Annotated in this window: 57 protein-coding genes (1 of these 57 running past the window's edge); 34 read left to right on the top strand and 23 right to left on the bottom strand. The window is 67.0% G+C overall.

What is annotated here, in order from left to right; translation table 11 throughout:
• Positions 1-143, bottom strand: a 143-nt coding sequence (locus ACFRJ8_RS11265; protein ID WP_377986548.1) for a hypothetical protein, incomplete at its 3' end; no start/stop codon positions are given.
• Between the two features lie 532 nt (positions 144-675).
• Between ACFRJ8_RS11265 and ACFRJ8_RS11270 the strand changes: the two genes are divergently transcribed.
• Together ACFRJ8_RS11270 and ACFRJ8_RS11275 are read left to right on the top strand one after the other, a co-directional pair.
• Positions 676-1,638, top strand: a complete 963-nt coding sequence (locus ACFRJ8_RS11270; protein ID WP_377986250.1) for a heme o synthase — start codon at positions 676-678, stop codon at positions 1,636-1,638.
• A 201-nt stretch (positions 1,639-1,839) separates the two neighbouring features.
• Complete coding sequence (locus ACFRJ8_RS11275; RefSeq protein ID WP_377986251.1) at positions 1,840-2,805, top strand: threonine/serine dehydratase; 966 nt, start codon at positions 1,840-1,842, stop codon at positions 2,803-2,805.
• Here the strand turns inward: ACFRJ8_RS11275 and ACFRJ8_RS11280 are convergent.
• The 5 genes from ACFRJ8_RS11280 to ACFRJ8_RS11300 all read right to left on the bottom strand — a co-directional run bounded on the left by ACFRJ8_RS11280 (position 2,802) and on the right by ACFRJ8_RS11300 (position 7,951).
• Positions 2,802-4,034 carry an acyltransferase family protein gene (locus ACFRJ8_RS11280; RefSeq protein WP_377986252.1) on the bottom strand — a complete coding sequence of 411 codons (1,233 nt, stop codon included), beginning with the start codon at positions 4,032-4,034 and terminating at the stop codon, positions 2,802-2,804. The two genes, ACFRJ8_RS11275 and ACFRJ8_RS11280, sit on opposite strands and share 4 nt — an antisense overlap.
• 396 nt (positions 4,035-4,430) lie before the next feature.
• Positions 4,431-4,955 carry a hypothetical protein gene (locus tag ACFRJ8_RS11285; protein ID WP_377986253.1) on the bottom strand — a complete coding sequence of 175 codons (525 nt, stop codon included), beginning with the start codon at positions 4,953-4,955 and terminating at the stop codon, positions 4,431-4,433.
• A gap of 266 nt (positions 4,956-5,221) precedes the next feature.
• Positions 5,222-6,166: a heme A synthase gene (locus tag ACFRJ8_RS11290; protein ID WP_377986254.1), complete on the bottom strand. Its 945-nt coding sequence runs from the start codon at positions 6,164-6,166 to the stop codon at positions 5,222-5,224.
• Between the two features lie 7 nt (positions 6,167-6,173).
• Positions 6,174-6,986: an ABC transporter permease gene (locus ACFRJ8_RS11295; protein WP_377986255.1), complete on the bottom strand. Its 813-nt coding sequence runs from the start codon at positions 6,984-6,986 to the stop codon at positions 6,174-6,176.
• Positions 6,983-7,951, bottom strand: coding sequence for an ABC transporter ATP-binding protein (locus ACFRJ8_RS11300; RefSeq protein ID WP_377986256.1), 969 nt, complete (start codon positions 7,949-7,951; stop codon positions 6,983-6,985). The genes ACFRJ8_RS11295 and ACFRJ8_RS11300 overlap by 4 nt, the downstream gene beginning before the upstream one ends.
• A 115-nt stretch (positions 7,952-8,066) precedes the next feature.
• Between ACFRJ8_RS11300 and ACFRJ8_RS11305 the strand changes: the two genes are divergently transcribed.
• The 7 genes from ACFRJ8_RS11305 to ACFRJ8_RS11335 all read left to right on the top strand — a co-directional run bounded on the left by ACFRJ8_RS11305 (position 8,067) and on the right by ACFRJ8_RS11335 (position 14,126).
• Positions 8,067-8,927, top strand: a complete 861-nt coding sequence (locus tag ACFRJ8_RS11305) for a helix-turn-helix transcriptional regulator (RefSeq protein WP_377986257.1) — start codon at positions 8,067-8,069, stop codon at positions 8,925-8,927.
• Positions 8,927-10,390 (top strand): Fe-S cluster assembly protein SufB, encoded by a 1,464-nt coding sequence (gene sufB, locus ACFRJ8_RS11310; RefSeq protein ID WP_223978836.1) that lies wholly within the window; start codon positions 8,927-8,929, stop codon positions 10,388-10,390. Before ACFRJ8_RS11305 ends, sufB begins: the two co-directional genes overlap by 1 nt.
• The gene (sufD, locus tag ACFRJ8_RS11315) at positions 10,390-11,676 is read left to right on the top strand and encodes a Fe-S cluster assembly protein SufD (RefSeq protein WP_377986258.1); all 1,287 of its coding nucleotides are present in this window, start codon (positions 10,390-10,392) and stop codon (positions 11,674-11,676) included. The genes sufB and sufD overlap by 1 nt, the downstream gene beginning before the upstream one ends.
• 31 nt (positions 11,677-11,707) lie before the next feature.
• Positions 11,708-12,067, top strand: coding sequence for a non-heme iron oxygenase ferredoxin subunit (locus ACFRJ8_RS11320; RefSeq protein WP_223917407.1), 360 nt, complete (start codon positions 11,708-11,710; stop codon positions 12,065-12,067).
• A gap of 89 nt (positions 12,068-12,156) precedes the next feature.
• Positions 12,157-12,954, top strand: a complete 798-nt coding sequence (sufC, locus tag ACFRJ8_RS11325; protein ID WP_377986259.1) for a Fe-S cluster assembly ATPase SufC — start codon at positions 12,157-12,159, stop codon at positions 12,952-12,954.
• A 13-nt stretch (positions 12,955-12,967) separates the two neighbouring features.
• Positions 12,968-13,300, top strand: a complete 333-nt coding sequence (locus ACFRJ8_RS11330) for a metal-sulfur cluster assembly factor (protein WP_056434018.1) — start codon at positions 12,968-12,970, stop codon at positions 13,298-13,300.
• 217 nt (positions 13,301-13,517) lie between these two features.
• Complete coding sequence (locus ACFRJ8_RS11335) at positions 13,518-14,126, top strand: hypothetical protein (protein ID WP_377986260.1); 609 nt, start codon at positions 13,518-13,520, stop codon at positions 14,124-14,126.
• A 70-nt stretch (positions 14,127-14,196) separates the two neighbouring features.
• Here ACFRJ8_RS11335 and ACFRJ8_RS11340 read toward each other — a convergent pair whose 3' ends face one another.
• Positions 14,197-15,084: a neutral zinc metallopeptidase gene (locus tag ACFRJ8_RS11340; RefSeq protein ID WP_377986261.1), complete on the bottom strand. Its 888-nt coding sequence runs from the start codon at positions 15,082-15,084 to the stop codon at positions 14,197-14,199.
• 58 nt (positions 15,085-15,142) lie between these two features.
• On the opposite strand from ACFRJ8_RS11340, the gene ACFRJ8_RS11345 reads away from it, so the two are divergent.
• Together ACFRJ8_RS11345 and ACFRJ8_RS11350 are read left to right on the top strand one after the other, a co-directional pair.
• The gene (locus ACFRJ8_RS11345) at positions 15,143-16,618 is read left to right on the top strand and encodes a class I adenylate-forming enzyme family protein (protein WP_377986262.1); all 1,476 of its coding nucleotides are present in this window, start codon (positions 15,143-15,145) and stop codon (positions 16,616-16,618) included.
• A gap of 85 nt (positions 16,619-16,703) precedes the next feature.
• Positions 16,704-17,864 (top strand): thiolase family protein, encoded by a 1,161-nt coding sequence (locus tag ACFRJ8_RS11350; protein WP_377986549.1) that lies wholly within the window; start codon positions 16,704-16,706, stop codon positions 17,862-17,864.
• Between the two features lie 373 nt (positions 17,865-18,237).
• On the opposite strand, the gene ACFRJ8_RS11355 is transcribed toward ACFRJ8_RS11350, so the two are convergent.
• Positions 18,238-19,041: an IclR family transcriptional regulator gene (locus tag ACFRJ8_RS11355; RefSeq protein WP_377986263.1), complete on the bottom strand. Its 804-nt coding sequence runs from the start codon at positions 19,039-19,041 to the stop codon at positions 18,238-18,240.
• A gap of 121 nt (positions 19,042-19,162) precedes the next feature.
• On the opposite strand from ACFRJ8_RS11355, the gene ACFRJ8_RS11360 reads away from it, so the two are divergent.
• The 10 genes from ACFRJ8_RS11360 (at position 19,163) to ACFRJ8_RS11405 (ending at position 28,340) form a co-directional block, all read left to right on the top strand.
• Positions 19,163-19,666 (top strand): tripartite tricarboxylate transporter TctB family protein, encoded by a 504-nt coding sequence (locus tag ACFRJ8_RS11360; protein ID WP_377986264.1) that lies wholly within the window; start codon positions 19,163-19,165, stop codon positions 19,664-19,666.
• Between the two features lie 2 nt (positions 19,667-19,668).
• On the top strand, positions 19,669-21,171 hold the full coding sequence (locus ACFRJ8_RS11365) for a tripartite tricarboxylate transporter permease (RefSeq protein WP_377986265.1): 1,503 nt from the start codon (positions 19,669-19,671) through the stop codon (positions 21,169-21,171).
• 70 nt (positions 21,172-21,241) lie between these two features.
• Entirely contained in the window at positions 21,242-22,243 is a 1,002-nt protein-coding gene (locus ACFRJ8_RS11370; protein WP_377986266.1) for a tripartite tricarboxylate transporter substrate binding protein, read from the top strand.
• A 36-nt stretch (positions 22,244-22,279) separates the two neighbouring features.
• Positions 22,280-22,909, top strand: coding sequence for a methyltransferase (locus tag ACFRJ8_RS11375; protein WP_377986267.1), 630 nt, complete (start codon positions 22,280-22,282; stop codon positions 22,907-22,909).
• A 20-nt stretch (positions 22,910-22,929) separates the two neighbouring features.
• Positions 22,930-23,718 carry a DUF1932 domain-containing protein gene (locus ACFRJ8_RS11380; RefSeq protein ID WP_377986268.1) on the top strand — a complete coding sequence of 263 codons (789 nt, stop codon included), beginning with the start codon at positions 22,930-22,932 and terminating at the stop codon, positions 23,716-23,718.
• Between the two features lie 78 nt (positions 23,719-23,796).
• Complete coding sequence (locus tag ACFRJ8_RS11385; protein ID WP_377986269.1) at positions 23,797-25,134, top strand: TRAP transporter large permease subunit; 1,338 nt, start codon at positions 23,797-23,799, stop codon at positions 25,132-25,134.
• Positions 25,135-25,145: 11 nt separating this feature from the next.
• Entirely contained in the window at positions 25,146-25,403 is a 258-nt protein-coding gene (locus ACFRJ8_RS11390) for a hypothetical protein (protein ID WP_377986270.1), read from the top strand.
• Positions 25,400-26,389 carry a cyclase family protein gene (locus ACFRJ8_RS11395; protein ID WP_377986271.1) on the top strand — a complete coding sequence of 330 codons (990 nt, stop codon included), beginning with the start codon at positions 25,400-25,402 and terminating at the stop codon, positions 26,387-26,389. Before ACFRJ8_RS11390 ends, ACFRJ8_RS11395 begins: the two co-directional genes overlap by 4 nt.
• A 197-nt stretch (positions 26,390-26,586) precedes the next feature.
• Positions 26,587-27,042, top strand: a complete 456-nt coding sequence (locus tag ACFRJ8_RS11400; RefSeq protein ID WP_377986272.1) for a MarR family winged helix-turn-helix transcriptional regulator — start codon at positions 26,587-26,589, stop codon at positions 27,040-27,042.
• The gene (locus ACFRJ8_RS11405) at positions 27,039-28,340 is read left to right on the top strand and encodes an MFS transporter (RefSeq protein ID WP_377986273.1); all 1,302 of its coding nucleotides are present in this window, start codon (positions 27,039-27,041) and stop codon (positions 28,338-28,340) included. Before ACFRJ8_RS11400 ends, ACFRJ8_RS11405 begins: the two co-directional genes overlap by 4 nt.
• A gap of 303 nt (positions 28,341-28,643) precedes the next feature.
• Here the strand turns inward: ACFRJ8_RS11405 and ACFRJ8_RS11410 are convergent, their stop codons facing one another.
• From ACFRJ8_RS11410 to ACFRJ8_RS11420, 3 genes are read right to left on the bottom strand one after another with little or no spacing between them, the layout of a single operon-like run.
• Positions 28,644-29,276, bottom strand: a complete 633-nt coding sequence (locus ACFRJ8_RS11410; protein ID WP_377986274.1) for an energy-coupling factor transporter transmembrane component T family protein — start codon at positions 29,274-29,276, stop codon at positions 28,644-28,646.
• Complete coding sequence (locus tag ACFRJ8_RS11415) at positions 29,273-30,082, bottom strand: energy-coupling factor ABC transporter ATP-binding protein (RefSeq protein ID WP_377986275.1); 810 nt, start codon at positions 30,080-30,082, stop codon at positions 29,273-29,275. The genes ACFRJ8_RS11410 and ACFRJ8_RS11415 overlap by 4 nt, the downstream gene beginning before the upstream one ends.
• Complete coding sequence (locus ACFRJ8_RS11420; RefSeq protein WP_377986276.1) at positions 30,079-30,726, bottom strand: biotin transporter BioY; 648 nt, start codon at positions 30,724-30,726, stop codon at positions 30,079-30,081. The genes ACFRJ8_RS11415 and ACFRJ8_RS11420 overlap by 4 nt, the downstream gene beginning before the upstream one ends.
• Positions 30,727-31,030: 304 nt before the next feature.
• Between ACFRJ8_RS11420 and ACFRJ8_RS11425 the strand changes: the two genes are divergently transcribed.
• Complete coding sequence (locus tag ACFRJ8_RS11425; protein ID WP_377986277.1) at positions 31,031-32,629, top strand: ABC-F family ATP-binding cassette domain-containing protein; 1,599 nt, start codon at positions 31,031-31,033, stop codon at positions 32,627-32,629.
• A 70-nt stretch (positions 32,630-32,699) separates the two neighbouring features.
• Here ACFRJ8_RS11425 and ACFRJ8_RS11430 read toward each other — a convergent pair whose 3' ends face one another.
• From ACFRJ8_RS11430 to ACFRJ8_RS11445, 4 genes are read right to left on the bottom strand one after another with little or no spacing between them, the layout of a single operon-like run.
• Positions 32,700-33,179 (bottom strand): YbaK/EbsC family protein, encoded by a 480-nt coding sequence (locus ACFRJ8_RS11430; protein ID WP_377986278.1) that lies wholly within the window; start codon positions 33,177-33,179, stop codon positions 32,700-32,702.
• Positions 33,180-33,182: 3 nt separating this feature from the next.
• A complete protein-coding gene (locus tag ACFRJ8_RS11435) occupies positions 33,183-34,061 on the bottom strand; it encodes an SURF1 family protein (protein ID WP_377986279.1) in 879 nt (292 codons plus the stop codon).
• The gene (locus tag ACFRJ8_RS11440) at positions 34,062-34,355 is read right to left on the bottom strand and encodes a hypothetical protein (RefSeq protein ID WP_377986280.1); all 294 of its coding nucleotides are present in this window, start codon (positions 34,353-34,355) and stop codon (positions 34,062-34,064) included.
• On the bottom strand, positions 34,352-34,810 hold the full coding sequence (locus tag ACFRJ8_RS11445; RefSeq protein WP_377986281.1) for a DUF3099 domain-containing protein: 459 nt from the start codon (positions 34,808-34,810) through the stop codon (positions 34,352-34,354). The genes ACFRJ8_RS11440 and ACFRJ8_RS11445 overlap by 4 nt, the downstream gene beginning before the upstream one ends.
• Positions 34,811-34,959: 149 nt before the next feature.
• Here ACFRJ8_RS11445 and ACFRJ8_RS11450 point away from each other — a divergent pair, with 149 nt between their 5' ends.
• From ACFRJ8_RS11450 to ACFRJ8_RS11460, 3 genes are all read left to right on the top strand, one after another.
• On the top strand, positions 34,960-35,685 hold the full coding sequence (locus ACFRJ8_RS11450) for a beta-ketoacyl-ACP reductase (protein ID WP_377986282.1): 726 nt from the start codon (positions 34,960-34,962) through the stop codon (positions 35,683-35,685).
• A gap of 178 nt (positions 35,686-35,863) precedes the next feature.
• Positions 35,864-36,283: an Hsp20/alpha crystallin family protein gene (locus tag ACFRJ8_RS11455; protein ID WP_277523647.1), complete on the top strand. Its 420-nt coding sequence runs from the start codon at positions 35,864-35,866 to the stop codon at positions 36,281-36,283.
• A gap of 150 nt (positions 36,284-36,433) precedes the next feature.
• Entirely contained in the window at positions 36,434-37,210 is a 777-nt protein-coding gene (locus tag ACFRJ8_RS11460; protein ID WP_377986283.1) for an SDR family oxidoreductase, read from the top strand.
• An 80-nt stretch (positions 37,211-37,290) separates the two neighbouring features.
• On the opposite strand, the gene serB is transcribed toward ACFRJ8_RS11460, so the two are convergent.
• On the bottom strand, positions 37,291-38,208 hold the full coding sequence (gene serB, locus ACFRJ8_RS11465) for a phosphoserine phosphatase SerB (RefSeq protein ID WP_377986284.1): 918 nt from the start codon (positions 38,206-38,208) through the stop codon (positions 37,291-37,293).
• A 132-nt stretch (positions 38,209-38,340) separates the two neighbouring features.
• Between serB and ACFRJ8_RS11470 the strand changes: the two genes are divergently transcribed.
• The 5 genes from ACFRJ8_RS11470 (at position 38,341) to ACFRJ8_RS11490 (ending at position 42,466) form a co-directional block, all read left to right on the top strand.
• Complete coding sequence (locus tag ACFRJ8_RS11470; protein ID WP_377986285.1) at positions 38,341-39,126, top strand: ABC transporter ATP-binding protein; 786 nt, start codon at positions 38,341-38,343, stop codon at positions 39,124-39,126.
• A gap of 18 nt (positions 39,127-39,144) precedes the next feature.
• The gene (locus ACFRJ8_RS11475; RefSeq protein ID WP_377986286.1) at positions 39,145-39,930 is read left to right on the top strand and encodes a sulfite exporter TauE/SafE family protein; all 786 of its coding nucleotides are present in this window, start codon (positions 39,145-39,147) and stop codon (positions 39,928-39,930) included.
• A gap of 35 nt (positions 39,931-39,965) precedes the next feature.
• Positions 39,966-40,799, top strand: a complete 834-nt coding sequence (locus ACFRJ8_RS11480) for a TrmH family RNA methyltransferase (RefSeq protein ID WP_377986287.1) — start codon at positions 39,966-39,968, stop codon at positions 40,797-40,799.
• A 160-nt stretch (positions 40,800-40,959) separates the two neighbouring features.
• A complete protein-coding gene (locus tag ACFRJ8_RS11485; RefSeq protein ID WP_011691973.1) occupies positions 40,960-41,217 on the top strand; it encodes a type B 50S ribosomal protein L31 in 258 nt (85 codons plus the stop codon).
• Between the two features lie 145 nt (positions 41,218-41,362).
• On the top strand, positions 41,363-42,466 hold the full coding sequence (locus tag ACFRJ8_RS11490) for a biotin/lipoate A/B protein ligase family protein (protein ID WP_377986288.1): 1,104 nt from the start codon (positions 41,363-41,365) through the stop codon (positions 42,464-42,466).
• 102 nt (positions 42,467-42,568) lie between these two features.
• On the opposite strand, the gene pepN is transcribed toward ACFRJ8_RS11490, so the two are convergent.
• Both pepN and ACFRJ8_RS11500 read right to left on the bottom strand, forming a co-directional pair.
• Positions 42,569-45,196: an aminopeptidase N gene (pepN, locus tag ACFRJ8_RS11495; protein ID WP_377986289.1), complete on the bottom strand. Its 2,628-nt coding sequence runs from the start codon at positions 45,194-45,196 to the stop codon at positions 42,569-42,571.
• 34 nt (positions 45,197-45,230) lie between these two features.
• Positions 45,231-46,241, bottom strand: coding sequence for a YeiH family protein (locus tag ACFRJ8_RS11500; RefSeq protein WP_377986290.1), 1,011 nt, complete (start codon positions 46,239-46,241; stop codon positions 45,231-45,233).
• Positions 46,242-46,383: 142 nt separating this feature from the next.
• Between ACFRJ8_RS11500 and ACFRJ8_RS11505 the strand changes: the two genes are divergently transcribed.
• The 3 genes from ACFRJ8_RS11505 to ACFRJ8_RS11515 are packed head-to-tail and all read left to right on the top strand — an operon-like array spanning position 46,384 to position 49,746.
• Entirely contained in the window at positions 46,384-47,979 is a 1,596-nt protein-coding gene (locus tag ACFRJ8_RS11505) for a circularly permuted type 2 ATP-grasp protein (RefSeq protein WP_377986291.1), read from the top strand.
• Entirely contained in the window at positions 47,972-48,898 is a 927-nt protein-coding gene (locus ACFRJ8_RS11510; RefSeq protein WP_090577845.1) for an alpha-E domain-containing protein, read from the top strand. The genes ACFRJ8_RS11505 and ACFRJ8_RS11510 overlap by 8 nt, the downstream gene beginning before the upstream one ends.
• A complete protein-coding gene (locus ACFRJ8_RS11515) occupies positions 48,895-49,746 on the top strand; it encodes a transglutaminase N-terminal domain-containing protein (RefSeq protein WP_377986292.1) in 852 nt (283 codons plus the stop codon). Before ACFRJ8_RS11510 ends, ACFRJ8_RS11515 begins: the two co-directional genes overlap by 4 nt.
• A gap of 97 nt (positions 49,747-49,843) precedes the next feature.
• On the opposite strand, the gene ACFRJ8_RS11520 is transcribed toward ACFRJ8_RS11515, so the two are convergent.
• A complete protein-coding gene (locus ACFRJ8_RS11520; protein ID WP_377986293.1) occupies positions 49,844-50,341 on the bottom strand; it encodes a pyridoxamine 5'-phosphate oxidase family protein in 498 nt (165 codons plus the stop codon).
• Between the two features lie 157 nt (positions 50,342-50,498).
• Between ACFRJ8_RS11520 and ACFRJ8_RS11525 the strand changes: the two genes are divergently transcribed.
• Positions 50,499-52,199 carry a GAF domain-containing protein gene (locus ACFRJ8_RS11525; RefSeq protein ID WP_377986294.1) on the top strand — a complete coding sequence of 567 codons (1,701 nt, stop codon included), beginning with the start codon at positions 50,499-50,501 and terminating at the stop codon, positions 52,197-52,199.
• Between the two features lie 63 nt (positions 52,200-52,262).
• Here ACFRJ8_RS11525 and ACFRJ8_RS11530 read toward each other — a convergent pair whose 3' ends face one another.
• The 4 genes from ACFRJ8_RS11530 to ACFRJ8_RS11545 all read right to left on the bottom strand — a co-directional run.
• Entirely contained in the window at positions 52,263-52,994 is a 732-nt protein-coding gene (locus ACFRJ8_RS11530; protein WP_377986295.1) for a response regulator, read from the bottom strand.
• Positions 52,995-53,277: 283 nt separating this feature from the next.
• Entirely contained in the window at positions 53,278-54,015 is a 738-nt protein-coding gene (locus tag ACFRJ8_RS11535; RefSeq protein ID WP_377986296.1) for a VOC family protein, read from the bottom strand.
• 50 nt (positions 54,016-54,065) lie between these two features.
• On the bottom strand, positions 54,066-54,533 hold the full coding sequence (locus ACFRJ8_RS11540; RefSeq protein ID WP_377986297.1) for a pyridoxamine 5'-phosphate oxidase family protein: 468 nt from the start codon (positions 54,531-54,533) through the stop codon (positions 54,066-54,068).
• Positions 54,534-54,656: 123 nt separating this feature from the next.
• Positions 54,657-55,469 carry the 3' portion of an SDR family NAD(P)-dependent oxidoreductase gene (locus ACFRJ8_RS11545; RefSeq protein ID WP_377986298.1) on the bottom strand. It continues 711 nt past the right edge of the window, so 813 of the gene's 1,524 nt are visible here — the last part of the coding sequence; its start codon lies off the right edge, out of view — the gene reads right to left on this strand; it ends in the stop codon at positions 54,657-54,659.

Raw genomic sequence — 55,469 nt, forward strand, 5'->3', positions numbered from 1 at the left:
AACAGGTACGCGGCCGGAGCCAGACTCATCGCCGTCCCGGGGTGGCCGTTCCCGACCTTCTCCACCGCATCCGCGGCCAGCACCCGGACCGTGTCTACCGCACGCTGATCCAACTCGGTCCATGACAGTTCTTGCTCTTCCAAATGTGGCACGAAAACCGGGCCCCTCTCTGTGCTGACGGCCGGCGGTACGCTCTATTTCCCGCCCCGGGCACAGTTCGGTGCCCGCTGCGGTTCGTACCAGCCGTTCACCATCGAAACGTTGATCTATCATTCAGACGCAGATGCAGAGCCGCCTATTCCGGCAATTGCCTGTAAGCGTGCCCGTGTGCGCTGATCTAAGGACAGCCTAGTCCCATTCCACTTTGTGGTCAGCGTATATCTCACCAATTGGACGGGATTTCGCTTATATGAATCACCGTCCGCCGTTGCGCGTGTGAGCAGGTGTTAACACGCCGGAATCATGTGCGCTGCCCGGCGGCCCTGTGGCCCGGAGCTCCACGGTATGATTGGTGGTGGCCTTCGACTGGGGCAAAGACACGGGCGCCCGCCGAGCGTGGTGCCCGATCTGCAGCAAAGCGCGTTGCGAAATCCACCCGGGGCTGCACAGCCAGATAGAACTGCACAGCAGACAAAACTGCACGGCAGACAAAACAGCACAGCCAGACAGAACAGAGTGACTGCCACCGTGAGCACAACTAATACGCCGCTGAACGCCTCCCCGGCCTCGGAAAGAATGGGCTTCGGCCGCAAAGCCAAGGCCTATCTGGCGCTCACGAAACCCCGCGTCATTGAGCTCCTGCTCGTCAGCACGCTGCCCACCATGATCTACGCCGAACGGGGCTTCCCGTCGATCGGCCTGATCCTGGCGACGCTTGTGGGCGGGGCGTTCGCGGCAGGCTCGGCAGGCGCGTTCAACTGCTACATCGACCGCGACATTGACAAGCTCATGCACCGCACGGAAAACCGGCCGCTGGTCACCGGAGAGGTCACGCCCCGGGAAGCATTGATCTTCTCCTGGCTGCTGGGCGCGGCGGCGATCGCCATCCTCTGGTTCGGGGCCAACCCGCTCTCCGCGTGGCTGGGACTGGGCGCCATCGTCTTCTACGTGGTCATCTACACCATGATCCTCAAGCGACGCACGGCCCAGAACATTGTCTGGGGCGGCGCCGCCGGGTGTTTCCCGGTCCTGATTGCCTGGGCTGCCGTCACCAACACGGTCGAGTGGCCCGCCGTCGTGCTGTTCATGGTGATCTTCCTCTGGACCCCGCCGCACTACTGGCCGCTGTCGATGCGCTACGGCGAGGACTACCGCAACGCGAACGTGCCCATGCTGGGCGCAATCGCCGGTGCCAAGGTGGTCTCGGTGCAGGTGGTCCTCTACGCGTGGGCCATGGTGGCGTGTTCGCTGCTGATGATCCCCGCCGGCGGCGCCGGCTGGGTCTACACGGTGACCGCCGTCGCGGCCGGTGCCTGGTTCCTGTACGAGTCCCACGCCCTGTACAACCGCGCCCAGGCGGGCGACGTGTCCAACAAGGGAGCAATGAAGGTCTTCCACGGCTCCATCAGCTACCTGACGCTGCTCTTCATTGCCCTGGCCGTCGACCCGTTCGTCGGCTCGGCCATCATGGGCGGCTAAGGCCTCAGTTTCATTTAGCCGACGCTCCCTCACCAGTGGTGGGGGAGCGTCAGCTGTATCAGCGGCAGCTGCATCAGCGGCAGGTGTATCGGGGGCGCGGTCCCTCGGCCAGGCGATATCCTGACGAACCGGCCTGTCAACACCAACGCATCAATACCGAAACAGGCAACACCGACCAGCTATGCAACCCCAGGGGAGCCAGTGATTAACCGCAGCGATGTACTCCAGGCAGAAAGCCGCATCAGCGGCTACGTGCGGCGCACGCCGTTGCTCCGCGGAGGTACGGCTGCGGCCCCTCTCTGGTTCAAATGCGAGTTCCTGCAGCACACCGGCGTTTTCAAGGCCCGCGGCGCGTTCAACCGGCTCCTCGCTGCCCGGGAGCGCGGGGAACTTGACCCCGGAGTAGGGGTGGTTGCGGCGTCGGGCGGTAACGCGGGCCTGGCGAACGCCTACGCCGCGGCGGCACTCGGCGTTCCGGCGACCGTGTTCGTGCCGGAGAACGCCCCGCGGGTGAAGGTGGAGCGTCTTCTCCGATACAACGCGACGGTCCGGCAGGTCGGGGCCGAGTATGCGGAAGCTTTCGCCGCCGCAATGGAATACGTGGAAGAAACCGGCGCCCTCTTCTGCCACGCCTACGACCAACTCGAAATCGCAGCCGGAGCCGGCACCGTCGCCGAGGAGATCCTCCAGGACGAGCCCAGCATCGACACGATCGTGGTCGCCGTCGGCGGCGGAGGGCTGTATGCAGGAGTTGCGGCGGCGGCTGAGGGCAGGGCACGCGTCGTCGCGGTTGAACCCTTCAACATCCCCACGCTGCACGCGGCCCTGGCCGCCGGCCACCCGGTCGACGTGGCCGTTTCGGGAGTCGCCGCGGATTCCCTGGGTGCCCGGCGGGTGGGCGAGATCGCCTTCAACATCGCATCGCTCGTCCCTCCGACCTCCGTCCTGGTGGACGATGCCGCCATCGTCGCCGCCCGGTCGCAGCTGTGGAACGACTACAGGATCCCTGCCGAATACGGAGCGGCGGCGGCGCTTGCCGCTCTCACGTCGGGGGCGTACACGCCCGGTGAAGGCGAACGCGTGGCGGTGATCGTCTGCGGGGCGAACACCGATGTTTGCACGCTGGAGGACCGTCCCGGCGCCGGGACCGCTGGCGAACCTGCCTAGTCCGCGGAGGCCTCCCGGCCCGGCCCCGTTGAAGCCTGCCGGGAAACGGGGACGCTGCCGGCCTGCCGCTGGTCCCTCGCCCGTTGGTCCCTGTCCCGGCGCCGGTGGTCCCGCTGGTCCATGGGGGAGTAACGCCGGTCGAAGCGTTCCCGCGCGATCCGTCCCAGCCTTTCGACAGTGTGCCAGCTGATGACCGCGATGAGCAGGGTCAACGCGATGGCCGACACCGCGACAAGCGGCGGCAGATCCGCCGTCGAGCCGCCATTGAGCCAGAGAATGACGGGGTAGTTCCACAGGTAGGCGGCGTAGGACACGGCGCCCAGCATCTGCGCCGGGCGCGTCCATTTCGGCATCCCGGCGGTGCGGGACGCGGCCAGGGCGACCAAAACGGCTGAGGCAGCCATAGCAAGCGGGCCGCCAATGAGGATGAAGACCGGCGTTTCGTTGGCCTTGGGGAAGAAGATCAGCGCGGCCAGGACGGCGACGGAGCTGATCAACGCCGCACACCTGAGGCGGTGGCCGGCGAACCAGCTGAACACGTGGACCCTGTACAGCCGCAGGGCCGCTCCGACGATCAGTCCCAGGCCCCACGTCGTAGGCAGCGCGTAGACCAGTGAGTGGAGTTGCGGGGCCAGGGCCGCCATCGCCAGCACGGTTGCGGACATGAGGACAAGGGCGACGGCGGCAGAGAAGCCAATCAGCCGGCCCTGTCGGTTGCGCCGCAGGGCGAGCACGAGCAGCGCCGGCCAGATCAGGTAGAACTGTTCTTCCACGGCCAGGGTCCAGAGCGGTCCGATCGCCATGCTGACGTCGAAGGGCAGGGGCAGGTCTTTGAGGTAGCCCAGGCCGGCGAGGACGGTGTAGCCGACGATTCCCTTGGACCGGTCCCCAAGGAAGTCGGTGGCCAGTTCGACGATCGCGTACACGCCCAAGAGGGAGATCAGCGCCGGCACCAGCCGGAAGGCCCGGTGTGCATAGAAACGGCCGTAGCGAATTTTTCGGTGCCGTTCAATGTCCCGGACCAGCACGTTGGTGATCAAGTAGCCGCTCAGCACGAAGAAGGCAATGACACCAACAATGCCAGCGCCTTGAAATATGGCAGGCCAGGAATGTCCCAGCAGGACGGCGCCTACGGCAGCACCGCGAAGCACGTCCAGGCCGTCCAGCCGTGGGCGCGGTGCATTTTGTTGGGCCGCCTTCGCGGGCCTTTCGCTGACTAGTGTTGCCACTTATCCTCCGGTGCCTCTATCTGGCCAGTTCTGATTCCAGTTGCATTAAGGCAAAACCGAGCCGTCCTACTTTCTCTGCATGCGATTGCGGCCTTTCTCTGCATGCGATTGCGGCGCCAGTCCTGCGCCGCCTCCAAGTATCCCCGACTGGGCTGGACGTAACCTGACTCCGGCGGCCAACCAGACCCGCCAATCAGAGCCTCCGGCCGGCCGCTCGCGTGCCGGCGATTGGCTGCCCTTCCAGGCATTAGGGCTGAGGGATACAAGATCCAGTATTCCCAAAGTTCCCCCGACCCGACAAGTGACCGGCCAGTAACTAACAGTCGAATGGTGGGAGAATTTGTGCCTTCTGGGCTCCCTGCTGGTCTCGTCTTGTCGGCAGCTACAGCCGTGTCATCAGAGGTTGTGGGCCAGCAGTTCGAGCCCGATCACCAGAAGGCTCAGCACAACCTCGGCGAACATGATGGCGGCCTTGTGATGGAGCGGGATCTCGAGGCGCCGGATCGCGAGGAACCCGACGATGCCCAGCGAGACAACCAGCACCGCCACCGCCCAGCCGAGAGCAGCCGCCGTCGTCAGCAGACCAAAGCCGGCCGCCGCCAGCAGAAGCAGCGGAGTGACGAGGACGCCGAGGCCGTCCGCGCTGACCGCGATCATGTGGTGCAGCTCTTCACCGGTGGGGAGCTTGGAATGGACGGTCAGGTGGCTCAGGAGGTCGGCGACGAAAATCCCCAGCAGGGAACCGATCACCACGATGCTGAGGGTGGCCGCCGCGGCTGCGGGTGTGGTCTCGTCCGCGTGGCTCCGGAGCGCCAACACCACAGCCAGGCTCGTGAAGATGATGTAGACGCGCTCTTTGAGGCTCGCCGCGCGTTGGCGGGCTGAGGGTGACGGGGGCACGGTCGGTTCTGTCGCTTGCATCAGAGAAGGCCTTCCGGTCAGCGTCACGGGGACGAACGGCAAAAGCCCACCGCCGCGACGATCCATGTCCATGCCATCCCATGGTCCACCCGGAAATCCCGTCAAAGCCAGCCTTCGAGTCGTGAATGCGGCTCTTACCCTCATTGCCGCTGTTCCCGGACCGGCACTCCGACAGCAAACGCGGGGTCACTTACCGCCCGTTCCTTATCGTTCCGGACGGGCGGTAAGCGGCCCCGCGCTGCTTTGTTCAGGGGTGCTGCGGCTGGCTAGTCCACCGGGCTGTAGCGCGCAAGATCCGCGGCGTTGGTGGCCGCACTCATCAGCAGGGCTGCCGCCAGCATGTGCGCGCCGACGAGCAGCGCCGGGATGCCGTTGTAGTACTGCGTGAAGCCGATGACGGCCTGTAGCACTGTGACGCCCAGGAGCATGAACGCCGCAGAGCGGAACGGCCCCTGAATCCGCCCGCGGACCACAAGGAACACCGCGAACAGCGCCCCGGCTGCCACCAGGTAGGCGGGCACCGCATGGATGTGCGCGAACAGGTCCCAGTCGAGATCGTTGCGCGGGGCGTTCGCGTCGCCGGCGTGCGGGCCGGCACCGGTCACTACCACGCCGAGGCAGACGGCGACTGCGGAGAGAAGCGCGACGGCGGTCATCACCGGACGCGCCGCGCCCGGCAAGGCGGCAAGCTGCACGGTCCTGGCCTTGCCGGTTCGGCCGTAGGCCCGGTTCACCAGGAGGGTCGCGAGGACCACGAGGGCCATGGACACAAGGAAGTGCAGGCCCACAACCCACGGATTCAGCTGGGTCAGCACCGTGATGCCGCCGATGACCGCCTGGGCAGGGATGCTCGCGAGCAGGCCGAGGGCCAGCAGGAAGAGGTCGCGGCGTTCCTTCCGCAGGTTCCACAGGTAGACCAGCATCATCACAGCGACGGCCGCCAGGGCGAACGTCAGGAGCCGGTTGCCGAATTCAATGATTCCGTGGATTCCCATTTCGGGGGTGGTCGCCAGGGATCCTTCCGTGCAGCGCGGCCAAGTGGGGCAGCCCAGGCCCGAGGCGGTCAGCCGCACGGCGCCGCCGGTCACAACCAGCACGATCTGGCCGATCAGGGACAACACAGCCAGCCGCCTGACCGTCTTGTCCACGCTGACTGGCAGCCGGGAGGTGATTCCGGAGACGATCCGGGGAGTTCGTGACGCCGTGCTCACAGTTTTCTCAATTCCACTTGAACCAACGGGTTGCTGCGCCGCCGGCGATCGCCGTCCAAAGCAGCAGGACAAGCACGGCGGCACCATTGACGCTGCCGTACAGGAAAGCATCCCTCAACGCCTGGCCCAGCGCGCCGGAGGGGAGGAAATGCACGATGGCCTGCGCCAGTGCCGGGAGCCGCTCGGCCGGGATGACGATTCCGCCCAGCGCGCCGAGGAGAATCCAGAGCAGGTTGGTGATGGCCAGGGTCGCCTCCGGCCGGACCGTTCCGGCGACCAGCAGCCCGAGTGCGGTGAAGGCTGCGGCTCCGAGCACCAGGATGGCCAGGCCGGGCAGCCAGCCGGCGGGGTTGGGCTGCCAGCCCAGCACGAGGGCCGCCGCTGTCACGATGAGCACCTGCAGGAACAGGACGGCCAGGACGGCCAGGACCTTCCCCGCAATCAGTCCGGTGCGGCCCAGGGGAGTAGTGGAAAGAAAGCGCAGGACCCCGTAGCGGCGGTCGAAGCCCGTGGAGATGCCCTGCCCCGTGAAGGCCGTGGACATGGCGCACAGGGCCAGGATGCCAGGGACCGCGACGTTGATCCGGCTCGAACCGAGTCCGTCCAGGAGCGGTGTCACGGTCAGGCCGACCATCGCCAGCAGCGGCAGCACGATCGCGAGGATCAGCTGCTCGCCGTTCCTGAGCATGGTGATGGTCTCGTACTGCCCCTGCAGCAGGATGCGGCGCAACAGGGACGCGGGGGCGCTGCCGTGCGCGGTACGGGCCGCGCTGGCGCGGTGTGCGCTCTCCAGCGGGGCGCCACCTGTTACGCGGGTCATCGGATCTCCCTTCCGGAGATGTCCAAAAAGACGTCCTCGAGGCTGCGGGCCTCAAGGCTCAGGGAGCTGGGCATGATCCCGCGCGCGGCCCACCATGCGGTGATCGCGGCGAGGTCGGCGGGGGTCAGGGCGCCGGTCGCGGCGTAACTGCCGGCCCGCGCCTCGGTGACGTCGACGCCGTCGGGCAGTACGCCAGTGAAGTCCAGTCCGGGTTCGGTTTCGAACAACAAGGTGCGGATGTGCTGCGCCGGGTCGCCGGCGGGCAGCTGGTGCCGCAGGAGCTCGGCGACGGTGCCCTCGGCGACGTTGCGGCCGGCGTCGATGATGTAGACATAGTCCGCGAGGCGTTGGGCGTCGTCCATGAGGTGTGTCGTCAGGACGATGCCCATGCCGCTGTTCCGCAGCTCGGAGATGAGGTCGAAGACCATCTGGCGGGACTGCGGGTCCAGGCCCGCGCTGGGCTCGTCGAGGAAAAGCACCTCCGGATTGCCCACCAGCGCCGCGGCGAGGGCGAGGCGCTGTTTCTGCCCGCCTGACAGGCGCCGCACATTGGCGCGGCTGAAGGTGTCGATCCCCAGTCGTTCGATGAGCTCATCTACCGGCCACGGGTCCTGGTACATCCCGGCGATGTGCCGCAGCAGGGGAATGGGCCGGGCCGACGGCGGCAGGCCGCCGTCCTGCAGCATGACCCCCACGCGGGCGCGGAGCCCCGCACCGGCCGAATCGGGGTCCTGGCCCAGTAGGCTGATAGTGCCGGCAGTGCGCTTCTGCAGCCCCTGGGCGCATTCGATGGTGGTGGTCTTGCCGGCGCCGTTGGCACCGAGCAGGGCCGTGACCTGGCCGCGTTCGGCCATGAGGGAAAGGCCGCTGACCACGCGCAGCATCTTGCCGTCGAGGGTGGGCAGTGGACCAACATCCTTGACAAGCCCGCTGATGGTCAGAACGGGGGATTCGGGAGATCGCACCACAGCATTCTACGCGATGTAGTACGTCGGCTCCCCGGAGGGGCAGTCCCCGCAGGGAAGCCATGCCTTACTGGAATGCCGGAGTAAATTACGACATGATTGTGTTGTGTATTCCATGAGCCCCTCTGCGTCCGCAGCCCCGTCAGGGCGCGGCGCCGCGCGCGTCGGGTCCGCCCGGGCGCACGTGGCGGCTGTACCCGACGTCGTTCCCGCGGCCGCCGGCACCCACACCCACGACGCCGAAGAGCGCACGCGTGACCGCGTCCTGAACGCGGTGCTGGAACATGGACCCATCAGCGCAGCCGAACTCGGCGACCTCCTGGGCTTCACTCCGGCCGCCGTGCGCCGCCACCTCGACCACCTCGCGCGCAGCGGAGTGATTGAGGTCAAGCGGGTTGCCCGCGCCGGAGCCGGCGCCGGACGGCCCGCCCGCCGCTACGTCCTGAGCTCCCAGGGCCAGTCGACCCTGGGCAACGACTACCTCGACATCGCCTCCGTCGCACTGCAGCGCCTCAGCGAGGCGGCCGGCCCCGAGGCAGTGCGGCAGTTTGCCGTGGAACGATTCGCTGACATGGAGCGCCGCTACGCACCCGAGATCGAGCAGGCCGGACCGGACATCACGGCCCGCGCCCAGGCTCTCTCCGAGGCCCTGAGCCGCGACGGTTTCGTGGCCTCGGCGCAATCACTTGTGGCCAAAGCGCCGCTGCCGGCCGCGCTCTCCAGCGTCCAGCTCTGCCAAGGGCACTGCCCCATCCAGCACCTGGCTGCCCAGTTCCCCGTGTTCTGCGACGTGGAGACCGAAATGTTCGCCCGGCTGGTCGGCGTCGATGTACGCCGGCTGTCCACCCTGGCGCGCGGCGGCCACGTCTGCACCACCCACATACCTACGGGCCGTCCGGCCGCCGTCGGGACTCCCAGTCCCGCAGCCCCGGTCAACCCGGACGAAGTATCCAACCATCTCCAAGAAAGGCCGTGATGACGGACCAACTATCAGAGAAAAAGGTTGCTGACTCTACTGTGATTTCGGAGATTCTGGAAAAGAATCCCGAACTCCACGGAATCGGCACGTACGAGTACGGCTGGGCCGACAAGAACGACGTCGGCGCCAACGCCCGCCGCGGCATCGATGAAGACGTTGTTCGCGACATTTCGGCCAAGAAGAGCGAGCCGGAATGGATGCTCGACCTCCGCCTCAAGGGCCTGAAGTACTTCGACCGCAAGCCCATGCCCACCTGGGGCGCGGACCTGTCCGGCATCGACTTCGACAACATCAAGTACTTCGTGCGCTCCACCGAGAAGCAGGCCGCAACGTGGGAAGACCTCCCCGAGGACATTCGGAACACGTACGAGAAGCTGGGCATCCCGGAAGCCGAGCGCAGCCGCCTCGTCTCCGGCGTCGCCGCCCAGTACGAGTCTGAGGTTGTCTACCACCAGATCCGCGAGGACCTGGAACAGCAGGGAGTCATCTTCCTGGACACGGACACCGCACTGCGCGAACACCCGGAGATCTTCCAGGAGTACTTCGGCACCATCATCCCCGTGGGCGACAACAAGTTCGCCTCGCTGAACACGGCCGTCTGGTCCGGCGGTTCCTTCGTGTACGTGCCCAAGGGCGTCCACGTGGACATCCCGCTGCAGGCCTACTTCCGCATCAACACGGAAAACATGGGCCAGTTCGAGCGCACGCTGATCATCGCGGACGAGGACTCCTACGTCCACTACATCGAAGGCTGCACCGCGCCGATCTACACCTCGGACTCGCTGCACTCCGCCGTCGTGGAAATCATCGTGAAGAAGGGCGCCCGCGTCCGCTACACGACCATCCAGAACTGGTCCACGAACGTGTACAACCTGGTCACCAAGCGCGCCATCTGCGAAGAGGGCGCCACGATGGAGTGGATCGATGGCAACATCGGCTCCAAGGTCACCATGAAGTACCCGGCCGTCTACCTCGTGGGTGAGGGCGCCAAGGGCGAGACCCTGTCCATCGCGTTCGCCGGCGAAGGTCAGCACCAGGACACCGGTTCCAAGATGGTTCACATCGCGCCCAACACCAAGAGCTCGATCATCTCCAAGTCTGTGGCCCGCGGCGGCGGCCGCGCTGCCTACCGCGGCCTGGTCCAGGTCCGCGAAGGGGCCAAGCACTCGGCCAACACGGTCCGCTGTGACGCCCTGCTGGTGGACACCATCAGCCGGTCGGACACGTACCCGTACATCGACATCCGCGAGGACGACGTCACAATGGGCCACGAGGCCACGGTTTCGCGCGTCAGTGAAGAGCAGCTGTTCTACCTGATGTCCCGCGGCATGCGCGAAGACGAGGCCATGGCGATGATCGTCCGCGGCTTCATCGAGCCGATTGCCCGCGAACTGCCGATGGAATACGCCCTCGAGCTGAACCGACTGATTGAACTGCAGATGGAAGGATCGGTCGGTTAATGACTGACATCACTACTGAAAAGGCCCGCATCGGCGCGCCCTCAGCCCAGCCGTTCATCAACGGTTTCACCGAGGAAGGCGAAAGCCTTTCACCGCTGAATGCGGCGGAATCCAAGTCGCCGCTGGCCGGCGAAGCCGTCAAGCGCCACTCGCACGGCGGCGGCGTCGGTGTTCCGGACAGCTCACGCGCCGGCCGCCTGACCTCCTACAAGCTGGCGGACTTCAAGCCGCTGACCGGCATGGAAGAGGACTGGCGGTTCACCCCGCTCAAGCGCCTCCGCGGACTGCACACCGAGGTCCTCAACGGTGCCGCGCCGTCCGTGAGCGTCACCGCTCCGGACAGCGTCAAGGTTGAGACGGTGGGCCGTGACGACCGCCGGATCGGCTCCGCCGCCATCCCCGAGGACCGCGTCTCCGCGAACGCCTGGGAGAACTTCGCCGAGGCCACCGTCATCACGGTCCCGTCCGAGGTCCAGGTGGACGGCGAGGTCAGCGTCCTGCTGACCGGCCAGGGGACCGAGGCTTCCGCGCAGCACATCGTGATCGTCGCGGAGAAGTTCTCCAAGTCCGTCGTCGTCCTGGACCACCAGGGCACCGCCGTCGTCTCGGAAAACGTCGAAATCCTCGTGGAGGACGGCGCGCAGCTGACCGTCATCTCGCTCCAGGAATGGAACGACGACGCCGTGCACGCCTCCTCCCAGCAGGTCAAGCTCGGCCGCGACGCCAAGTTCAAGCACATCGTTGTCAGCCTCGGCGGCGACCTTGTGCGCGTCACGCCCTCGGCACGCTTCACCGCCCCAGGCGCCGAAGTTGAACTGTTCGGCCTGTACTTCGCCGACGCCGGCCAGCACCTCGAGCAGCGCCTGTTCGTGGACCACGCGGTGGCCAACTGCAAGTCCAACGTCCTGTACAAGGGCGCCCTGCAGGGCCGCAACGCGCACACCGTATGGGTGGGTGACGTTCTGATCCGCAAGGAAGCAGAAGGCACCGACACCTACGAGGCCAACCGCAACCTGGTCCTGACCGACGGTGCCCGCGCCGATTCTGTGCCGAACCTTGAGATCGAGACCGGCCTGATCGCCGGCGCCGGCCACGCCAGCGCCACCGGACGATTCGATGACCAGCACCTGTTCTACCTGATGGCCCGTGGCATCCCGGAAGACGTGGCCCGCCGCTTGGTGGTCCGCGGATTCCTTAACGAGATCATCCAGAAGATCCACGTTCCGGCCATCGAAGAGCGCCTCACGGAAGCCGTCGAGCGCGAGCTCGCGGCAACGGACAACTAGTGCCCCGCACTAGAGAACACGGAATACATCAATGACCGAACAGCCAAAGGGTGAGCTAGTCTGCAACGCCAGCGAGATCCAACTCAAGCAGGCGCTGCGGATCCTGATCGACGACTACCCCGTAGCGATCGTGAAGGACTCGATGGGGGAGATCCACGCCATCGGCGACACGTGCTCGCACGCGGATATCTCCCTCTCCGAAGGAGAGGTTGAAGGCTGCAAGATCGAGTGCTGGGGCCACGGTTCCCAATTCGACCTGCGCAGCGGCGAGCCGCTGCAGCTGCCAGCCTATGATCCTGTTCCCGTGTTTGCCGTGACCGTCCTGGATGACGAGGTCTACGTGGACTTCACCAACGTCCTGAACGGCGCCGAGGCTCCAAACTTCAGCTAGCTGCCTGCAGCCGGCAACTCGCACAAGAAAACTTATCGCCAAGAAAACGCACGGTGCCGGAGGGCACGGTGCAGAGGAGAACAAGACATATGTCGACTCTTGAGATCAAGGACCTGCACGTCAGCATTGACACCGAGCAGGGCACGAAGGAAATCCTGAAGGGCGTCAGCCTGACCATCAGGACCGGCGAGACGCACGCCATCATGGGCCCGAACGGTTCCGGCAAATCCACGCTGGCGTCCACCATCGCCGGGCACCCGCGCTACAACGTCACCTCCGGCACCATCACGCTCGACGGTGAGGACGTCCTCGCGATGAGCGTCGACGAGCGCGCCCGCGCCGGCCTGTTCCTTGCCATGCAGTACCCCGTCGAGGTCCCGGGTGTAAGCATGACCAACTTCCTGCGCACCGCCAAGACCGCGATCGACGGCGAAGCGCCGAAGTTGCGGACCTGGACCAAGGACGTCAAGGCGGCCATGGCGCAGCTGCGCATCGACGCCGACTTCACCCAGCGCAACGTCAACGAAGGCTTCTCCGGCGGCGAGAAGAAGCGCGTCGAGATCCTCCAGCTGGAGCTCTTCAAGCCGAAGTTCGCCATCCTCGACGAGACCGACTCCGGCCTCGACGTCGACGCACTCAAGGTTGTTTCCGAGGGCGTCAACCGCGCGCACGGCGAAGGCAACATGGGCACCCTGCTCATCACGCACTACACCCGGATCCTGCGCTACATCAAGCCGGACTTCGTGCATGTGTTCGTCGATGGCCAGGTTGTGGAAGAGGGCGGCCCGGAGCTCGCCGACCGCCTCGAAGAAGAAGGCTACGACCGCTACGCCACCGGCGCAGGGGCGGCCACGATCGCTGCCGCCTCGGCTGCAGCCCAGGCGTAGTTAGGACTCCGCGATGACCGAACTCAATGTGGCCCGCACGGGCCTCGAGGATGTCGAAGAGGCGCTCAAGGATGTGATCGACCCGGAACTCGGGGTCAACATCGTTGACCTGGGCCTGCTGTACGGTCTGAAGTACTCGGACGACGACGGCGCCCTGCTGATCGACATGACACTCACCACGGCCGCCTGCCCGCTCACCGATGTCATCGAGGAGCAGGTCGGCAAGGCCCTGGACGGGGTGGTCGATGAATGGCGCCTCAACTGGGTGTGGATGCCGCCATGGGGTCCGGAACGGATCACCGAGGACGGACGCGACCAGATGCGCGCCCTGGGCTTCAACATCTAGGTCCCACCCATAGCTCCACACGCACCGACGGGCCGGCACGGCCCGGAGTGCGAACGACGGCGGCCCCACCTCACCGAGGCGGGGCCGCCGTCGTCGTGCCTTCTGGCGTTCCCTGATGGCGGTTCCCTTAACGGCGTGGCGGTGGTCTGATAAAGACAACAAGTCCGCGGCCACAAGCAACAGATCCGGCGCACAGTCGAACAGGAGGCACACCGGAATGGATGCCACTGATGCCACTGCACCGTCGCTGCCCCCCGGCGCTCACGGGGACTTCGTGGTTGTGGAGGACAGCGGCGAGTTCTCCTACTACCGCTCCAGGGAAGCCCTTCTAGCCGACTTTGAATATGTCGGCGAGGCCCGGTGCATCATTGACCGCAGAGCCACCACGTTCCGGCTCGAGCTGGACGAGCACCGCCATCTGCGGATGGGACCGCCCCTCGGGTCCGTGGAATTCCATTGGCTGCGCCAGGCCTTGGCCGACGCCCGGGACGTGCACCCGGAGGGGCACCGGCTCCAACGCGCCGACACCATCGGGCTCCCCGGGCTGGTGGCCGGACTGTTCGAGACTCTGCAGCTGGAACGCGGAACGGATGCTGAGCTGGGGCTTTGGAGCCTGGACATCGACGGGCTTGCGACGCGGCGCAATGCGCTGGCCGACGTCGACCGCCTCCTGGCTGGGAATCACCAGCTGGACACAGTCCTGGTGACCGACCCGTTCGGACATCAGTACCGCCCGGTATGGCACCCCAAACACCGGCACCTGGGCCACGCCGGATTCCTCAGCTACGTAGAAGTCCCGGTCCGGCGCTGGCCCCGACGCGGATGAGGCCACGCCGCTGAGCTATGGCTCTGGCACCGGGGTTTGGGGCCAGCGTTTGGTGCTACGGCGTTGCGGGCTACGGCGTTGCCACCGCAAACGTGTCGCACTTGTTGATGTCCCCGGTCTTGTAGCCCTGGTAGAACCACTTCTGCCGCTGGGCACTTGAGCCGTGGGTCCATGCCTCCGGTGAGACGCGGCCCGTGGCGGCCTTCTGGATCCGGTCGTCGCCCACGGCCGAAGCGGCCGAAAGGGCGTCCCGGATGTCCTTGTCCGTGAAAGGTTCGAGGTAGGGCTGGCCGGTCTTGGGGTCCGGCTGCGTCGTTGCATAGTGGGCCCACAGCCCCGCGTAGCAGTCGGCCTGGAGCTCAACCCGGACACCGCCGGAACCGGGGCCCTGGGGATCCTGCTGAGCCCGGTCGAGGTCGCCGAGGACGTTCTGGATGTGGTGGCCGAATTCGTGGGCCACGACATACTCCTGGGCAAGCGGGCCGCCGGAGGAACCAAACCGTTGCACGAGTTCCTGGAAGAAGCCGGGATCGAAGTATGCCGTGGTGTCGACGGGGCAGTAGAACGGTCCCACGTCTGACGTGGCAGAGCCGCAGCCGGTGTTGGTTGCGCCGGTGAAGATCACGGCATCGGGCCGCGGGTACTTCGTGTTGTACTGCGCCAGGTAGGCCGGCCAGAAGGCGTTCAGGCTGTTGACCGTACCGGTGATCCTGCAGTCGAGGCGGGCGTCGGCGTCGGCGCCGGTCCGGCAGGCCGGGGCAGAGCCCTGGCTCTGCGACTGAGGGTCCTGGGCGGGGCCGGCCAGGCCCTCGAGAAGCTGGGGGTTGATGCCGAAGAGGGCTGCCAGCAGCAGGATGATGCCGCCGCCGATCCCGCCGCCGATCATGGGGCCGCGGCCCATCCCGCGGCGGTCCTGGACCTGTGACGGATCCAGCGGGGCGTTGTCGTTAAAGCTCATGGAGTCACAATATCCCGCACAGGCCGCTGGGGCGCCCGGCAACGGTAAAGTTGGTGCGATGCCTTTTCTCGACAGACTCCAGCGCTGGGCCGATGACCGTCCCGACGAGACCGCCGTCGTCGTGGCCGGAGAGCACCTCAGCTGGTCCGGCCTCAGGGACCGGGCGGCGGCGCTGGTGGCCGCGGCACCTGCCATCACCGTGCTGTCGGAGCAAAATTCAACCCGCTTCGCCGTGGCCTTTGCCGCGGCCGTCGCTGGTGAGAGGCAGTGCGCTGTGCTGGATCCGGCCTGGCCGCAGCAGCTGCAGGACGGTATCACCGCACGCATTGCCCGAATGGAAGCGGCCCCGGCGGCTCCCCGCCCGGCGGGACCGGTGTCGGCGCTGCCGGCATCCCGGGGGACCGGGCCGGGCACAGCGCTGGCCACTGAGCCGGGCATTGGACTCATTGACGGCCCGCCCGACACCTCCTTCCTGATCGGCCTGACCTCCGGCACCACGTCGGTGCCCAAGGCGTTCACCCGCTCGCGGCGGTCGTGGCAGGAATCGTTCGAGGCCTCCATTGAATTCTTCGGGCTGACGCGGGATGACAAATCCCTGGCCCCCGGCCCGCTCGCGGCAAGCCTGAACCTCTACGCCCTCGCCGAATGCCTGTACGCCGGCGCGGAGTTCCACAGCCTGGACCACTTCGATGTCGGCGCCGCCCACGCGGCGGTCAGCCACGACGGCATCACCCGCCTGGTCCTGGTACCCACCATGCTCCGGCTGCTCAGCGAGCGCGGCCTGGCCGGCGGGGTCGACGCCTCCGGCGTCCGCAGCATCATCTGCGCCGGATCCAAGCTGGACGCCCGGACACTGGAGGCGGCCCGCCGCTGGGCACCGAACGCCACCATTTTCGAATACTACGGAGCGTCCGAACTGAGCTTCGTCTCGGGCGCCGGGCTGCGTCCGGGTGAACCCGTTGAGCCGGGCGGGACGGGCATCGGGAAGCCGTTTCCCGGCGTCGATATCCGCATCCTGGATGATCACGGCGCGGAACTTCCGGACGGCGGCGACGGCAACATCTGCGTCCGCAGCGGCATGGTCAGCAACGGCTACCTATGGGGCGACGACGGCCAGGCGCTGCGCTGTTTCGACGGCTGGTACACCGTGGGGGACCAGGGGTACCTCTCCGGCGGAACCCTGCACATGCTGGGCCGCCGCTCCGACATGATCATCACCGCCGGCACCAACGTCTACCCGCACGAAGTCGAGATGGCGCTGGCCTCCGTCCCCGGCGTTGCGGCGGCCGTGGCCGCCGGCATGACCGACGACCTTCGCGGCCAGCGCGTCGTGGCCGGCGTGGTGCCCTCGCACGGGGCGGTCACCGCCACCCAGCTGAGGACCGGGATCGACGATGTGCTGGCCCGGAACAAGCGCCCCCTGGAGTACTTCGCGCTGACCGAGCTGCCCCTGACGGACCGGGGCAAGATCAGCCGGCAGCTGCTGCTCGACTGGGTGGCCCGGAACGATCCCAGGATCCGGCGCCTTGGCTGAGCCGGGCGTGGGCACGGGGCCGTCTGAGGTCGGTCCGTTCCCGGGACCGTCCTTCCCCGGGCTGCTGCCGGAGGACCGGCAGCCGGTGATCATCGCCGCGCGCCGGACCCCGCTCTGCCGGGCCAACGGGGCCCTGAAGAAGCTGCGCGCCCACGAACTCCTGGCCCCGGTGCTCCGGAACTTGCTCGCCGACGCCGGCGCGGGTGCCGGCCTCGCCCCGGAGTCGGTGACCGACGTCGTAATCGGCAACGCCGTGGGCGGCGGCGGGAACGTGGCCCGGCTCGCCGCGCTGGAGGCCGGACTGCCCGTCACCGTCCCCGGCGTCACAGTGGACCGGCAATGCGGCTCCGGTCTGGACGCGATCGTCCTGGCCTCCCGGCTGGTCGCTGCGGGCGGCGGGGGCCTGTACCTGGCCGGCGGCGTCGAGAGCATCAGCACCGCTCCGCTCCGGGCCTACCGGAACGACGACGGCAGCCCCGATTTCTACACCCGGGCCCAGTTCGCACCTCTCAGTTTTGGCGATCCCGACATGGGGGTGGCGGCCGAGAACGTGGCCGCCCACTTCGGCATCAGCCGGGAACGCCAAGACGCCTTCGCGCTCCGCAGCCACCATCGTGCCCTGGCCGCCGCCGCTGCCGGGACGTTCGACGGCGAGATCGTGCCCCTCGCTGCGGGCTCCGGGGCGGCCGCGGCAGCCGACGACGGTCCCAGGCCGAGTCTCGGGCCGGCCCTGATGGCCCGCTTCCCGCCCGTGTTCGCCACCGGCGGCACGGTGACGGCCGGGAACTCGTGCTTCGATGCTGACGGCGCGGCCGCCGTGGTCATTACATCCGTGGAGCATGCCCGCCGGCTGGGCGCCACGGACGGGTTGCTCGTGCTGGGAACCGACACCGCCGGTGTGGCCCCGCAGCTCCTGGGCATCGGCGCGGCCACAGCAGCCGAACGGCTCCTCGCGGCACACGGGCTGACGGCCGCGGACCTGGGACTGGTGGAATTCAATGAGGCCTTCGCCGCCCAGACCCTCGCCTGCTTTGACCAGCTGGGGATCCACCCGGAGCAGGCCAACCTCGACGGCGGGGCCCTGGCTCTTGGCCACGCCTATGGAGCCTCGGGCGCAGTGCTGGTCACCCGGCTGCTGGCACAGGCGCGCAGGTCCGGGCAGCCCGGTGAGCTTGCCCTGGCGATGATCAGCATCGCGGGCGGCATGGGCACGGCCGCGCTGCTGGGGTTCACGAGCTTCACCTGACCCTCCCCGGGGGACATGCCCATTCTTCGCCGTGTCTGGTGGACATATGGGCCATATGTCCACTTTTGCGGGCAGGGGAGGGCATGCCCCTTTGCCCGGCACTGACATGCCCTGCCCTGACACCGCCGAACGGACATGCCCAGTCCTGACACCGCGGAAGGGACACGCTCTGTCCCGGCGCCGCCGAACGGACATGCTCATTCTTCGCCGTGCCTGCTGGGCATATGAGCCATATGTCCACTGGCTGCGGGCAGGGGAGGGCATGCTCCTCTGCCCGGCACTGACATGCCCAGTCCTGGCACCGCGGAAGGAGCATGTCCCCTGGGGACGAAGCACCGGGTATGCCAGGGAGGCGGTGGTGATGGGGCCTCGCCTAGTAGACGGACCCTTCCAGGAGTTCTGAGAGCCGGCCGGCGGCACGGCGGAGTTCCGGAATGCCGGCCTTGAGGCCGGCTTCCGTGGCTGTCTCGACTGGACTGGTCAAGGCCATGGACTCACTGGGACGACGAGATCCGTTCGGCACAGCGACGGCGACCGACAGCACGCCGGTGGCACGCTCATCCTCGGAATAGGCGTAGTCGACGCCGGGTTCGGGGAGGCGTGCGAGAAGTTCTTCGGCCGTGAATGTACTCCCCTCATGGCCGGCCACGATGGCTGCGGCCACCACTTGCCGGATTTCCGCCTCGGAAACCGAAGCCAGCAGGATCTTCCCGGCCGCGCCGACCGTCAGGGGGAGGCGCTTGCCCAGCGGCAGGTCATAGCGCAGGGGCGAGTCCCCGTCGACACGTGCGACGAGGATCCTTTCAAAGCCCAGCCTCGTGTACAGGGAGGCCGTGAGTCCCGTCTGCGAGGCCACCTGTTGGAGGATGGGCCGCGCGGCAACAACGAGGGGGTCATTCTCCAGGTAGCTGCGGGCCGCGGGCAGGACTGCCGGGCCAATCCGGTAGGACTTGTCCGTCTGGCTGACCATGCCGAAATCCTGAAGGACCCGCAGGATCCGCAGTGTGGTCGGCAGGCTCATCCCACAGGTCCTGGCCAAGTCGCTGAGGCGCTGGGGCCGCTCCGCGCGCTGGAGTTCGGCGAAGACCTCCATCGCCCGGGACAGGGAGCGCATGTTCCCTGCCTTGGCGCCGCCCTCTTCAGCGGAGCCGGCCGAATGTGTCGAAGTCACTGTCATTGTTTCATTCTATGTAACCTCACTGCGCTTGACAGAGTTTGTGTCCCCTGTCACTATTTCTTCAGACGAAACATTCTTTCATTCTATGAAATGAAGGATCACGGAACGTAAGAAGGAAACGATGACAACGGAGTCACTACTGACTAAACCCGAGCGCGCCATCCGCGTCGCTCCGTCGGTGCTTACGGGCATCGGCGCGTTCACCGCCGTCGGCGTGTATGTCCTGGTGAGTTCGGTCGGCCTCGGCCTGTGGACCTCGCTGGGACCCGGGCCCGGCATGTTCCCGTTTGCCATGGGAGGGGTGCTGGTCGCGATGTCGGCGCTCTGGCTGGTCCAGGAACTGCGCCGGCCCAGCGAGAAGGCGGACGGGATCGACCGGGGCGTGGTGATCTCGGTGGTGGTCAGCCTCGTTGTCCTGGCGTCCGTCATGGACCTGCTGGGCTTTCAGCTGAGCATGTTCCTGTTCCTGCTCTATCACCTGAAACTGCGCGGCCGCCGGACCTGGGTGGCCTCGCTGATCATCGCCCTCGCCGGAAGCGTCGGCGCGTTCTACGCCTTCAACTACGGCTTGAACGTCGCCCTACCCGTGTCGGCCTTCACTCCGCTGAACCTGATCGGACTCTAGACGTGGACACAATCAACGAACTGCTCGGCGGCTTCGCCACCGCCATGACATGGCAAAACCTGCTCTTTGCCTTCCTGGGCTGCCTGCTGGGCACCATCATCGGAGTCCTCCCCGGTGTCGGCCCGGTCGCCGGCGTGGCCCTGCTCATCCCGCTCACTCTGAACCTGGATCCTGCCGGCTCGATCATCATGCTGTGCGCCATTTTCTACGGCACCCAGTACGGCGGAACCATCACCAGCGTGCTCTTGAACACTCCGGGCGAGGCATCGTCGGCAATCACCACCATCGACGGCTACGCGATGACCAAACTCGGCAGGGCAGGTGCGGCGCTGACCCTGGCCGCCGTAGGATCCTTCGTCGGTGGAACCATCGCCACCATCGGCCTGGTCGCCGCCGCCAAACCCCTCGGTGAACTGGGCCTGCTCGTCGGCCCGCCGGAGTTCTTCGCGCTCATGGTCGTCGGCATCTCTCTGCTCGTGGCACTGGCAGGCAAGTCCATGGTCAAGGCCATCATCTCCGGAGCCTTGGGCCTGCTGATCTCAATGGTCGGCATCGACCCCGTCGCCGGCGCCCCGCGGTTCACCTTCGGGATGGACCGGCTCCTGGACGGCATCAGCTTCGTCGCCGTCATCGTCGGCGTCTTCGGACTCTCCGAAATCCTTTCCTACCGCAAGAACGCCGAGACTCCGGTGGTTCATGCGCCCGGCATGCGCTCCCTGCTCCCGACACGGACGGAATGGCGGCGCAGCGCCCCCGCTATGGCCCGGGGCACCGGCGTCGGCTTCGGACTGGGCCTCATCCCCGGCATGACCGGATCAGTCTCGTCCCTGCTGTCCTACGCTGCGGAAAAGAAGTTCTCCCGCTTCCGCCACCAACTCGGCAAGGGCGCAGTCGAAGGCGTGGCCGGACCCGAAACGGCAAATAATGCCCACGCCAACGCCGCCCTGATCCCGCTCTTCACTCTTGGCATCCCGGCATCGCCGACCATCGCCGTGCTGATGGGCGCGTTCCTGCAGCAGGGCCTGACTCCCGGGCCCGCCCTGTTCACCGACCACTCCGAGATCGCCTGGGCCATCATCGCCAGCCTTTTCATTGGTAACGTGCTGCTGCTCCTGCTCAATGTCCCCCTGGTCGGCCTCTGGACCTCCATCCTGCGCGTCCCCACCCCCATCCTGACCGCACTGATCCTGCTGTTCATGGTCATCGGCGCCTACACCATCAACTTCAGCGTCTTCGACGTCTTCGTCATGATCGGCTTCGGCCTCCTCGGCCTGGCCCTGAGGAATCTGGACATCCCGCTGGCACCGATGGTCCTCACCTTGGTGCTCGGCCCGCTGATGGAACGTTCACTGCGCGAATCCCTGGAAATCTCCCAAGGCGACTTCAGCGTCTTCACCAGCCGCCCCATCTCCGCCGTGCTGATCGGCCTGGGCGTGCTGATCATCTGCAGCCCGCTGCTCAAGTTCCGCAAACCCAAGGCCCTCACCGAGGACCCCGAAGCCTAAACCTGCTCATCCCTACACCCGAATTCCTGTCAGCTCTCTAACCCATGCATTTCTTCAAAGGAGAAGACCCTTGTCACGCAAGAAAATCACCGCCGCCTTCGCCGCAGCAGCACTTATCGCCCTCACCGGCTGTGGCGCCAACGCCAGCGCCTCCAACTCCACCGGCGACGACTTCCCGAAGAAGGGCAAGTCCATCGACCTGGTGGTGGCCTTCTCTTCCGGCGGAGCCGTGGACACCGCAGCCCGCCTCGTTCAGCCGATCCTCGAGAAAGAGCTCGGCACCAATGTCGAGGTCATCAACAAGCCCGGTGCCGGCGGACAGATCGGATATACGGCACTGACCAGCGCCAAGCCTGACGGCTACACCATCGGGGCCACCGGCTCACCGTCAGTGGTCGTATCACCGCTGGACCCGGCCCGCGGCGCCAAGTACACCCGCGCCAGCTTCCAGCCCCTGGGCCGCCAGGTCATCGATCCCGCCGTCATCGCCGTCCAGCCCGACAGCCCGTACAAAACGCTGAAGGAACTCCTCGACGCCGCCAAGGCGAACCCGAAATCCATGACCGCCAGCACCACCGGCCTGCAGACCGGCGAACACTTCGCCCTGGCCCAGATCCAGGAAACCACCGGCTCCGAGTTCGCTCCGGTGCACTTCTCCGAAGGCGCCTCGCAGGCCACCACGGCGTTCCTCGGCAAGCACGTCGATGTCCTGGTCGCCAACGTCAGCGACGTGACCGACCTGACCAAACAGGGTAAGGCCCGCGTCCTGGGCATCATGACCGCCGAACGCTCACCCGCACTGCCCGACGTTCCCACCTTCAAGGAATCCGGGTACGACGTCGAAGCCGGCACCGTCCGCGGCTACTCCGCACCGGCCGGGCTGCCTGACGCCGTCGCCAAGAAGCTCGAAGCTGCCCTCCAGAAGGCCATCGAGGACCCCGCCGTCAAGGAAAAAATGGGCGCCCTCGGCCTGCAGACCAGCTACATGTCCGGCGCCGACTACGAGAAGTTCTGGGCTGGCCAGGAAGAGGACTTCAAGAAGGTCCTCCCGCTGGTCCAGAAAAAAGACTAGTCCTCCCACCAGCCGCCACGCACGAAAGAACCCATCATGACAACTCCTCTCCGTGAAGCTGTCGACGCAGACTTCGCCCGCCCTGATATCGACGTGATCGACCGGCTCGCCAAACTGCCCGCCGCCAACATTGGCGACGCCATGGACCGCCTCGGAATCGCCGACTCAGCCATCCAGGCCATCTGGCCCGGCGCCCGCCTCGCCGGGCCCGCCTTCACCGTCTGGACCCGCCCCGGGGACAACCAGGGCATCCACCGCGCCCTTCAGCTCGCCCGCCCCGGAGATGTGATTGTCGTCTCCGGCGGCGGGGACGAATCCCGGGCACTACTGGGCGAACTCATCGGCGAACGCGCCATCAACCTTGGCATCGCCGGGTTCGCCCTGGACGGCGCCGCCCGCGACGCCGAAGCCCTCGGCGAGATCGGCATGCCCGTCTTCGCCCGCGCCGTCACACCGGCGGGCCCGTACAAAAACGGCCCTTCCCGTCTGGGCACCCCCATCTCCTTCGGCGGGGTCCCCGTCCTCCCGGGGGACATCATCATCGGCGATTCCGACGGCATCGTCGTCATCCCCAGGGAACAGGCAGCGAACGTCGCGGAAGCCGCCGAGGCCGTCTTCGCCGACGAAACCAGCCGCCGGGACGCCATCATCGCCGACCGCCACTAGACAGAAAAGATACAAACCAAATGACAGCGTGCACCGTTATCGGCCTCGGTGAGGCCGGAGCCACCTACGCGGCCGCCCTGGTCGCCGCAGGCCACAGCGTGACAGGATTCGATCCCGTCGCCCCCTCCACGCCGGCCGGCGTCACCCGGGCAGCAACCGCAGCACAAGCCTGTGCCGGCGCGGATATCGTTCTCGTCCTCACCGGGGCAGGCGCCGCGCGAAGCGTGGCCCAGGAATGCCTGCCGGTCCTGCCAGCCGGCACCTGCTACGCGGACTTCACCTCCTCTTCACCGCAGGTCATGCAGGAACTGGGGCAGCTGCCCGGCGCGGCGCTTTTCGCCGACGTCGCCATCCTCGGACCCGTCCCCACCCAGGGTGTAAAGACACCGCTGATGGTCAGCGGCCCCGGCTCCCGGGCAGTTGCCGAGCTCCTGTCCCCGCTGGGCGCCGACGTCGAAATCGCCGCCGGGGAACCCGGCGCGGCCATGGCCCACAAACTGCTCCGCAGTGTCCTGATGAAAGGCCTGGCCTCAGTCGTTGTCGAAGCGGTCACCGCCGGACGGGCCGCCGGCCTGGAGGACTGGATCCGGGCCCAGATCGCCCGCCAGCTCGCCGGCGATGGCCAGGCCGTCATCGACAGGTTCCTCACCGGCACGGCCAAGCACGCAGTGCGCCGCTCCCAGGAGATGCAGGACACCGCCAGCTACCTCTCAGACCTTGGCGCACCCTCCGAGATGACGGCAGCCTCAGCCGCCGCCCTGTCACGGATGGCCCAGGAAACGGCACCGGTGGCAGCGGTCTTGCGCTGACCCCGGCATCAGGCAGAATCATTTACAGGAATCAACGATGAACCTTCCAGCAAGAAATTCCCTGTCAGGAGTAACAACATGATCGGCATCTGGGCCCTTGGGGCCTACCTGGCCGTCATCCTTCTCTGGACGACAGTGATCAAGCGCAGCGTCGGAGAAGCCATGATCCTCGGCTTCCTGGCCGTGCTCCCGTTCACGGGGGCCGCCGCGGCACAGATCGGCTGGGCCTCCTTGTATTCGGCCGCCACGGACGAAATCGTCTATGCCACCATGGCGTTCGTATTCATGGGATACCTGCTGGACAAAACCGGCGTGCTGGACCGGCTCATCGACCTGCTGAACTCCCTGATCGGCGGGGTCAGGGGCGGCCCCGCCTGGGTGTCCACCGTGGCTTCCGCCGGTCTGGGCGGGGTGGTCCATAACCAGGCTGCCATCGCCGCGACCGTCGGCTCGGTGACCATCCCCTGGATGGAAAAATCCAAGCTGGACAAGCCCGCGGCGGCGACCCTCGTGGCCGGAAACGCCGGGATGGGCATCACCTTCCCGTTCAGTGCCTCCATGTTTGTCCTCGTCGGGTCCGCCACCGTGGGGCCTCTGCTGGACATCAACGACCTCGTCCTTCCCTTGCTCATTGGCGGACTCTGGTGCTTCCTGCACCGGCTGATCGTCACCTGGCTGCTGGTCCGAAAGAGCGGGATGTCCCCGCTGGACCCGGCGCACCGGCTGACTGCCCGGGTAGCGTTCAGGCGCGGCTGGGCCACCCTGCTGCTCTTCATTGTGGTGGCCATCCCGCTGATCATCACCTCCGGCGCCATCGCCACGGCCCTGTCCGACTGGACAGGAGGAGACATCACCAAAACCGTCAGCGTTATCGTCTGGATTCCGGTCGTCCTCCTCATCACCGGCGCCCTGCTGGGCAGGAAACAGCTGCCCGGCAGCGGCCGCGCCTGGCGGACCCTGCTGCGGGACTCCTCCCCGAGGTTCGGCATCGTCGGCATCACCGTGCTCTTCGCCTTTGCAGGGGCCAACGCCCTCGCCGCCACCGGCCTCCCCAAGCAGATGACCGCCCTGCTGAACCAGCTGAACCTGCCCCTGTGGCTCCTCGCCATCCTCATCGGGCTGATCGTCATCGCCGTCGCCGCACCCCTCTCCGCCACAGCCACCATGGCCGCCGTCGGTACCGTCGGCGTCGCCACACTCGTGGCCGCCGGCGTGCCTGCCACCACCGCCGCCGTCGCCGTCCTGGTCTTCTCCTCCTGCGAAGCAGCGGTTCCCCCCGGAGGCGCACCGCTCTACGTCGCCTGCGGCATCGCCGACGTGAACCCGGTCAAAACCTTCTCCCGCCTGCTCACCCACTACGCCCTGCCACTGCTGGGAATCGGCGTGCTGATCATCGTCGGCATCCTGCCGATCTAAGGAACCAAGACATGCAGAAGACCAGACGAACCATCGAAGTCATCTTCGTACTAACGCTCGCCCTACTCCTGTTGGGCGGCGTCGTATTTGTCGCAGGCCAGGCCATCGCCCTCATCGCCGGCCAGGGTGACTGGTTGCAATTCTTCAACGACGCGTTCAAGCCCCCTCTGTGCATCGCCGCCTCGGTGTGCGCGGTCGCCGGTTTCCTCCTCAGCTACAAGCACCAGCAGAAAAGAGTAGAGGCGCCCCAGGAGGTAGCGACGCGATGACATTCCTTGCCGGGGACGGAACCTACCCGACATTTGCCCAACTACTTGAAAGGGAGGGTGGGCTAGCCGGGACATCCTGGGGATTGTTTCCCGAACCGGACCGCGGAACGCCGTCCTTCATCACACGGGACGCCATCCTGAAAGCCACGAACTGCGTCAGGACCGGCACGGTCTTTGGCCTGGACTACCCGGCCGACGCTTTCGATCCCGGAATGTCGCTCAAACGCAGCGCCCCGCGGCACACCATCTACTCCTCCCACCCTGCCCACCGCGACGACTACCTGGACGGGTACTACCTCCAGGGCTCCACCCAGATCGACGGTCTGCGGCACCGCCGGGCTGACGACGTCGGTTTTTACAACGGCACGCCGGATGACCGCATCAGGGAAGGCACCCCGGACCTCGGCATCCAGGAATGGGCCGACAACCCCATCGTCGGCAGGGGCGTGCTGGTCGACCTCGACGGGCACCGCACCGCCCTCGGCGAGCCCATCGACCACGCGGCAGGGGAACCCCTCAGCCTCGACCTGATCCGGGAAGCCATCGAAGCCCAAGACCTCACCATCGGCCCGGGAGACGTCCTCATGCTCCACACTGGATGGTGCGAGTGGTTCCTGGCCCTGACCCCCGAGGAAAAACAGCGGACCCGCGACGGCCGGCGCGCCACCGGCATCGCCCAGACACAGGATTTCGTCGCCTGGGCCTGGGACCACCGGCTCGCACTCCTCGCGGCCGATAACTTCGCCCTGGAATGCCTGCCCGCCGTTCCCGGCAGCCCCTTCCTGGATTCGGCCCCGAACGACCACGGCATGATGCACCAGCAACTCCTCGCCAAACTCGGCATGCCCCTGGGCGAACTGTGGCGGCTCGGACCCCTCAGCCGCCACATGAGATCCATCGGGAAGTGGGACACCTTCATCAGCGTCAAACCGCTCAACATCACCGGCGGCACCGGGTCGCCTGCGAACGCCACCGCCGTGACGTGACCGGGGCGCGGTGCTGACTGACGCAGAACCCGGCCTGCCCCACCGCGCTATGGCCACCGTGGGAGCGGGTGCCGTCAGATTGGAGTCGGGCCTGTCAGCAGTGGCCCTGCGTTTTCTCCGATGGACGAGTAGAATAGTAATTAGCAATGCTAATTAGCGCGGCTAACTAATTCGGCCGGGCAGGCCCTGGAGGCACTATGACCACCACCCGCGATTCCCATCACGCAGGGGATAGCATCCGACCCGATATTTTAGCGATCGAGCTCCGGACAGCCGTCATGCGCACGTCCCGCCGGCTCCGCATCGAGGCAAGCGGTGACGTTCTTACGCCGGGACAGTACACAGTCCTGGCACATCTTCGAAGCGGCTCCCAAACCCTTCGCGAACTGGCCGAGCTGGAGCACGTTCAGGCGCCGTCGATGACCCGGATAGTCAACGCGCTGACGGACCAGGGGTTTGTGTCGCGTTCAGCGCATCCCGAGGACGGGCGTCAAGTCCTCGTCTGGATTACTCCGGCAGGTGAGGCCGTCCTGAACGAGGCCCGCAGCCAGCGGACAGCATGGCTGGCGCAGCGGGTCGCCGTGCTGAATGACGAGGACCGTCTGACACTGAGCCGCGCCGCTCGCATCATGCAGGAGTTGAGCGCCAGATGAGCGTCATGTTCCGCGCGCTTGGAAACCGCAACTACCGGATGTGGGCCGGCGGGGCCCTGGTGTCCAACATCGGCACCTGGATGCAGCGGGTGGCGCAGGACTGGCTGGTTCTGACAGTGTTGACCGACCACTCCGGTACCGCCGTCGGCATCACGACAGGACTGCAGTTCCTTCCGATGCTGCTGCTTGGACCGTACGCGGGCGTGCTTGCGGACCGGCACCGCAAACTGGTGATCCTAAAGTGGACGCAGACGGCCATGGGCCTGTGCGGACTGCTGGTGGGGCTCCTGGTCCTGACCGGTGCGGCGCAGTTGTGGCAGGTCTATGTGGCCGCTCTGTGCCTTGGGGTGGCCAGCGCCATTGACGGACCGGCGCGCCAGGCCTTTGTTTCCGAACTCGTGGGGCAGGACAACATTTCAAATGCCGTGGCGCTCAACTCCGCTTCCTTTAACACTGCCCGGCTCACTGGGCCTGCCATTGCCGGTGTCCTCATTGCCTGGGTCGGCACGGGACCCGTTTTCCTGCTCAACGCGGCCAGCTTCGCCGCCGTCATCATCTCCCTGTGGCGAATTCGTCAGTCCGGGCTGTTCCCGACAGTGCCGGCACGCAAAGGCAAGCATCCGGTTGCCGAGGGCTTGGCATACGTAAGACGGCGCCCGGATCTGGTGCTCATTCTTGTCATGGTCGGGATCCTGGGCGCCTTCGGCATGAATTTCGCCATTACCAACGCGCTGATGGCCACCGCAGAATTCGGCATGGGGCCGGGGGAGTTCGGGCTTCTGGGCTCCATCATGGCCGTGGGGACTTTGGCCGGTGCCCTGCTGGCAGCCCGCAGGTCCGGTCCGCGGCTGCGTTTCGTGCTGGGCGGCGCCCTCGGTTTGGGTTTCTTCACGCTCGTGGGCAGCGTGTCCCCTTCGTTTTGGCTGTACGCAGCCGTCCTGATTCCGGTGGGCCTTGCATCAATGACCTTCCTGAACAGCTGCAATACGAGTATCCAGCTCTCGGTGGAGCCGCAATTCCGGGGGCGGGTGCTGGCGCTGTATCTGGCGGTCCTGCAGGGCGGGACCGCCCTCGGGGCGCCTCTGATGGGTTGGATCGGTACTGAATTCGGCGCGCGCTGGTCGGTTGCCGCCGGGGGCTCGATCGTGCTGCTCACCGGCCTGTGCTCGGTGATCGTGGTCAGCCGGAGCAGCAGCTTGACCTTTCGGGATCAACTGCGGACTGTGGTCGCCAGGAAGCGCTCCCGCAACGGGCGGACTCAGGACACCGAGGCCGCCGGCCACGCTGGGGGCGCCTGAAGCGGGCAATCGCTGGCATCGGCGAAGGGACATGTCCATTCCAGCCTGGTTGGGACATGCCCATTCTTGGGCGCGCGGAGTGGGCACTAGGGCCATATGTCCAGTGGCTGCGGCCAGGGGAGAGCATGCCCATTGGGCAACCCGGCGGCGCAGTTCTTCCGCGGGCACCTGATTGGGACATGTCCATTCTTCGGCGCGCGGAGTGGGCACTAGGGCCATATGTCCAGTGGCTGCGGCCAGGGGAGAGCATGCCCCTTGGGCAACCCGGCGAGGCAGCCAGCCGGGCAACCGAGGGGCTATGGGCTAGTCCTCGGGATCCTCGGGCTCGCCCAGTCCGCGGGCGGCGAGGGCCTCGCCGGTCTGCCGGGCGAAGGCCACCGTGCTGATGAACACGGGCAGCACGAGAGCCCGCGGGTTGCGTTCGAGCCCGCGGGCCCGGGCGGAGTCGCGCACGTCCATGTAGGCCCCGGCCACGAACGGGATGCTGCGGAGCATGATGGCAATGGTCAGGGCGAAGCGTTCGGGATCCGCACCGAAGCGCCGGAACGGCCGGGCCAGGGACGCCACGCCGTCGAGCAGCGCCTGCACCGGGGTGGTGGCGGTCAGGATGGAGGCCGCAACCACGCAAACCAGCACGTTAAGCACGATCCGGGCCGCCGTGGGTGCGCCCAGCTGCCACCACTGGAAGACGCCGATCGCCAGGAGGACCGGCAGGACAGGGCGCACTGCGCGAAACAGCCTGGCCGGACCTGCCCCGCTGAGCAGGAACAGCGCGCACAGCAATGCCAGCACGACGGCCGACACGGCCCACTCGGCGATCAGGAACGACGCCATTCCGCAGCCAACGACCAGCAGGAACTTCAGCCACAGCGGTACCCGGTGGATCGGGGACGAACCGGGCACGTACGCCGCGAGGAGAAAGCCGTGGCTGCTCACGACTGCTCCAGCCGGGCCGGCTCCGGCACGGCCCGCTCAGGCCCGCCGCCCGCAAGCGGGTCGGCGGGCCCGCGGCCGGCCAGGCCGCCGCGAGGTGCAGACAGGCCGGCAGCGCTTAGGGCGCGGTAGTGCGCGACGGCGGCCGCCGGTCCGCCGTCGAACACCACCTTCCCGTCGTCCACCACCAGGACGCGGTCCATGTCCAGGGCAAGCTCGAGGTCGTGGGTGGACAGGATCACCTGCTGGCGGAGTCCGCCCAGCGTGCGCCGCAGAAGTTCACGGTTGCGGAGGTCCAGCAGCGTGGAGGGCTCGTCGAGAACCAGCACCTCCGGATCGACGGCCAGGACCGCGGCCAGCGCCAGGAGTTGGCGTTCGCCGCCGGAGAGCTCGTAGATGCTCTGGTCCGCCAGCGGCAGGAGGCCGAACCGTTCCAGGACTGATTCCGCGTGGGCCCGGCGCTCTCTGCCGTTGCGGATGGAGCGCCGCAGGGACAGTTCCACGTCCTCGCGGCCGGTGGGCATGACGAGCTGGGAGAGCGGATCCGTGAAGACAAAGCCCACGCGCCGGCGGACCTCCCGGACTGAGCGGACGGTATCGGCGCCGTCGATCCGCACGGTGCCTTCGCTGGGTACCACGAGTCCGTTGAGGAGCCGCAAGAGGGTGGACTTCCCCGAGCCGTTGGCCCCGATGACCCCGATCCGCCGTTCCGTGAGGTCCAGCGAAAGCTCCTGGAGCAGCGTCTTGGGTGCGGGCCGGCCGTCCACCGGCACCCGCACCGTGACGCGGTCCAGAACGATGCTGCTCACGGGCGGGGGTCAGCCGTCCGGACGCGGCGGAGCAGCAGATCCGGGAAGGCCTTGTGCAGGGCCAGGGCGATGCTGACGGCCAGGACATTCTTGATGATGTCGCCGGGGTAGAACGCGAGATCGGCAAGGAAGGCTTTGGAGAAGTCCAGTTTGGCGTTGACCATCATGCCCAGGATGCCCAGGCCGTGGATGAAGATGATGCTGCTCACCATGGCGGCGGCGAACAGGAGGATGGGGCGCAGTTTGCCGGTGCGCCCTGCGGTGCGGGCCAGCACGACGGCGGCCAGCCAGCCGACGGCTGTGGCGGCGAACAGGAACCCGATGATGTAGCCGGCGGAGGGACCGGCGAGGACGCCCAGCCCGCTGCGGCCGCCGCTGAAGATCGGCAGGCCCGCGAAGCCCAGGAGCAAATAGAGGCCGACGGCGGCGAAGGCCCGGGCCGGGCCGAGGGCCAGCCCGGTGAGCATGACGGCGAGGGTCTGCAGCGTGATGGGCACACCGAGCCCGCCGACCGGAATGGCGGCGATCAGCGCGGATGCGGCCACCAGGGCGGCGAAGACGGCGATGAGGCCAAGGTCGGTGGCATTCCAGCGGCTCCGGCGGCGCGAGGCTTTGGCTGTGGCGGGATGGTCGGTTTGCGTCATGGCGTTCCTGTCGGGTGCTGCTGTGGATGTCGGACTAGTGATATCGACTGTACGGTCGCGGCGTGGCGGGTTTTTTGTAGGCGCCCCACTAACCGGCGGCCCGGAAGCTGGAGGGCGCCGCCAATGACCACGGGCCAGGGGACCGTGCCGGCCGCCTGGTGCTGCCATATGAGCCCATGTCAGGGAGATGGGGCGGTGCCGGTAGACTTGTAGAGGCCGTGCTCTCGCACCGCCCTGCCCCGGCCCCGCCCAGACTCCACTTGTTGCGCCGCGGCATTCCCTGTTGTGAAAGGCCTTAGCTGCATTGATTACCGTCCAGGATCTCGAACTGCGCGCCGGCGCCCGCCTCCTTATGGACCAGGTGAGCTTCCGGATCGACAAGGGAGACAAGATCGGTCTGGTCGGCCGAAACGGTGCAGGCAAGACGACGCTGACCCGGGTGCTCGCGGGCGAGGGCCTGCCCGCCGCGGGCAAGGTGACCCGCACCGGCGAAATCGGCTACCTGCCGCAGGATCCGCGCACCCCTGACATGGAGCAGCTCGCGCGGGACCGGATCCTGTCCGTCCGCGGCCTGGACATCGCCGTGGGCAAACTCCGCCTGGCCCACGAAGAGATGGCCAGCGAGGACGCCGCGGTCCAGCGCAAGGCAATGAACCGCTATGACCGGCTGGAATCGGAGTTCCTGGCCGCCGGCGGTTATGCGGCCGAAGCCGAGGCGGCAGCGATCTGCTCGAACCTCGCCCTACCGGACCGCCTGCTGAACCAGCCGCTCAAGACCCTGTCCGGTGGTCAGCGCCGCCGTGTGGAGCTCGCGCGCATCCTGTACTCGGATGCTGAAACCATGCTCCTTGACGAGCCGACCAACCACCTCGACGCCGACTCCATCTCCTGGCTCCGTGAGTTCCTCAAGAACCACCAGGGCGGGCTGATTGTGATCAGCCACGACACCGAACTGCTGGAGGCGACGGTCAACAAGGTCTTCCTCCTCGATCCCAACCGCGCCCAGATCGACTTCTACAACATGGACTGGAAGCGCTACCTCACCCAGCGCGAAACGGACGAGCGCGCGCGGAAGCGTGAACGCGCCAACGCGGAGAAGAAAGCCCAGGTCCTCTTCGACCAGGCCAACAAGATGCGCGCCAAGGCCACCAAGGCCGTCGCCGCGCAGAACATGGCCAAGCGTGCCGAGCGCCTGCTGGGCGGCCTCGAGGCCGTCCGCGCGCATGACAAGGTGGCAGCCCTCCGCTTCCCGGATCCGTCACCCTGTGGCAAGACCCCGCTCACCGCGGATGGCCTCAGCAAGTCCTACGGCTCGCTGGAGATCTTCACCGACGTCGACCTCGCGATCGACCGCGGCTCCAAGGTGGTCATCCTGGGCCTCAACGGCGCCGGCAAGACCACCCTGCTGCGCATGCTCGCCGGCGTCGACAAGCCGGACACCGGCGAAGTCGTGGCGGGACACGGATTGAAAGTGGGCTACTACGCCCAGGAGCACGAGACGCTCGACGTGGACCGCAGCGTCCTGCAGAACATGCGCTCGTCCGCCCCGGACATGAACGACGCGGAAGTACGGAACATTCTGGGCTCGTTCCTGTTCTCCGGCGACGACGTCGACAAGCCCGCCGGGGTGCTCTCCGGCGGCGAGAAGACCCGACTGGCGCTGGCCACCATCGTGGCCTCGAGCGCGAATGTGCTGCTCCTCGATGAGCCCACCAACAACCTCGACCCTGCCAGCCGCGCCGAAATCCTCGGGGCCCTGGCCAACTACACCGGTGCCGTCGTCCTCGTGAGCCACGATGAGGGCGCCGTCGAGGCGCTCAACCCGGAGCGCGTCGTCCTGCTGCCCGACGGCATTGAGGACCACTGGAACGAAGACTACCTGGACCTGATCACACTGGCGTAAGGCCATCCAACTGACCCGCACTTGCCGCCGTTTCAGCACTGAAAACGGCCACAGCTGCGGGTCAGTTGGTTTAACGGACCGGCATCTCTTCCGCGCCCGTGATCCTGTGCAGGTCCTCGTAGCTGATGGAGAACATCGAGTTGTGATCGCCTGCCCCTGCCCACAGGACACTGTGGACTGACAGGGACTCGTCCAACAGGGTCCGGATCTTCTCCGGGTGCCCGACCGGGGCCACGCCGCCCACCTCCTGGCCGGTGTGTTCCAGGACGAACTCGGGGGAGGCCCGGCGGATCTTGCCCGTGCCCAGCTGCTCGGCGACCTTGTGGACGTCCACTTTCGCCGCGCCGCTGGCCAGGATCAGCAGCGGAGTGCCGCCAAGGTCGAACACCAGACTGTTGGTGATCGCCGCGACGTCGCAACCCAGCGTGGCGGCCGCAGCGGCCGCCGTCGGGACTTTTGAATCGAACACGGTCACCGTGTCCTGCGCGCCCAGGGCGGTGAGGGCGCGCCTGACGTTCGCCACCGGTCCGGGAAAGGCATCAGGGTTCACCGCTCAGAACCCCTGGGCGTCGAGGATGGCGTCTTCCTCTTCTTCCGCGGTCGCATTCTTGCGCTTGCGCGGAGCGGGACGGCGCCGCACGGCCGGGCCGCTGGAGTGCAGGAACACGCCCTCGGCTGCCTCGGCCTCGGCGTCCTCCGCGTCGATCGCGGCGTTGCGGGCCTGCTGCCGGGCAGCGTAGCCGAACCCGACGAACATCAGCACGCCGAACGCGAACCACTGCAGGGAGTAGGAAAGGTGCGTACCTTCATCGGTGGATGGCTTGGGGAATGGAAACGGCATGTCCTGCACCGCGGGCGACTCCGAGGCCAGCTGTCCGTAGGCGCCCGTGAGCAGCGGATAGCCCAGCTGCGCGGAATAGGCGGCCAGGTCGATCGAGGCCAGCTGGCCGTCCGGGGCGCCGCGCTGCAGCGCGGGCTCTGCCGGTTTCAGGCGGGCAACCACTGTCGCCGGGCCCTGGGGCGGCGCAGGCACCGAGTCGGGCCGGCCCGGGGTGTTGTTGCCGATGGGCAGCCAGCCGCGGTCAATCACCACGGTTTCGCCGGACTGGAGCTTGAACGGCACCACCACCTCATAGCCAGGCTGGCCGTTGAGCGGGCGGTTGCGGACGATGCGCTGGCCAGCGACGTCGTAGCTGCCCTTGAGTTCCACCTGGGTCCATTCCCGCTCCGGGTTCAGCCGGCTGAACTGGTCCCGGACATCGGCGAACGGGACGGGATCGGCCGAGTAGTTGGAGACCACCCGGTTGATTTCCGCCAGGGTTTCGGCGCGACGGTCCATCTGCCACCGGCCCAGTCCGACGCAGCCTGCAGCGAAGATCGCGGCCAGCAACAAGTACCCCAGCCATTTACTGGAGAAGAGAAAGCGGTACATTCAGCCGATCCTGCCTGACGGGTCGAGGGGCGCGGTCCCTGCGGAGAGGTCGACGGGCTCTGCGCCGAGGGCCACCGTTTCTTTCCACAGTCCGCGCGTCTGGAGGTAGTCCTCAAGCCAGGCGCGGTGCTCCCCGCACGCCAGCCAGATCTTGCGCCGCTCCGGGGTATGGATCTTGGGGTTGTTCCACAGCAGCTGCCATTCCGCTGCCGCGCGGCAGGCCTTCCGGGAGCAGACGGTGCCGGGGGCCGCGGCGGGTTCGCCGCCGGTCCCGGCCAGGTCAAAGAGGTTCATGAAGCTGCCCGTCCGTGGTCGTCGTCGTCGTTCTCATCATCGATCAGCTCGCCCTGCAGCAGCGTCCCGGAGCCGTCGTCGCCGTCCCCGCCGTCGGCCGGGGACTGCCCGGCCGGGTCCGCGGGTGCGGCGTCCAGCTCTGCGAGCGGTGCATAGTCCAGCAGGGAGTCACTGTGGATTTCGGCCCGGTCGCTGCCGTTGGCGATCACCACCGCAACCCAGGGCAGGAAGACGGCTCCAAGCACCGGGATGAGCTTGAACCAGCCATCCACCACAAAGATCAGGATCAGGCAGACCATGCGGATGCCCATGGCGACGGCGTATTTGATCATCCGTTCGCGTATCTCATCTGAGTGCGCGGCGGCGGCGTCTGTGATGCTGTGCACCTCGGTACCGCCGGACTCGGCGTCCGGCCTCCCGGGCACATGCGCACCGGGTCGGTTTTTGAGTGTCACGGCTGTCAGATCACGCTCCCAAGGCTTACTTCGATTCTCTCACCATCGGCGGAGCCGCCCAAACGGATGCGAACCGGGCGCTAAGATCGGAGGCAGGAAAAATCCAGCCCCCAGCGCGGCCCTCCCTGCCGCAGAACCCGGAGCCCCATATGTCTGACACACCCACCACCGGCCGCAGCGTTCTGATCACCGGCGGAAACCGGGGAATCGGCCTGGCCATTGCCGAGTCCTTCCTGGCCAACGGCGACAAGGTGGCGGTGACCTTCCGCAGCGAATCGTCGCTGCCCGACGGCATCCTCGGCGTCAAGGCGGACGTCACCGACGAAGCCTCGGTGGACGCTGCGTTCGCGGAAGTCGAAGCCGCCCACGGTCCTGTGGAAGTACTGGTAGCCAACGCCGGCATCACCAAAGACACCCTGCTGATGCGCATGAGCGAGGACGACTTCACCTCGGTGATCGACACGAACCTCACGGGCGCTTTCCGGGTGATCAAGCGCGCGTCCAAGGGCATGATCCGGGCGCGCAAGGGCCGCGTGGTGCTCATCTCCTCCGTTTCCGGCCTGTACGGCGCGCCCGGCCAGATCAACTACTCTGCCTCCAAGGCTGGCCTGGTGGGCATCGCCCGGTCCCTCACCCGCGAGCTCGGCGCGCGCGGGATCACCGCGAACGTGGTCGCGCCCGGCTTCATCAACACGGACATGACGGCCGAGCTGCCCGAGAACACGCAGAAGGACTACCTGACCAAGGTTCCCGCCGGCCGCTTCGCCGAGGCCTCCGAGGTCGCCAACGTTGTTCGCTGGATCGCCAGCGACGAGGCGTCCTACATTTCGGGTGCGGTCATTCCGGTCGACGGCGGCCTCGGAATGGGCCACTAGCGCCGCGCGACGCCGGGCCACACCGGACGCGGATACAGCGGACGACGGCGGGGTCCGCCGTCGTCCGCTGTCCGCTGCGCTGGGCCTTTTTGCCCTTGGCACTGGGGCGCCGGGAGCGTGTAATGGGCTCACAGCCCCCGACCATGCCACGGCAGGGGCGTGGACCCAGGAGGAAATCATGAGTGATCTCAGCAAGTGGACGCCCTCGGACATGCTGGAACCGGTCCGCCGCTTCCTTGACGGTGATCTGTCCATCGCGCCAGGGATCAAGATCGAACAGTTCCAAGAGGGCAACACCTTGGTGGTCCGGGCGGAAGTGCCCGGGATCGACCCCGACCAGGACGTCGACGTCTCCGTCAGCGAGGGCATGCTCCATATCGCGGTGGAGCGGCAGGAAACGTCCGAGCACAAGAGCAAGGCCGGGTACCGCTCGGAATTCCGCTACGGCCGGTCCGCCCGCAGCATTGCCCTTCCCGCGGGGGCGAAGGAAGAAGACATCACCGCCACGTACAAGGACGGCGTCCTGGAAGTCCGCGCACCTGCTCCCGAGGTTGTGACAGGGGAGACGTCGAAGAAGATCCGGATCGACCGCAGCTGACCCAGCCGCCGGCGCGTTCCGGGCACGACACATCGGAACTACGCCGCCGGGGCTTCTTTGTGGATGCTGAACAACTGCAATGGCGCGATCCGCTGGCATGATGGATTGCAGACCCACAGTGTTTGGACGTTTGGAACAAAAGGAGCTCGTATGGGACTGCTGGAGAACAAGACTGCGATCGTGACCGGTTCGTCGCGCGGAATCGGCGCCGAAGTCGCCAAGATCCTGGCCGCCGAAGGCGCGGCCGTCGTCGTGAACTACCGCCAGAAAGCGCCGCGCGCCAACAAGGTTGTCGCGGAGATCGAGGCCGACGGCGGCCGTGCCGCGGCCGTCGGGGCGGACCTCACCACCCAGGAAGGCGTCCAGGCCCTCGCCAGCGCCGCCATGGAGAACTTCGGTTCGCTCGACCTCCTGGTCCTCAACGCCTCCGGCGGCATGGAGACCGGGATGGAAGAGGGCTACGCGCTGAAGCTGAACCGTGACGCCCAGGTGAACATGCTCAACGCCGCCGTGGCGCTCATGCCCGCAGGCTCACGCGTGGTCTTCGTGACCAGCCACCAGGCCCACTTCATCGACACGGTGCCCACCATGCCCGACTACGAGCCCGTGGCCCGCAGCAAGCGTGCCGGTGAAGACGCACTCCGCGCCCTCGTCCCGGCCCTGGCTGACAAGGGGATCTCGCTCGTGGTTGTCTCCGGCGACATGATCGAGGGCACCGTCACGGCCACCCTGCTTGACCGGTCGAACCCCGGCGCCATCGAGGCCCGCCGCGCCGAAGCGGGCAAACTGTACTCGGTCAAGGAGTTTGCCGCTGAGGTCGCCAAGATGGCCACGGCTGACGTCGAGAGCGGCCACACCGAATACGTTGGCGGCGCCGATTACTTCGACAAGAACGCAGACAAGGCAGCTGACAAGAGCTCCAGCTAGGAGCTCATACGGCCGAGAAGGCACGTCGCGGCAATGTTTTGACTAAACACTGCCGCGACGTGCCTTCTCGCGTTAACGCATCAGACCCCGGCGATGAACCGCACGGCGTCGAGATAGGGAAGATTGACGGCGGCGTCCGCGGCAGCACGGACGGCCGGCTTCGCGTTGAAGGCGATGCCGATCCCGGCGGCGCCCAGCATGTCGAGGTCGTTGGCGCCGTCTCCCACGGCAATGGTGTGCTCCATGGGAATGCCCTCGGCCGCAGCCCACTCACGCAGGTACTTCTCCTTGGCTGCCCTGTCGATGACGTCGCCAAGCACTTTGCCGGTCAGCGCGCCGTCGGCGATTTCCAGTTCATTGGCGATCCAGTGATGCAGCCCCAGGTCCTCGGCGATCGGCCGGAGGATCTGGTTGAACCCGCCGGACACCACGGCCACGGCATGGCCGGCAGCCTGGAATGCCGCCACGAGTTCGGCGGCCCCCTCGGTCAGCCGGACCTCGGCGCGGACCCGCTCTACGACGTCCGCCGGCAGTCCGGCGAGGACCGCCACGCGGGCGTGCAGGCTCTGGGCGAAGTCCAGCTCGCCGCGCATGGCCGCCTCGGTCACCGCCGTCACTTCCTCGCGCTTCCCGGCGTAGGCCGCCAGGAGCTCGATCACTTCCTGCTGGATGAGCGTGGAGTCCACGTCCATGATCAGGAACTTTCGCGGCGCGCTGCGCAGCGCTGCGGGAACCAGCGCCGTGTCCACGCCGTCGATACCGGCGGCCGCCAGCGCACGGCGCGGCTCTTCCAGCCGGGCTTCTGTAACGGCGTCGGGCCGGCCGCCTTCTGAGGCCTCCAGCGCGCAGTCGGCCGCATACACCTCGAAGCGCCCGTCGCCGGCGCGGGTTTCGGCGCCGACACTGAGCCCCGCGGCCGTCAGGAGCGAACGCAGCCGCTGGATCTCGGTAAGGGACAATTTCAGGCCGTAGCTCACTGCGGTCACGTTCGAACTCATGGCTTCAATCCTAGCGAGCACGCGCTGGACGGCCCGAATTCGTTGCGCGCGGGCCGGCCCCGCGTGACGGTGCACGGCAGCCCGCGGCGCCGGTTATCAGTCGTCCGCTTTTTTGTCCTAGTGTCTACTCCTATGAGTGATGTTCTTGAAATGGCCGGCGTCAGCGTTGTACGTGGGGCTAAAACCCTCCTGGACAAGGTGGACTGGCAGGTCAAGGAGGGCGAACGCTGGGTGATCCTGGGACCCAACGGCGCCGGCAAGACCACACTCCTGCAGCTGGCCGCGGCACGGATCCACCCGACGTCCGGAATGGCCGGCATCCTCGAGGAAGTCCTCGGCGCCGTCGACGTCTTCGAGCTCCGGCCCCGGATCGGCCTGTCCTCGGCTGCGCTGGCCAGCCAGATCCCTGAACACGAGAAGGTCCTCAACGTGGTGGTCACCGCCGCCTACGGCGTGACCGGCCGCTGGCGTGAAGGCTACGAGAAGAACGACGAGCGGCGCGCCTTTGGGCTGTTGAACGAGTGGGGGATGGGCCCGCTGCTCAACCGCCCCTTCGCCTCGCTCTCCGAAGGGGAGCGCAAGCGCGTCCAGATCGCCCGCGCCCTCATGACCGATCCCGAGCTCCTGCTCCTGGACGAACCGGCTGCCGGGCTCGACCTCGCCGGGCGCGAGGACCTGGTCCAGCGCCTGAGCGAACTCGCCCGCGACGACGCCGCCCCGGCGATCGTCCTGGTCACCCACCACCTCGAAGAAGTGCCGCCGGGCTTCACGCACGCGATGCTCATGCGCGACGGCGGCGTAGTGGCCTCCGGTCCGCTGCCGGAGGTCCTCACCGCCGAAAACCTGAGCGAAACGTTCGGCCTGCCGCTGGACGTCAGCGTCAACGCCGGCCGGTACACCGCGACCGCCAGCCGCTGACGGGTCCGCTGACCCCGCGTGGAGTTCCTCAATAGCGCCTTCATTTTCTTCGCCGGGCTGTGGGCTGGCACCATCAACAGCGTCGTCGGGTCCGGCACCCTGGTCACGTTCCCGGTACTGATCGCCCTGGGCTATGCCCCGGTCACGGCCTCCATCAGCAACGCCATGGGACTCGTGGCCGGCAACGCCACCGGCGCCTGGGGCTACCGTAAGGAGCTCGAAGGCCGCGGCAAGCAGCTGCTCCGGCTCCTGCCGGCCTCGCTGCTGGGCGCTGTCACCGGCGCCTACCTGCTGCTCCACCTGCCCGAGCAGGTCTTCTACTACGCCGCCCCCGTCCTGATCGTGCTGGCCCTGCTGATGGTGGTCTTCCAGCCGCGGCTCCAGCGGTGGGTGAAGAACCGCGAGGAAAACCCTGAGCACGCCATCCGGGACCGCCGCCACGGTGTCCTGCTGATGGTGCTCGTGTACCTGGCCGGCGTCTACGGCGGCTACTTCGTCGCGGCCCAGGGCATCCTGTTAGTCGGCATCCTGGGCGTGTTCATGACCGGGACCATCCAGAACGCCAACGCGATGAAGAACTTCCTGGTGCTGGGAGTGAACGTGGTCGCCGCTTGCTCCTACCTCCTGTTCGCGTTCGACAGGATCGATTGGGGCGTGGTCGGCCTGATCGCCGTGAGCTCCCTGATCGGCGGCGTGATCGGTTCCAAGGTGGGGCGTCGGCTCTCCCCGGCGGTCCTGCGCGGGGTCATCTTCACCCTGGGCCTGGTGGCACTGGGATTCATGATCGCCAACCTGTTCAAATAGCCAGATTGAAATGAACCAGCTGAGATGATCTGCCCGTGACCTTTCACTACCTCGAATCCGCCGACGACCCGCGCGTCTCCGACTACACGCAGCTCACTGACGTGCTCCTGCGCAAGGTCCGGGAACCCGCTGAGGGCCTGTACATCGCCGAATCCTCCCGTGTCCTGCGCCGGGCGCTGGCCGCGGGGCACCGGCCGCGGTCCTTCTTCCTTGCCGAGAAGTGGGCCGAGGACCTGGCGGATGTCTTTGAGCGGTACCCGGACGTCCCGGCGTATGTCGGCTCCGCGGCGCTGCTGGAGGAAATCACCGGCTTCCACCTGCACCGCGGCGCCATGGCCGCCATGCACCGGCCCGCCCCCGTGCCGCTGGCGGATCTGCTCTCCGGCGCCCGCCGGGTTGCCGTGCTGGAGGACATCGTGGACCACACGAACGTCGGTGCCATCTTCCGCTCGGCCGCGGCCCTGGGCGTGGACGCCGTCCTGGTCTCGCCGCGCTGCGGGGATCCGCTCTACCGCCGCAGCGTGCGGGTCAGCATGGGGACCGTGTTCCAGGTGCCGTGGGCCCGGCTGGACGACTGGGCCGGCGGCCTGGCCGCGCTTCAGGAACAGGGCTTCACCGTGGCGGCCATGGAGCTCACGGATGACGCGGTGGACCTCGACGTGCTCGCGGCCCGCCGCCCGGAGCGGCTGGCCCTGGTGCTCGGCACGGAAGGCGCGGGCATGAGCGCAGGGACCCTGGCCGCCGTCGACCTCGCCGTGAAGATCCCGATGCGTCCGGGCGTCGATTCGCTCAACGTCGCCGCGGCGTCGGCGGTGGCGTTCTGGGAACTCCGGCCCAAGGACCAGGACCAGGACCAGGACCAGGACTAGGGCGAACCACGGCTTCGCCGCGCTGACGTGCGCCAATGGTGTTCGTCAGTGGTCCGGCTATCGGCTATGATTGATAGCTGGCCGTCCGGTGATTTCCGCCGGCCATCCCATTCATACCTGGCAACTGGCAAAATCCAGTTGTGCGAACAAAGGTCCAATTATGAAGTCTAATACTCACCCGAAGTACGAAGCTGTTGTTTTCAACGACCTGGCTTCCGGCGTCAAGTTCCTGACCAAGTCCACCGTGTCTTCCAAGAAGACCATCGAGTGGGAAGACGGCAACACCTACCCGGTCATCGACGTCGAAATCTCCTCGGAGTCGCACCCGTTCTACACGGGCAAGCAGCGCATCATGGACTCCGCAGGCCGCGTCGAGCGCTTCAACGCTCGCTTCAAGGGCTTCGGCGGCAAGAAGTAATTTTCTTCCCCAAGGTCTGATCGAAAGCCCGCACCGGCAACGGTGCGGGCTTTTTGCATCTCTGCCGCCGTCCCGGTTAGGTGACTCCGGTTTCCGGGGTTCCGGGGTTCGCGGGTTCCCGAATGCATGGGGCAGGATGGATGTCATGACATCCCATCCCGTGGCCATCGCTCCCAGCACTGACGACGACGGCGGCCGTCACCACGGCGAGTACAAGGTCCCGGGTGGCAAACTCGTGGTTGCCGATTTCGACGTCGTGGACGGCGTACTCGCCAACGTCTCGCTGAGCGGGGACTTCTTCCTGGAACCGGACGAGGCGCTGCCGGAGATCAACCGGGCCCTCACCGGGCTGCCCGTCGATACCAGCGCCGCCGACATCGCGGACGCTGTGACGGCGGCCCTGCCCGAAGGCACCGTGCTGTTCGGTTTTTCCGCCGATGCCGTCGCGGTCACCGTCCGCCGCGCCCTTGCGAAAGCGACCGGCTGGGCGGACCACCACTGGAACATCATCGCCCCGTCCGTCCTGCCCACCCACGTCAACGTCGCCCTGGATGAGGTCCTGACCGAGGAAGTCGGCGCCGGCCGGCGCAATCCCACCCTGCGGTTCTGGGACTGGGAGGAGCCGTCCGTGGTGATCGGCAGCTTCCAGTCCGTCCGCAACGAACTCCACCCCGAGGGGGTGGCCCGGCACGGCATCAGCGTGGTCCGGCGGATCAGCGGCGGGGGAGCGATGTTCATGGAGGCCGGGAACTGCATCACCTACTCGCTCTACCTGCCGCAGACGCTCGTGGACGGCATCAGCTTCGCGGACTCTTACCGCTTCCTGGACGCCTGGGTGATGGCGGCCCTGGAAAAGGTCGGCATCAGCGCCTTCTACGTGCCGCTCAATGACATCGCCACGGAACACGGCAAGATCGGCGGGGCGGCGCAGAAGCGGCTCGCCAACGGGGGGATGCTCCACCACGTGACCATGAGCTATGACATCGACGCCGAGAAGATGGTCGAGGTGCTGCGCATCGGCAAGGAGAAACTGTCCGACAAGGGCACCACGAGCGCCAAGAAACGCGTCGATCCGCTCCGGCGCCAGACCGGCATGGCCCGGGCCGAGATCGTCGCAGCCATGATGGACGTCTTCGCTGAACGCTACGGCGCGACGCCGTCAGTCCTCACCGACGCCGAGCTTGAGGCCGCCCGGCGCCGGGTGGAGTCCAAGTTCGGCACAGCGGAGTGGCTGCACCGGGTTCCCTAACGGTCCACGTTCTTCTAACAGCCTGTCCCAGGCGGCCGGCGCCGGGCACCCGGCCGCTTAAGCTCAGGACGCTTATGCTCAGGCGGCTTAAGCTCAGGCGGCTTACGCGGAGAGGGCCGGTGCCGTCAGCGCCTGGGCCTTGAGGGCTCGGTGCAGGTGGCTGCGCTGTTCGATGATGATCCGGCGCAGGGCGCGGGGCGCGTCGGGGTGGTCGGCCAGCCAGTGGTCGGTGCGGACAATCACGGCGTTGGTCTCGGGTGTTCCGCCGTGGCCGTCCAGGTCCTGTCCCGCGGGATAGAAGCCGCGGACAATCCGGCTGGCGATCTCGATGCTCCGGCCCGCCCAGACCTGCTCGAGCGATTCGAAGTACGGGTCGATGAACCCGGCCAGCAGCGAGGCCGAACCGGTGTTGAACCCGGCGATGGTGGCGCTCAGGAGCTGGTTGGACAGCCCCGTGCCGTGGACGGCGGCCTCCCACGCTGCGGCCTTGACGGACGCCTCGGGGCGGGCGGCCAGGGCCGTGGCATGCCCGGACTTGCCGGCGGCCGTGTTGTCCCGGGCGAGCTCCTGGTCCAGCTGCTCCGGTGTGGCCTGGCCGTTGGCTGCCAGGCCGTGCCAGAGATTCCAGCGCAGTTCGGCGTCCACGGCAAGGCCATCGATCACGGTGCTGCCGTCCAGGATGCCCCGGAGCAGGTCCAGGCGGCTGGCGTCGTAGCGGCTGGTTGCAGCCAGGGTTCGGGCCCAGGCCAGCTGCTGGTCGGAGCCCGGCGCCGCAGCCTGCAGCTGTTCGGCGGCCGTGGTCAGGAAACCGCGGCGCACGGCGTCCCGCTGGCCCCGGGGGACATAGCGTTCGACCGCCGTCGAGGCGTTGCCCAGCACGTTGAGCAGGACGCCGATGCCCGTTTCGGCGGGGCCGAAGCGCTGGACGGCGTCGACGTAGCGGGAAGCCGGTGTCACAGCATCGCGGGCCGAGTCCCATAGCGCCGTCCAGCACAGCGCCCGCGCCATGGGGTCCTTGAGCTTGTCCAGGGATCCGCGCACTGTGGCCTCGGAGTGCGGGTCGAGCCGGACTTTGGCGTAGCTGAGGTCGTCGTCGTTGATCAGCAGCAGGGCAGGCCGTGGTGTGCCGGAGAGGTCGGTCACGTCGGTCCGGGCGCCGCTGACATCGGTCTCGACGCTGTTCGTGCGGACCAGTGCGCCGGCGTCGTCGAAGTCGTAGAGGCCAATCCGCAGCCGGTGCGGCCGGGGCTCCTGCCTGCCGGTGGTGGGATCCACGGCGTCCTGCAGGACAGCGACGGCGCCGAGCGCGTCCCCGTGCCCGGTGATTTCACAGGAGAGGGTAGAGATGCCGGAGGTCTGGAGCCATTGGCGGGCCCATTCGCCGAGGTCGCGGCCGGATGCCGCGCTGAGTGCCGCCAGGAGCTCGGCGAGGGTGGTGTTGCCGTACGCGTGGTCCCGGAAGTACTGGCGGGAACCGGCAATGAAGGCCTCGAACCCGACGTAGGCCACGAGCTGCTTGAGCACCGAGGCGCCCTTGGCGTAGGTGATGCCGTCGAAGTTCTGCTTCGCGGCTTCCAGGTCCGGGATGTCGGCAACGATGGGGTGCGTGGTGGGCAGCTGGTCCTGGACGTAGGCCCATGCCTTGCGGTTGTTGGCGAAGTTCACCCAGGCCGTGTCCCAGTCCGTGGTCCGGTCCACGCCGAGGGTGCCCATGTAGTCGGCGAAGGATTCCTTGAGCCACAAATCATCCCACCACTTCATGGTGACGAGATCGCCAAACCACATGTGCGCCATCTCATGCAGGAGCGTGTTGGCACGGGCCTGGTATTGCGAATCGGCGGCCCGGGAGGTGAAGACGTAGCTTTCGGTGAAGGTCACCAGGCCCGGGTTTTCCATGGCGCCGAGGTTGTATTCGGGTACGAAAGCCTGCTCGTATTTGCCCCACGGGTAGGGGAAATCGAAGAGCTCGTTGAAGTAGGCCAGCCCGTTCTTGGTGAGGCTGAACAGCGCGTCGGCGTCGAAGGACGCGGCCATGGAGGCGCGGCAGTAGAGCGCCAGCGGCACGTCCAGGACCGTGCCGTCGCCCAGCGTGCCGCTCCAGGCGTCCTCGGCCTTGAAGTACGGTCCGGCCAGGACGGTGGTGATGTAGGTGGACATCGCCTGAGTGGGGGCGAAGTCCCAGCGGCTCGTGGCGGGATCGGACGTCAGCTGGGTGCGCAGCACCTCGGCGCCGTTGGAGGACACCTGCCAGTCGGAGGGGGCCATGACGTGGAACGTGAACTCGGCCTTCAGGTCGGGTTGCTCGAAGTTCGCGAACACCCGGCGGGCGTCGGCGGGTTCGTACTGCGTGTAGAGGTAGCACTGCCCGTCCGCGGGATCTACGAAGCGGTGCATGCCCTCACCGGACGTGCTGTAGAGCGCTGTGCCCGTGATAGTGACCTGGTTCTCCGGCTCCAGGTTCTCGAGCCGGATCCGGGAGCCGTCCACGACGTCGGCCACTGGAAGGCCCTTGCCGTTGAGGAAGACGCTGTGCACGCTGTCCGCGATGAAATCCACAAAGGTCGATGCCCCGGGTTCGCTGGCCGAGAAGGAGATGACGCTGCGGCTTGTGTAGCCGGCGATGTTCGGGTCGGCGGCCAGCCGGACATCGAGGGAGACGTCGTAGCTGTGTGTGGTGATGAGGGCGGCACGGGCCGCGGCCTCGTCGCGGCGCAGGTTCTGGTTTGACACCCAGCTATCTAATCACGGGAGCGTGTGCGCGGGATCACGCCGGCGGGAACATCAGGAAGGCGGCGGCCAGGCCCAGCAGGGCGATCAGCAGCCAGGACACCAGGGCGGCCAGCAGCGCGCGTGCACCGGTGTGCAGCAGCTGGCCCACGCGGACGGCGGAGCCCAGTCCGAACAACGCCATGCCCAGCAGCGCGTCCTGGAGGGCGGCGGCCGCGTCGAGGATTGCGGGGGAGAGCCACCCGGTGGTGCGCAGGGCCGCCAGCGCCACGAATCCGATGACGAACAGCGGGATCACCGGCGGTCGCCTGGCGCCGTCGGCTGCGGTGCCCAGCCGATGGTGGAACCCTGCGGCGGCGACCATCGGCGCCAACAGGATCACCCGGGTGAGTTTGACGACGACGGCGACGGCCAGGGCCGTGCCGCCCGCGGCCTGGGCGGTGGCGACCACCTGCCCGACGTCGTGCACCGAGGCGCCGGTCCACGCCCCGAAGAGCTCCGGGCCCAGGCCCAGCGGCCGCGCGAGCAGGGGCAGCACCCCGATCGCCAGCGTTCCGCACAGGGTCACGAGCGCCACCGGCAGCACGGTTTCCTCCTGCCGGATTCTGCGCACGGCGGCCATCGCCCCGATCGCGGAGGCCCCGCAGATGGCGAATCCGGTGGCCACCAGCAGCGCTACGCGGGGAGGAAGCCGGAAGAGCCTGCTGATGCCGTAGGTGCCGGCGAAGGCGGCCAGCACCACGGCCGTCACGAGCAGCAGCGCCGCCCAGCCCAGGCCCAGCACATCGCCGAGGCTGACCTTCAGGCCGAGCACGACGATCCCGGCCCGCATGAGGTGCTTGCCGGCGAAGTCGAGACCGGGACGCGCCGGCCCTGCGGTCCACCCGGCCACGCCCGGCAGGTTTGCCGCCAGGAGCCCGAGGAGCACGGCCAGGGTCATCGCCGGCAGCGCCGGGAGCAACAGATGGACGGCGACGGCAGCAGCAACGGCAACGGCGGCGCCGATCAGGCCGGGAGCGGCCGCGGCTGCGGAATTCTTGGGGGGCACGCCCCTACATTGCCGTACCCGGCCGGAAATCCTTAACCGCGGCCATCCCGGCAGTCGGCCCCGGACTGCGCGGCCCGCCCTGAGCGCCGTGCCGCGGGCTGTCGAAATGATTTCGTAACGAAAAGGTGGTTGGCTAGTGACCATGTCTGACCTATTCCAGGATTACTCCGCCGCTGCCGGCCGAAGCGGCGCCTACGACGAGATGTTTGCCCCCGGCCAGCAGGCCCGGAAATCGTACGGGCAGGTGGCCTTGGCCCTGCGTGAACTGTCGTTGGCTGACGTCAGCGCACGCGCCGATTCCATGGCGCGGACCTTCCTGGATCGCGGCGTGACGTTCGACTTCGCGGGGGAGGAGCGGCCCTTCCCGCTGGACATCGTCCCCCGGGTGATCCCGGCCGATGAGTGGAGCGTCCTGGAGCGCGGTGTGGCCCAGCGCGTCCGTGCCCTGGAAGCCTTCCTCAATGACGTCTACGACAAGATGACGGTGGTGTCCGACGGCGTGATCCCGCGCCAGCTCGTCACCACGAGCGCGCACTTCCACCGCCAGGTGCACGGCTTTGAGCCGGCCGGTGGGGTCCGCGTCCACATTTCCGGAATCGACGTCGTCCGCGACGCCGCGGGCACGTTCCGCGTCCTGGAGGACAACGTCCGCGTGCCCTCAGGCGTCAGCTACGTCCTCGAAAACCGCCGGGCCATGGCCAAGGGCCTGCCCGAGGCGTTCGGGCAGCAGCTCATCCGCCCGGTCGAGGAGTACCCCCGCCGGCTCCTGTCGGCCCTGCGGAAGACGGCGCCGTCCGGCGTCGACGATCCCACCGTGGTGGTCCTGACCCCCGGCGTGTTCAACAGCGCCTACTTCGAGCACACGCTGCTCGCCGGCCTGATGGGCGTCGAACTCGTCGAGGGCCGCGACCTCATCTGCCGCGGCAACCGGGTCTACATGCGCACCACGGCCGGCGAGCAGCGCGTGGACGTCATCTACAAACGCATCGACGATGAATTCCTGGACCCGCTGCAGTTCCGCGCCGACTCCATGCTCGGCTGCCCCGGCCTGGTCAACGCTGCCCGCGCCGGCGGCGTCACGATCGCCAACGCCGTGGGCAACGGCGTCGCCGATGACAAGCTGGTCTACAGCTACGTGCCTGACCTCATCCGGTATTACCTGAACGAAGAGCCCATGATCGCCAACGTGGACACGTTCCGGCTGGAAGAGAATGAGGCCCGCGAGCACGTCCTGGACCGCCTGGACGAGCTCGTGGTCAAGCCCGTGGACGGCTCGGGCGGCAAGGGCCTGGTGATCGGCCCGGACGCGTCGAGGGACGAACTCGATGCCCTGCGCAAGCGGATCATCGCCGATCCCCGCGGCTGGATCGCCCAGCCGGTGCTGCAGCTGTCCACCGTGCCCACGCTCAGCGGCGACAAGTTCGGCCCACGGCACGTGGACCTGCGCCCGTTCGCCGTCAACGACGGCGAGGACGTCTGGGTTCTCCCCGGCGGCCTGACCCGGGTCGCGCTCAAGGAGGGCTCGCTGATCGTCAATTCCAGCCAGGGCGGCGGCTCGAAGGACACCTGGGTCCTGGCCGATTCCCCGCAGGTTCCCGTCGAAGTGATCCCGCGGCCCACGATCGCCGTCCGCGAACGGGTTTCAGTCTGGCCGGTCGAGAGCAACTGGCGCGACAGCCAAAAAGAGCAGCAGCAACAGCAGATTTCTGACGCGCAGGAGGTAACCGCGAATGCTTAGCCGTATTGCCGAGTCACTGTTTTGGATCGGCCGCTACGTGGAACGGGCCGACGGCACCGCGAGGATCCTCGACGTCCACCTCGAGCGGCTCAACCATCTGCCCATGGAGGAACAGCGCAGCGTCGCGCAGGAACTCCTCGCCGTCATGGGTGCCCGTGCACAGAATGAGGATTTCGGCCTGCCCGAACTGCTCAACGCCCTTGCCTATGACAAGCAGAGCGCTACGTCCATTGCCGGCTCCCTCGGCGCGGCCCGGGAAAACGCCCGCCGCGCCCGCGAGACCGTTTCCTCCGGACTCTGGGAGAGCCTGAACACGACCTACTACGGGCTGAACCAGCACCGCAAGGACGTGGTGGGCACCTACCGTTTCTGCAACTGGGTCCTGGAGCGCACCGCAATGGTCAGCGGCCTGGCCGACACCACCGTCAGCCACGATGAGAGCTGGCAGTTCCTGGTCCTGGGCCGGTCCCTGGAGCGGGCCGACATGACCGCGCGCATGCTCTCCACCCGTGATGTCCTCTCGGCCGGCATGTCCTGGGTGAACATGCTGCGCTGCGCCGGCGCGTACGAATCCTTCCTGCGGACCCGCCGGGCGGCGTTCGGGGACCAGCACGCGGCCGAATTCCTGCTCCTGGACCGGCTGTTCCCGCGGTCCATCGTCTATGCCCTGCGCGACGCCGACGAGTGCCTGGCGAAGCTCGACCCTTCGGCCCAGCGCGTCGGCTTCATCAACGACGCCCGCCGGATTGTCGGCCAGGCCCGCACCTTCCTGGAGTTCCACCGCACCGATGACCTGATGTCGGAGCTGCCGGAGCACATGGAGCGTGTGCAAAAGGCGGTATCGCAGGCCTCGGACGCCATTTCCCGTAAGTACTTCAATCAGGCAGACGAGCTGGCCTGGGTGGGAGAAGTTTCATGACCCGGCTAAACATCGTCCACAAGACGGCCTACAAGTACAACAAGCGCGTCACCCTGTCCTACAACGAGGCCCGGATGACCCCGCTGACGGACCCGCAGCAGGTGGTCCTGGAGTCCTCCATGAAGGTCTCGCCCTCGCAGGCGGCCATGAGCAGCTACCGCGACTACTGGGGCACGCGGGTGACGGCCTTCGACATGCAGATGCCGCACGAGCACCTCGAAGTCCTGTCCACCACCACCGTTGAGGTGCATCGGGTCGAGAAGATCGCTACCGAAGCCGACATCGTCGGGTGGGACGTCCTGGCCGCCCCTGAGACGCTCAACCAGTTCAGTGACTGGATTCCGCAGTCCCAGCTGACCAGGCCCGGCTCCGAGGTGCTCGCCATCATTCCCGGGGTTGTGGAGGGAAAAACGCCCCACGAGGCGGCCATGGCGGTCTTTGCCTGGATGCGGGGCGAAATGACTTACATGTTGGGCTCCACCGGCGTCACCACCAACGCCGAGCAGGCCTGGAACCAGCGCCAGGGCGTCTGCCAGGACCTGGCACACCTCGCCATCGGCTCGCTGCGCAGCTGCGGCATCCCGGCCCGCTACGTTTCCGGCTACCTGCACCCCCGTTCGACGGCGGACCTCGGAGAGACGGTTGCCGGCCAATCCCATGCGTGGCTCGAGTGGTGGGACGGCGATTGGCGTAGCTGGGACCCGACCAACCACAAGCCGGCGGGGGACTTCCACGTCACGGTGGCCCGGGGCCGTGACTACCGCGACGTGCCGCCGCTCAAGGGCATCTTGTCCGGCGGCGGCGGATCGGCGCTCACCGTCAGCGTGGAGATCACCCGCCTGGCCTAAACCGCCGCTCCACACGACGTTGCCCTGTCAGATCGGGCTGTTCTGAGGCCCTCAGAGCAGCCCGATCTGATAGCGCAAGCTGTGTTTTGGGGCTTGTTTATTCGAGGCCGGAGCGGGTGGAGTCGTCGAGGGGCGTCCACCACGTCTGCGGCGGCACCACTTTGAAGCGCCGGCCGGTGACGGCGTCCGGCGTGATCCGGACAAAGTGTTCCTTTTGTCCGGCCTGCCACGGGAACAGCAACAGGCCCACCGTGTCCATGACTTCCTGGGGGTTCTGCACCGGCGCGGCCTGGCCCTTGACGACGACGCTCCAGGCGACTCCGGTGTTCGCGTCCACGCCATCGGACTCCAGCGCCACCGGCGTGTCGCCCGTGGCCGCCTGCAGCTTGGTGCCCTCGGCGGTCCGGAAGACCAGCGTGCCGTGGTCCACTTTGTAGTTGATGGGGAAGATGTCGGGGTGATCGTTCACCCAGACCGCCAGACGGCCGACCGAGACGCTGCGCAATAGCTGCCAGCATTCGTGGTGGTCCAGGTTTTCCACCGTGTGGGCCTGGTCCCTTGGCTCGTGGCTGCCCGGGCTCGAATCAGTACTCATCCGGCGAGGGTACGCCGCCGGGCTGAGGGCGGCTAGGGCAAATGGTCCCAGCCGCGGGTTAAAAACTGCGAATTCTGAGGCTTTCCTAAGTGGTTCGCTGTATTCTGGCATAGGACCGTCAGCGTGGACGCGGGCCGGAGCGAGTGGGGGCAATGACATGCATTCAACGGGTGAAGGTTCAGGCCATGCTGTATCCGAGCCAAATCCCGTGGTTGAGGAACTGCTGAAGGGGTTCGGGGCCCGGGCAGAAGAGCTGCTTCAATCCAAGGAACGCATGGCGGGCCTGCTGGAAGCGGTCGTCGCCCTGGCCGAGGACTTGAGCCTGGATGCTGTCCTGGAACGCGTGGTCGAATCTGCCTGCCGGCTGTTGCATGCACGCTTTGGTGCCCTGGGAGTCATTGGTGATGACCACGCGCTGAGCCACTTCATCACTGTCGGGATCGACGGCGAACTGGCGCGGCAGATCGGTCCGCTGCCGACCGGCCACGGCGTCCTCGGCCTCCTGATTACAGACCCCCGGCCGGTTCGGCTACATGATCTGAGCAAGCACCCTGAAGCCTACGGGTTCCCGGCACACCACCCTCCCATGAAGTCCTTCCTGGGGGTTCCGGTCCGGGTCCGGGAAGTGGCCTTCGGGAACCTCTACCTCACGGAAAAAGAAGGCGGGGACGACTTTACCGCCGAGGACGAGGCGTTGGCCGTCGCGTTGGCCGCCGCCGCCGGTGTGGCCATTGAGAATGCCCGGCTTTATGACGACGCCCGCCGCAGGGCCCGCTGGCTGGAAGCTTGCATGGACGTCTCCGGGCTGATGCTGAGCACGGACCGCGACTACACCTCGGGCGGCCTGGACCCGATTGCCGGCCGCGCGCTCCAAGAGTCCGCATCCGATCTCGCCCTGCTGGTGGCCCCCGCCGCCAACGGCGTCGCGCACGTCGTCATCGGCGTTGCCGGGGAGCGGGGCACGGCGTTCTCCGGGAGGTCATTGCACCTGGAATCAGGGCTCCTTGAAAGTGTCCTCGAAGGCGGTGAGCCGGTGCTTTTCGACGACGCGTCCGAAGTGGTCGGGGAGGTCGACGCCGGCGTAACCGGGCCGCTGCTGGCAGTGGCACTGAGCACGCAGGGCGCCCACCATGGCCTCCTGTTGCTGGCACGGAACAAGAATTCGGTCCGCTACACCCGGACCGACATGGAGATGGGGGCCGTTTTCGGCTCCCACGTGGCCCTCGCCTTGGAACTTTCCCGGGTGCACCGGCTCCGCGAGGAGCTCCTGGTTTTCACGGACCGCGACAGGATCGCCCGGGACCTGCACGACCTCGTCATCCAGCGGCTGTTCGCGGCCGGGCTGAGTGTGCAGAGCCTGACCAGGTTCACCAAGGATGACCTGGCGTGGGAGCGCATCCACATCATCACAGGTGAACTCGACGAGGCGATCCGCAGCCTGCGCGACACGATCTACTCGCTGAAGAGCAATGTCGCCGATGCCGAATTGCTCAGCGGACGGATCCGTCGGGTCACAAGAAGTTCGGCGAAATCCATGCCCTTCGCGCCGCGCCTGACCATCACAGGACCCGTGGATGCCGTGACGCCGGACAAGGCCGACAACGTCGTGGCTGTGGTTTCCGAAGGGCTCAGCAACGCCATCCGGCACTCCGGGGCGGATACCATCTCGGTTTCGGTGGCGGTGGTCAAGGGCCGGGTGACCGTGGTGATCAGCGACAACGGCGCCGGTTTCGCCCAACCCGGAAAACGCAACGGGCTGAGCAATCTCGAGGACCGGGCGCGCATGCTCGACGGCGAATGCATCATCACGAGCGCGCCCGACTCCGGTACCAGCCTGGAATGGTCCGTGCCCCTCTAGCCGTGCCCCTCTAGCCGACGCCGACGGAGGCTGTGCCGACGGAGGCTATTCTGAGCCCGGACGCTACCGGACGCTGTGCGGCCGGGTTCCGTCGCCGGCGTTGGCGCCGGAGGCCACGGGAAACGCCGGACTGGCGATGAAGACAGCAGCCTGGGTGCGGCGTTCGAATCCGAGTTTGGCCAGCAGCGAGGAAACGTAGTTCTTGACGGTCTTCTCCGCCAGGAACATTTCGGCGGCAATCTGCCGATTGGTCAGTCCGCCGCCCACCAGCTCCAAGACCTTGCGTTCCTGTGGCGTGAGGGATGAGGTGCGCGGGTCAACCTCCTCTGCCTCCACCAGGCTGTCCACGATGCCGGCGGCGACGCCTTCCTCGAAGAGGGTCTCGCCCGCCGCTGCCCGCCGCAGCGCGCCGATCAGGTCCGTGCCGCCGATCTCCTTCAGCACATATCCCCGGGCACCGGCCAGGACGGCACCGCGCAGGGCCTGCTCGTCGTCGAAGCTCGTCAGGATGATGCAGTTCAAGGACGGGTCCACCGACCGCACGTCCCGGCAGACCTCAATGCCAGTCCCGTCCGGCAGGCGCGCGTCCAGCACACAGACATCGGGGTGCAGTGCGGGAATGCGTCGGGTCGCTTCCACCGCGGATCCGGAACTGCCGACCACCACGAAGCCCTCACCCTCGAGGAGTTCCTGGAGCCCGCGTCTGACAAGTTCGTGGTCATCAAGGATAAAGACGCGGATCACCGCCTGCGCGCCATCGGCGGCAGTGAGACCTGCGTCTGCCCAGGCAATCATGGTTCTCCCGTCCGGCCGCTTTTCAGGACCGCTCGAATCTGTGTTCTCTAAACTCTGTGGTTGATTAAATTCTGTGCTTCATTAAATTCTGTGGTTCACTGACTTACCCCAGCCTCTGCCATTCTTCTGCACTGCGGCGCCACGGACAAGGGTCATTATGCCCAGCGGGCCGGCTCCGGCCGCTGCACTGGCCGCTGATGGACCTCGGGCTTGGTCCACTCGCCTGAAGTCGACTGACGCCGGGCTCCCTGCCCGAACGCGGTGTAGGAGCAGAGGCTCTGCGTCAGCCCGGGGTGAGGACGCAGAACTCATTGCCCTCCGAGTCGGCGAGGCACACCCACGGCACATCGCCTTGCCCGACGTCGGCGGCAGTGGCGCCCAGAGCCCGCAGCCGGGTCACCTCTGCCGCTTGATCATCACCGGGGTACGGCATCAGGTCGAGATGGACACGGCCACATACGGCCTTCAAGGCGGGCGTGCGCAGGAACTCCAGATAAGGCCCGACGCCCTTGGCCGAACGCAGCCTGGCATGGTCGTCGGTCACTTCGTGCAGGGTCCAGTCCGTCGCCTCGCTCCAGAACCGTGCCATGGCCCGCGGATCCGCACAGCTGACCACGACGGCGGCGATCGGCCCAGTGTCCCGGTAGATCGGCCGCGGCTCGAGCACGCGGAACAGGTTGCCCTCCGGGTCGGCCAGAGCCGTCCACGGCACATCACCTTGGCCCACGTCAGCGGGCGTCGCACCGAGCTTCAACAGGTGCTCCACCAGCTCCGCCTGATGGGCCGCAGAAGTGGTGGCAAGATCGAGGTGCGCGCGGTACCGCACCGTCTCGGGGTCCGGGACGGTGACGACATCGACGCAAACTGCGACGGGGTCCGGCCAGACGAAGCCCACCGGTTCAACATTGGTTACACCGGGCCCCTCGCTGGAAACACCCCAGCCGAGCGCCTCCGCCCAAAACCGGCCGAGCGCTGTGTCTTCTCGAGCCTTGAAATTCACCTGAACAAGTCGCAACGCCATACCGCCTGACCCTACCGCAGCTGATGCTCGATCTGGGGGGGAACGCCCGACTATTCAAAGGAGGCGCGTCGTTGGTCCGAGGGGCGGGTGGTCCACACATCGGGCCGTTTGACCTTGAATCGTCGTCCGGTCAGCGCCTTGGGAGCCACCCGCACGTAGTACGGCTTGTCTCCGGGATGCCACGGTTCCAAGAGCAGGGCGTCCGCCGCGTCCTTGTCCGCCTGGTTCTCGATCAGTTCGGCTTCGCCGCGCGCCATCACGCTCCAGGCGGACTCGTCAGGGGCGTCGTAGCCGTCGATCTCGAAGGCCACCGGCTTGCCCGTGATGGCGCCCCACAGTTTCGTGCCACCGGAAGTGCGGAAGACAATCGTCCGCCGCTCCAGCACGAAGTTCACCGGGAAGATCTCCGGATGGCTGTCCACGATCAGCGCTATGCGACCCACGATTTCGGCATCGAGCAGCTCCCAGCACTGGTCCATGGTCAGCGAGTAGTCCGGCGGGGGCGTGGTGGTGTCCATAGGGAGCCACGTTACGTACCGGCCCGGACCCCGATCAGGGCCATAAGGCCCGCAGCGCGCCTCGACGCGGCGCGCAGCTCAGCGCACACATTATTGACGCCCCCGCGCCCCGTGGGCCGCCTGTCACCAAGGACTGGGCTTGTAGTCCTTCAGGAAGACGCCGTACTGGTCCTCGCCGGACTCGCCCATCACGATGGGGTCGTACACGCGGGCAGCGCCGTCAACCAGGTCCAGGGGCGCGTGGAATCCCTCTTCCATGAGCCGGACTTTGGTGTAGTGTGGCCGCTCATCCGTGATCCAGCCGGTGTCCACGGCCGTCATGAGGATGCCGTCGGCGTCGAGCATTTCCTGGGCGCTGGTCCGGGTCATCATGTTCAGCGCGGCCTTGGCCATGTTCGTGTGTGGGTGCCCGGGGCCCTTGTAGGCGCGGGAGAACTGGCCTTCCATGGCGCTGACATTGACGATGTACTTCCGCCGCGCGGTGGAGCGCTTCATGGCGCCGCGCAGCCGGCTGACGAGTAGGAACGGCGCCGTTACGTTGCACAGCTGAACTTCGAGCATTTCCAGCGGATCCACTTCGTCCAGCACCTGGGTCCAGCTGTTGATCGTGGCGAGGTCCGGAACCAGCCCGCCGGCGTCGATCGCGGTGCCGGAGGCAATGCGTTCCAGCGACGCGGAACCCGTGGAGAGGGCCAGAGAAGTGATTGCGTCCCCGGCCAGTACGGGATGATCCAGCACGCTGCTGGCGAGGGCAAGGGGGTGTTTGTCGTGAGCGTGGCCGAAGGTGACGAGCTCCGGGCCGCCGTTGGCAGCCTGGAGGGCGGCCGGCAGCGGCTCATCCTCGGCGTCGACGAGGGGCTTGTAGGCGTTGCCGGAGCGCCGCACGGTCTGGGCCGCGTTATTGATGATGATGTCCAGCGGTCCCGCGGCATCGAG

The organism is Arthrobacter sp. NPDC056886 (assembly GCF_042788715.1).
Classification (GTDB): Bacteria; Actinomycetota; Actinomycetes; order Actinomycetales; family Micrococcaceae; genus Arthrobacter.

Excerpts from the sequence above, each read along its gene's own strand:
- ACFRJ8_RS11535 (WP_377986296.1), bottom strand. The coding sequence starts at position 54,015 with ATGGCGTTGCGACTTGTTCAGGTGAATTTCAAGGCTCGAGAAGACACA.
- ACFRJ8_RS11285 (WP_377986253.1), bottom strand. The coding sequence starts at position 4,955 with ATGCAAGCGACAGAACCGACCGTGCCCCCGTCACCCTCAGCCCGCCAA.
- ACFRJ8_RS11530 (WP_377986295.1), bottom strand. The coding sequence starts at position 52,994 with ATGATTGCCTGGGCAGACGCAGGTCTCACTGCCGCCGATGGCGCGCAG.
- ACFRJ8_RS11385 (WP_377986269.1), top strand. The coding sequence starts at position 23,797 with ATGATCGGCATCTGGGCCCTTGGGGCCTACCTGGCCGTCATCCTTCTC.
- ACFRJ8_RS11460 (WP_377986283.1), top strand. The coding sequence starts at position 36,434 with ATGGGACTGCTGGAGAACAAGACTGCGATCGTGACCGGTTCGTCGCGC.
- ACFRJ8_RS11295 (WP_377986255.1), bottom strand. The coding sequence starts at position 6,986 with ATGACCCGCGTAACAGGTGGCGCCCCGCTGGAGAGCGCACACCGCGCC.
- ACFRJ8_RS11520 (WP_377986293.1), bottom strand. The coding sequence starts at position 50,341 with ATGAGTACTGATTCGAGCCCGGGCAGCCACGAGCCAAGGGACCAGGCC.
- ACFRJ8_RS11305 (WP_377986257.1), top strand. The coding sequence starts at position 8,067 with ATGAGCCCCTCTGCGTCCGCAGCCCCGTCAGGGCGCGGCGCCGCGCGC.
- ACFRJ8_RS11400 (WP_377986272.1), top strand. The coding sequence starts at position 26,587 with ATGACCACCACCCGCGATTCCCATCACGCAGGGGATAGCATCCGACCC.
- ACFRJ8_RS11335 (WP_377986260.1), top strand. The coding sequence starts at position 13,518 with ATGGATGCCACTGATGCCACTGCACCGTCGCTGCCCCCCGGCGCTCAC.
- sufB (WP_223978836.1), top strand. The coding sequence starts at position 8,927 with ATGACGGACCAACTATCAGAGAAAAAGGTTGCTGACTCTACTGTGATT.
- ACFRJ8_RS11470 (WP_377986285.1), top strand. The coding sequence starts at position 38,341 with ATGAGTGATGTTCTTGAAATGGCCGGCGTCAGCGTTGTACGTGGGGCT.
- ACFRJ8_RS11490 (WP_377986288.1), top strand. The coding sequence starts at position 41,363 with ATGACATCCCATCCCGTGGCCATCGCTCCCAGCACTGACGACGACGGC.
- ACFRJ8_RS11440 (WP_377986280.1), bottom strand. The coding sequence starts at position 34,355 with ATGAACCTCTTTGACCTGGCCGGGACCGGCGGCGAACCCGCCGCGGCC.
- ACFRJ8_RS11420 (WP_377986276.1), bottom strand. The coding sequence starts at position 30,726 with ATGACGCAAACCGACCATCCCGCCACAGCCAAAGCCTCGCGCCGCCGG.
- ACFRJ8_RS11330 (WP_056434018.1), top strand. The coding sequence starts at position 12,968 with ATGACCGAACTCAATGTGGCCCGCACGGGCCTCGAGGATGTCGAAGAG.
- ACFRJ8_RS11375 (WP_377986267.1), top strand. The coding sequence starts at position 22,280 with ATGACAACTCCTCTCCGTGAAGCTGTCGACGCAGACTTCGCCCGCCCT.
- sufD (WP_377986258.1), top strand. The coding sequence starts at position 10,390 with ATGACTGACATCACTACTGAAAAGGCCCGCATCGGCGCGCCCTCAGCC.
- ACFRJ8_RS11360 (WP_377986264.1), top strand. The coding sequence starts at position 19,163 with ATGACAACGGAGTCACTACTGACTAAACCCGAGCGCGCCATCCGCGTC.
- ACFRJ8_RS11395 (WP_377986271.1), top strand. The coding sequence starts at position 25,400 with ATGACATTCCTTGCCGGGGACGGAACCTACCCGACATTTGCCCAACTA.
- ACFRJ8_RS11380 (WP_377986268.1), top strand. The coding sequence starts at position 22,930 with ATGACAGCGTGCACCGTTATCGGCCTCGGTGAGGCCGGAGCCACCTAC.
- ACFRJ8_RS11390 (WP_377986270.1), top strand. The coding sequence starts at position 25,146 with ATGCAGAAGACCAGACGAACCATCGAAGTCATCTTCGTACTAACGCTC.
- ACFRJ8_RS11540 (WP_377986297.1), bottom strand. The coding sequence starts at position 54,533 with ATGGACACCACCACGCCCCCGCCGGACTACTCGCTGACCATGGACCAG.
- ACFRJ8_RS11455 (WP_277523647.1), top strand. The coding sequence starts at position 35,864 with ATGAGTGATCTCAGCAAGTGGACGCCCTCGGACATGCTGGAACCGGTC.
- ACFRJ8_RS11510 (WP_090577845.1), top strand. The coding sequence starts at position 47,972 with ATGCTTAGCCGTATTGCCGAGTCACTGTTTTGGATCGGCCGCTACGTG.
- ACFRJ8_RS11405 (WP_377986273.1), top strand. The coding sequence starts at position 27,039 with ATGAGCGTCATGTTCCGCGCGCTTGGAAACCGCAACTACCGGATGTGG.
- ACFRJ8_RS11435 (WP_377986279.1), bottom strand. The coding sequence starts at position 34,061 with ATGTACCGCTTTCTCTTCTCCAGTAAATGGCTGGGGTACTTGTTGCTG.
- ACFRJ8_RS11320 (WP_223917407.1), top strand. The coding sequence starts at position 11,708 with ATGACCGAACAGCCAAAGGGTGAGCTAGTCTGCAACGCCAGCGAGATC.
- ACFRJ8_RS11340 (WP_377986261.1), bottom strand. The coding sequence starts at position 15,084 with ATGAGCTTTAACGACAACGCCCCGCTGGATCCGTCACAGGTCCAGGAC.
- ACFRJ8_RS11345 (WP_377986262.1), top strand. The coding sequence starts at position 15,143 with ATGCCTTTTCTCGACAGACTCCAGCGCTGGGCCGATGACCGTCCCGAC.
- ACFRJ8_RS11525 (WP_377986294.1), top strand. The coding sequence starts at position 50,499 with ATGCATTCAACGGGTGAAGGTTCAGGCCATGCTGTATCCGAGCCAAAT.
- serB (WP_377986284.1), bottom strand. The coding sequence starts at position 38,208 with ATGAGTTCGAACGTGACCGCAGTGAGCTACGGCCTGAAATTGTCCCTT.
- sufC (WP_377986259.1), top strand. The coding sequence starts at position 12,157 with ATGTCGACTCTTGAGATCAAGGACCTGCACGTCAGCATTGACACCGAG.
- ACFRJ8_RS11355 (WP_377986263.1), bottom strand. The coding sequence starts at position 19,041 with ATGACAGTGACTTCGACACATTCGGCCGGCTCCGCTGAAGAGGGCGGC.
- ACFRJ8_RS11450 (WP_377986282.1), top strand. The coding sequence starts at position 34,960 with ATGTCTGACACACCCACCACCGGCCGCAGCGTTCTGATCACCGGCGGA.
- ACFRJ8_RS11505 (WP_377986291.1), top strand. The coding sequence starts at position 46,384 with ATGTCTGACCTATTCCAGGATTACTCCGCCGCTGCCGGCCGAAGCGGC.
- ACFRJ8_RS11485 (WP_011691973.1), top strand. The coding sequence starts at position 40,960 with ATGAAGTCTAATACTCACCCGAAGTACGAAGCTGTTGTTTTCAACGAC.
- ACFRJ8_RS11515 (WP_377986292.1), top strand. The coding sequence starts at position 48,895 with ATGACCCGGCTAAACATCGTCCACAAGACGGCCTACAAGTACAACAAG.